The sequence below is a fragment of the Mesorhizobium sp. AR07 genome, assembly GCF_024746815.1.
Classification (GTDB): Bacteria; Pseudomonadota; Alphaproteobacteria; order Rhizobiales; family Rhizobiaceae; genus Mesorhizobium.
In genome coordinates, this window is the sequence record NZ_CP080525.1 from 2,935,017 (window position 1) to 2,989,467 (window position 54,451).

The 54,451-nt window shown below is 64.0% G+C and carries 59 protein-coding genes (2 of these 59 only partly in view); 46 read left to right on the plus strand and 13 right to left on the minus strand.

Annotation, left to right across the window (positions count from 1 at the left end; all coding sequences use genetic code 11):
• The 32 genes from BPNPMPFG_RS14965 to BPNPMPFG_RS15120 form a co-directional block, all read left to right on the plus strand.
• Positions 1-217, plus strand: the 3' portion of a protein-coding gene (locus tag BPNPMPFG_RS14965) for a DUF1217 domain-containing protein (RefSeq protein WP_258596210.1). The gene continues 1,595 nt to the left of window position 1, outside the view; the window shows 217 of its 1,812 coding nt (coding positions 1,596-1,812); the start codon falls outside the window, past its left edge; its stop codon occupies positions 215-217.
• A gap of 7 nt (positions 218-224) precedes the next feature.
• Entirely contained in the window at positions 225-947 is a 723-nt protein-coding gene (gene flgF, locus BPNPMPFG_RS14970) for a flagellar basal-body rod protein FlgF (RefSeq protein ID WP_258596211.1), read from the plus strand.
• 3 nt (positions 948-950) lie between these two features.
• Positions 951-2,369 (plus strand): flagellar protein export ATPase FliI, encoded by a 1,419-nt coding sequence (gene fliI / locus BPNPMPFG_RS14975; RefSeq protein ID WP_258596212.1) that lies wholly within the window; start codon positions 951-953, stop codon positions 2,367-2,369.
• Positions 2,350-3,141 carry a hypothetical protein gene (locus BPNPMPFG_RS14980; protein WP_258596214.1) on the plus strand — a complete coding sequence of 264 codons (792 nt, stop codon included), beginning with the start codon at positions 2,350-2,352 and terminating at the stop codon, positions 3,139-3,141. Before fliI ends, BPNPMPFG_RS14980 begins: the two co-directional genes overlap by 20 nt.
• An 80-nt stretch (positions 3,142-3,221) precedes the next feature.
• Positions 3,222-3,602: a flagellar basal body rod protein FlgB gene (gene flgB, locus BPNPMPFG_RS14985; protein WP_258596215.1), complete on the plus strand. Its 381-nt coding sequence runs from the start codon at positions 3,222-3,224 to the stop codon at positions 3,600-3,602.
• A gap of 1 nt (position 3,603) precedes the next feature.
• Positions 3,604-4,020, plus strand: coding sequence for a flagellar basal body rod protein FlgC (gene flgC / locus BPNPMPFG_RS14990; RefSeq protein ID WP_258596216.1), 417 nt, complete (start codon positions 3,604-3,606; stop codon positions 4,018-4,020).
• Positions 4,020-4,346, plus strand: coding sequence for a flagellar hook-basal body complex protein FliE (gene fliE / locus BPNPMPFG_RS14995; RefSeq protein ID WP_258596217.1), 327 nt, complete (start codon positions 4,020-4,022; stop codon positions 4,344-4,346). The genes flgC and fliE overlap by 1 nt, the downstream gene beginning before the upstream one ends.
• An 11-nt stretch (positions 4,347-4,357) precedes the next feature.
• A complete protein-coding gene (flgG, locus tag BPNPMPFG_RS15000) occupies positions 4,358-5,146 on the plus strand; it encodes a flagellar basal-body rod protein FlgG (RefSeq protein ID WP_258596218.1) in 789 nt (262 codons plus the stop codon).
• Between the two features lie 3 nt (positions 5,147-5,149).
• A complete protein-coding gene (gene flgA / locus BPNPMPFG_RS15005) occupies positions 5,150-5,689 on the plus strand; it encodes a flagellar basal body P-ring formation chaperone FlgA (protein ID WP_258596219.1) in 540 nt (179 codons plus the stop codon).
• Positions 5,686-6,927 (plus strand): flagellar basal body P-ring protein FlgI, encoded by a 1,242-nt coding sequence (locus BPNPMPFG_RS15010; RefSeq protein ID WP_413776856.1) that lies wholly within the window; start codon positions 5,686-5,688, stop codon positions 6,925-6,927. Before flgA ends, BPNPMPFG_RS15010 begins: the two co-directional genes overlap by 4 nt.
• A 3-nt stretch (positions 6,928-6,930) precedes the next feature.
• Positions 6,931-7,518, plus strand: a complete 588-nt coding sequence (locus BPNPMPFG_RS15015; protein ID WP_258596220.1) for a MotE family protein — start codon at positions 6,931-6,933, stop codon at positions 7,516-7,518.
• On the plus strand, positions 7,515-8,222 hold the full coding sequence (gene flgH, locus BPNPMPFG_RS15020; protein WP_258596221.1) for a flagellar basal body L-ring protein FlgH: 708 nt from the start codon (positions 7,515-7,517) through the stop codon (positions 8,220-8,222). The genes BPNPMPFG_RS15015 and flgH overlap by 4 nt, the downstream gene beginning before the upstream one ends.
• A gap of 19 nt (positions 8,223-8,241) precedes the next feature.
• The gene (locus tag BPNPMPFG_RS15025) at positions 8,242-8,733 is read left to right on the plus strand and encodes a flagellar basal body-associated FliL family protein (RefSeq protein WP_258596222.1); all 492 of its coding nucleotides are present in this window, start codon (positions 8,242-8,244) and stop codon (positions 8,731-8,733) included.
• Positions 8,730-9,461, plus strand: coding sequence for a flagellar type III secretion system pore protein FliP (gene fliP, locus BPNPMPFG_RS15030; protein ID WP_258596223.1), 732 nt, complete (start codon positions 8,730-8,732; stop codon positions 9,459-9,461). Before BPNPMPFG_RS15025 ends, fliP begins: the two co-directional genes overlap by 4 nt.
• A 198-nt stretch (positions 9,462-9,659) precedes the next feature.
• Positions 9,660-10,661, plus strand: a complete 1,002-nt coding sequence (locus BPNPMPFG_RS15035) for a flagellin N-terminal helical domain-containing protein (RefSeq protein WP_258596224.1) — start codon at positions 9,660-9,662, stop codon at positions 10,659-10,661.
• Between the two features lie 269 nt (positions 10,662-10,930).
• The gene (locus BPNPMPFG_RS15040; RefSeq protein ID WP_258596226.1) at positions 10,931-11,995 is read left to right on the plus strand and encodes a flagellin N-terminal helical domain-containing protein; all 1,065 of its coding nucleotides are present in this window, start codon (positions 10,931-10,933) and stop codon (positions 11,993-11,995) included.
• A gap of 153 nt (positions 11,996-12,148) precedes the next feature.
• Positions 12,149-13,795 (plus strand): flagellar basal-body MS-ring/collar protein FliF, encoded by a 1,647-nt coding sequence (gene fliF / locus BPNPMPFG_RS15045; protein WP_258596228.1) that lies wholly within the window; start codon positions 12,149-12,151, stop codon positions 13,793-13,795.
• Positions 13,796-13,798: 3 nt separating this feature from the next.
• Entirely contained in the window at positions 13,799-14,422 is a 624-nt protein-coding gene (locus BPNPMPFG_RS15050) for a hypothetical protein (RefSeq protein WP_258596230.1), read from the plus strand.
• Complete coding sequence (locus tag BPNPMPFG_RS15055) at positions 14,419-15,768, plus strand: MotB family protein (RefSeq protein WP_258596232.1); 1,350 nt, start codon at positions 14,419-14,421, stop codon at positions 15,766-15,768. The genes BPNPMPFG_RS15050 and BPNPMPFG_RS15055 overlap by 4 nt, the downstream gene beginning before the upstream one ends.
• Positions 15,765-17,144: a MotC family chemotaxis protein gene (locus tag BPNPMPFG_RS15060; protein ID WP_258596234.1), complete on the plus strand. Its 1,380-nt coding sequence runs from the start codon at positions 15,765-15,767 to the stop codon at positions 17,142-17,144. The genes BPNPMPFG_RS15055 and BPNPMPFG_RS15060 overlap by 4 nt, the downstream gene beginning before the upstream one ends.
• Positions 17,141-18,643, plus strand: a complete 1,503-nt coding sequence (gene fliK / locus BPNPMPFG_RS15065) for a flagellar hook-length control protein FliK (RefSeq protein WP_258596236.1) — start codon at positions 17,141-17,143, stop codon at positions 18,641-18,643. Before BPNPMPFG_RS15060 ends, fliK begins: the two co-directional genes overlap by 4 nt.
• The gene (locus tag BPNPMPFG_RS15070) at positions 18,573-19,160 is read left to right on the plus strand and encodes a transglycosylase SLT domain-containing protein (protein ID WP_258596237.1); all 588 of its coding nucleotides are present in this window, start codon (positions 18,573-18,575) and stop codon (positions 19,158-19,160) included. Before fliK ends, BPNPMPFG_RS15070 begins: the two co-directional genes overlap by 71 nt.
• A 221-nt stretch (positions 19,161-19,381) precedes the next feature.
• A complete protein-coding gene (locus BPNPMPFG_RS15075) occupies positions 19,382-20,050 on the plus strand; it encodes a response regulator transcription factor (RefSeq protein WP_258596239.1) in 669 nt (222 codons plus the stop codon).
• 100 nt (positions 20,051-20,150) lie between these two features.
• Positions 20,151-21,404 carry a flagellar hook protein FlgE gene (locus BPNPMPFG_RS15080; RefSeq protein WP_258596240.1) on the plus strand — a complete coding sequence of 418 codons (1,254 nt, stop codon included), beginning with the start codon at positions 20,151-20,153 and terminating at the stop codon, positions 21,402-21,404.
• A 27-nt stretch (positions 21,405-21,431) separates the two neighbouring features.
• The gene (flgK, locus tag BPNPMPFG_RS15085) at positions 21,432-22,886 is read left to right on the plus strand and encodes a flagellar hook-associated protein FlgK (protein ID WP_258596242.1); all 1,455 of its coding nucleotides are present in this window, start codon (positions 21,432-21,434) and stop codon (positions 22,884-22,886) included.
• Between the two features lie 3 nt (positions 22,887-22,889).
• Positions 22,890-23,933: a flagellar hook-associated family protein gene (locus tag BPNPMPFG_RS15090; RefSeq protein ID WP_258596243.1), complete on the plus strand. Its 1,044-nt coding sequence runs from the start codon at positions 22,890-22,892 to the stop codon at positions 23,931-23,933.
• Between the two features lie 30 nt (positions 23,934-23,963).
• Complete coding sequence (gene flaF / locus BPNPMPFG_RS15095) at positions 23,964-24,311, plus strand: flagellar biosynthesis regulator FlaF (RefSeq protein WP_258596245.1); 348 nt, start codon at positions 23,964-23,966, stop codon at positions 24,309-24,311.
• Entirely contained in the window at positions 24,308-24,754 is a 447-nt protein-coding gene (gene flbT, locus BPNPMPFG_RS15100) for a flagellar biosynthesis repressor FlbT (RefSeq protein WP_258596246.1), read from the plus strand. The genes flaF and flbT overlap by 4 nt, the downstream gene beginning before the upstream one ends.
• On the plus strand, positions 24,754-25,161 hold the full coding sequence (gene flgD / locus BPNPMPFG_RS15105) for a flagellar hook assembly protein FlgD (RefSeq protein WP_258596247.1): 408 nt from the start codon (positions 24,754-24,756) through the stop codon (positions 25,159-25,161). Before flbT ends, flgD begins: the two co-directional genes overlap by 1 nt.
• Before the next feature lie 21 nt (positions 25,162-25,182).
• A complete protein-coding gene (fliQ, locus tag BPNPMPFG_RS15110; protein ID WP_258596249.1) occupies positions 25,183-25,449 on the plus strand; it encodes a flagellar biosynthesis protein FliQ in 267 nt (88 codons plus the stop codon).
• Between the two features lie 240 nt (positions 25,450-25,689).
• On the plus strand, positions 25,690-27,333 hold the full coding sequence (locus BPNPMPFG_RS15115; RefSeq protein ID WP_258596250.1) for an MFS transporter: 1,644 nt from the start codon (positions 25,690-25,692) through the stop codon (positions 27,331-27,333).
• Positions 27,334-27,449: 116 nt separating this feature from the next.
• Entirely contained in the window at positions 27,450-28,097 is a 648-nt protein-coding gene (locus tag BPNPMPFG_RS15120; protein WP_258596251.1) for a hypothetical protein, read from the plus strand.
• Between the two features lie 43 nt (positions 28,098-28,140).
• Here the strand turns inward: BPNPMPFG_RS15120 and BPNPMPFG_RS15125 are convergent, their stop codons facing one another.
• A complete protein-coding gene (locus tag BPNPMPFG_RS15125) occupies positions 28,141-29,922 on the minus strand; it encodes a chloride channel protein (protein WP_258596253.1) in 1,782 nt (593 codons plus the stop codon).
• Positions 29,923-30,102: 180 nt separating this feature from the next.
• On the minus strand, positions 30,103-30,402 hold the full coding sequence (locus BPNPMPFG_RS15130; RefSeq protein WP_258596255.1) for a putative quinol monooxygenase: 300 nt from the start codon (positions 30,400-30,402) through the stop codon (positions 30,103-30,105).
• 134 nt (positions 30,403-30,536) lie between these two features.
• Between BPNPMPFG_RS15130 and flhA the strand changes: the two genes are divergently transcribed.
• The 3 genes from flhA to BPNPMPFG_RS15145 are packed head-to-tail and all read left to right on the plus strand — an operon-like array spanning position 30,537 to position 33,762.
• Entirely contained in the window at positions 30,537-32,624 is a 2,088-nt protein-coding gene (gene flhA / locus BPNPMPFG_RS15135) for a flagellar biosynthesis protein FlhA (protein WP_258596257.1), read from the plus strand.
• Complete coding sequence (fliR, locus tag BPNPMPFG_RS15140) at positions 32,621-33,373, plus strand: flagellar biosynthetic protein FliR (protein WP_258596258.1); 753 nt, start codon at positions 32,621-32,623, stop codon at positions 33,371-33,373. The genes flhA and fliR overlap by 4 nt, the downstream gene beginning before the upstream one ends.
• 2 nt (positions 33,374-33,375) lie before the next feature.
• Entirely contained in the window at positions 33,376-33,762 is a 387-nt protein-coding gene (locus tag BPNPMPFG_RS15145) for a hypothetical protein (RefSeq protein ID WP_258596259.1), read from the plus strand.
• Between the two features lie 1,461 nt (positions 33,763-35,223).
• Here BPNPMPFG_RS15145 and BPNPMPFG_RS15150 read toward each other — a convergent pair.
• From BPNPMPFG_RS15150 to BPNPMPFG_RS15165, 4 genes are read right to left on the minus strand one after another with little or no spacing between them, the layout of a single operon-like run.
• Positions 35,224-36,126 carry an ABC transporter permease gene (locus BPNPMPFG_RS15150; RefSeq protein WP_258596260.1) on the minus strand — a complete coding sequence of 301 codons (903 nt, stop codon included), beginning with the start codon at positions 36,124-36,126 and terminating at the stop codon, positions 35,224-35,226.
• 3 nt (positions 36,127-36,129) lie between these two features.
• Positions 36,130-36,942 (minus strand): ABC transporter ATP-binding protein, encoded by an 813-nt coding sequence (locus BPNPMPFG_RS15155; RefSeq protein WP_413776858.1) that lies wholly within the window; start codon positions 36,940-36,942, stop codon positions 36,130-36,132.
• Entirely contained in the window at positions 36,927-37,889 is a 963-nt protein-coding gene (locus BPNPMPFG_RS15160; protein ID WP_258596770.1) for an ABC transporter substrate-binding protein, read from the minus strand. Before BPNPMPFG_RS15160 ends, BPNPMPFG_RS15155 begins: the two co-directional genes overlap by 16 nt.
• Positions 37,890-37,919: 30 nt before the next feature.
• Entirely contained in the window at positions 37,920-38,825 is a 906-nt protein-coding gene (locus BPNPMPFG_RS15165; RefSeq protein ID WP_258596261.1) for a dipeptidase, read from the minus strand.
• A gap of 212 nt (positions 38,826-39,037) precedes the next feature.
• Here BPNPMPFG_RS15165 and BPNPMPFG_RS15170 point away from each other — a divergent pair, with 212 nt between their 5' ends.
• From BPNPMPFG_RS15170 to BPNPMPFG_RS15190, 5 genes are all read left to right on the plus strand, one after another.
• A complete protein-coding gene (locus BPNPMPFG_RS15170) occupies positions 39,038-39,970 on the plus strand; it encodes a LysR family transcriptional regulator (RefSeq protein ID WP_258596262.1) in 933 nt (310 codons plus the stop codon).
• 445 nt (positions 39,971-40,415) lie between these two features.
• Positions 40,416-40,955, plus strand: a complete 540-nt coding sequence (locus tag BPNPMPFG_RS15175) for a rod-binding protein (protein WP_258596263.1) — start codon at positions 40,416-40,418, stop codon at positions 40,953-40,955.
• 98 nt (positions 40,956-41,053) lie between these two features.
• Positions 41,054-41,479, plus strand: coding sequence for a hypothetical protein (locus BPNPMPFG_RS15180; protein WP_258596264.1), 426 nt, complete (start codon positions 41,054-41,056; stop codon positions 41,477-41,479).
• An 82-nt stretch (positions 41,480-41,561) separates the two neighbouring features.
• On the plus strand, positions 41,562-42,077 hold the full coding sequence (locus BPNPMPFG_RS15185; RefSeq protein ID WP_258596265.1) for a hypothetical protein: 516 nt from the start codon (positions 41,562-41,564) through the stop codon (positions 42,075-42,077).
• A 192-nt stretch (positions 42,078-42,269) separates the two neighbouring features.
• Entirely contained in the window at positions 42,270-42,554 is a 285-nt protein-coding gene (locus tag BPNPMPFG_RS15190; protein WP_258596267.1) for an SCP2 sterol-binding domain-containing protein, read from the plus strand.
• A 71-nt stretch (positions 42,555-42,625) separates the two neighbouring features.
• Here BPNPMPFG_RS15190 and BPNPMPFG_RS15195 read toward each other — a convergent pair whose 3' ends face one another.
• Together BPNPMPFG_RS15195 and odc2 are read right to left on the minus strand one after the other, a co-directional pair.
• Positions 42,626-43,234: a GNAT family N-acetyltransferase gene (locus tag BPNPMPFG_RS15195; RefSeq protein WP_258596268.1), complete on the minus strand. Its 609-nt coding sequence runs from the start codon at positions 43,232-43,234 to the stop codon at positions 42,626-42,628.
• A 97-nt stretch (positions 43,235-43,331) separates the two neighbouring features.
• Positions 43,332-44,465: an ornithine/lysine decarboxylase gene (gene odc2, locus BPNPMPFG_RS15200; RefSeq protein WP_258596269.1), complete on the minus strand. Its 1,134-nt coding sequence runs from the start codon at positions 44,463-44,465 to the stop codon at positions 43,332-43,334.
• Between the two features lie 539 nt (positions 44,466-45,004).
• Between odc2 and BPNPMPFG_RS15205 the strand changes: the two genes are divergently transcribed.
• The 4 genes from BPNPMPFG_RS15205 (at position 45,005) to BPNPMPFG_RS15220 (ending at position 49,136) form a co-directional block, all read left to right on the plus strand.
• A complete protein-coding gene (locus BPNPMPFG_RS15205) occupies positions 45,005-46,201 on the plus strand; it encodes an amidase (RefSeq protein WP_258596270.1) in 1,197 nt (398 codons plus the stop codon).
• Positions 46,202-46,203: 2 nt separating this feature from the next.
• Complete coding sequence (locus BPNPMPFG_RS15210) at positions 46,204-47,103, plus strand: LysR family transcriptional regulator (protein WP_258596271.1); 900 nt, start codon at positions 46,204-46,206, stop codon at positions 47,101-47,103.
• A gap of 177 nt (positions 47,104-47,280) precedes the next feature.
• The gene (locus BPNPMPFG_RS15215) at positions 47,281-47,949 is read left to right on the plus strand and encodes a DUF1007 family protein (RefSeq protein WP_258596272.1); all 669 of its coding nucleotides are present in this window, start codon (positions 47,281-47,283) and stop codon (positions 47,947-47,949) included.
• A complete protein-coding gene (locus BPNPMPFG_RS15220) occupies positions 47,946-49,136 on the plus strand; it encodes a nickel/cobalt transporter (RefSeq protein ID WP_258596273.1) in 1,191 nt (396 codons plus the stop codon). The genes BPNPMPFG_RS15215 and BPNPMPFG_RS15220 overlap by 4 nt, the downstream gene beginning before the upstream one ends.
• A 25-nt stretch (positions 49,137-49,161) precedes the next feature.
• Here BPNPMPFG_RS15220 and denD read toward each other — a convergent pair whose 3' ends face one another.
• From denD to BPNPMPFG_RS15240, 4 genes are all read right to left on the minus strand, one after another.
• Positions 49,162-50,139 (minus strand): D-erythronate dehydrogenase, encoded by a 978-nt coding sequence (gene denD / locus BPNPMPFG_RS15225; RefSeq protein ID WP_258596274.1) that lies wholly within the window; start codon positions 50,137-50,139, stop codon positions 49,162-49,164.
• A 13-nt stretch (positions 50,140-50,152) separates the two neighbouring features.
• A complete protein-coding gene (locus tag BPNPMPFG_RS15230; protein WP_258596771.1) occupies positions 50,153-50,365 on the minus strand; it encodes a hypothetical protein in 213 nt (70 codons plus the stop codon).
• An 83-nt stretch (positions 50,366-50,448) separates the two neighbouring features.
• Positions 50,449-51,429 (minus strand): cation diffusion facilitator family transporter, encoded by a 981-nt coding sequence (locus BPNPMPFG_RS15235; RefSeq protein ID WP_258596275.1) that lies wholly within the window; start codon positions 51,427-51,429, stop codon positions 50,449-50,451.
• Between the two features lie 31 nt (positions 51,430-51,460).
• The gene (locus BPNPMPFG_RS15240) at positions 51,461-52,147 is read right to left on the minus strand and encodes a GNAT family N-acetyltransferase (RefSeq protein WP_258596276.1); all 687 of its coding nucleotides are present in this window, start codon (positions 52,145-52,147) and stop codon (positions 51,461-51,463) included.
• Positions 52,148-52,230: 83 nt separating this feature from the next.
• Here BPNPMPFG_RS15240 and BPNPMPFG_RS15245 point away from each other — a divergent pair, with 83 nt between their 5' ends.
• Both BPNPMPFG_RS15245 and BPNPMPFG_RS15250 read left to right on the plus strand, forming a co-directional pair.
• A complete protein-coding gene (locus tag BPNPMPFG_RS15245; RefSeq protein WP_258596277.1) occupies positions 52,231-53,415 on the plus strand; it encodes a pyridoxal phosphate-dependent aminotransferase in 1,185 nt (394 codons plus the stop codon).
• 53 nt (positions 53,416-53,468) lie between these two features.
• Complete coding sequence (locus BPNPMPFG_RS15250) at positions 53,469-53,843, plus strand: YciI family protein (protein ID WP_258596278.1); 375 nt, start codon at positions 53,469-53,471, stop codon at positions 53,841-53,843.
• Here BPNPMPFG_RS15250 and BPNPMPFG_RS15255 read toward each other — a convergent pair whose 3' ends face one another.
• A protein-coding gene (locus BPNPMPFG_RS15255; RefSeq protein ID WP_258596279.1) for an SDR family oxidoreductase crosses the window boundary here: on the minus strand, positions 53,844-54,451 show its 3' portion. 148 nt of this gene lie beyond the right edge of the window; the window shows 608 of its 756 coding nt (coding positions 149-756); its start codon lies beyond the right edge, outside the window; the stop codon is at positions 53,844-53,846.

Below are 54,451 nucleotides of genomic sequence, written 5' to 3' on the forward strand. Positions count from 1 at the left end.
CGACAAGCAGGTGCAGCTGTTCGAGCAGAAACTCAACATCTCGGATTTCTCCGATCCCGAGAAGCTCGGCAAGTTCCTGACCCGCTTCACCAGCATGTGGGAGATCAACAACCCGACTTCGTCGGCCGTCGCCTCGGTCAGCGTGCTCTTCGCGCAACCGACCTCGGTCGGTATCTCGACCGACCTGATGATGGCCATGCTGAAGCTGAGGTCCTGAGAGCATCATGCGGGACAGCCTGTACGTCGCCCTTTCCTCGCAGATCGCGCTCGAGCGCCGCCTCGACACGATCGCCGACAATGTTGCCAACGCCTCGACCATCGGCTTTCGCGCCACCGGCGTGAAGTTCGAGGACGTCGTCTCCGGCACCGGGCCGAAATCTGTATCCTTCGCGTCCTCGGGCAAGACCTATCTTTCCGGCGCGCACGGTGCCTTGACCGAGACCGGAAACCCGTTCGATTTCGCCATTCAGGGCGATGCCTGGTTCGCCATCGATACGCCGGTCGGCACCGTCATGACCCGCGACGGGCGCTTTTCGATGAACGAGAATGGCGAGCTGATGTCGATCGAGGGCCACCCGGTGCTCGACGCCGGCGGGGCGCCGATCCAGCTCGACCCCCGCAACGGTCCGCCCAAGGCCGGGGCCGACGGTTCGTTGCGCCAGAACGATCAGCTTGTCGGCTCGATCGGCCTCTACAATTTCGATCCCGGCGAGAACTTCGTCCGCTACGGCAATTCCGGCATCGTTCCGACGCGCACGCCAGAGCCCGTCACCGATCGCTCCGACGTCGGCGTCACCCAGGGTTTTCTCGAAGAGTCCAACGTCAATCCGGTGCTGGAGATCACCCGGCTGATCCAGGTGCAGCGCGCCTTCGAGAACACCGCCGCGCTGATGCGGCAGACCGCATCCTCCACCGACGAGGCGATCAAGACGCTCGGCTCGAAATAACCCATGTCGCTCGACCAGCCATCCCTGCGCGCGCCCGAAAGACAGCTCCAGCCGGCTCCGGAAGACCGGCTTGCCGCGCTGGAGCGGGTCTGGCGGCGTTTCAGCGACACCGAGACGCTGCTCAAGCGCGGCGGCCACGTCACCGAAGTCACGTCCACGCACTACAAGGTCCATGGCCTTTCCGACTTCGCCAGGCTGGGCGACATCGTCGAGCAGCGCGGCCTTGCCGGCACGCGCCGTGGCGAGATCGTCAAGATCGGCCGCGACGAGGTCGTCGTAGCACCCTTCGAACGCAGCGCCGATGCCGGCATCGGTGATGCCGTGTTTCGCCGCGGTCCGCTCGCGGTGGCGCCGCATGCGACGTGGCGCGGCCGCACCATCGACGCGCTCACCAGGGCGATCGATGGCGGCCAGCCACTGGTCAGGGGTGACGATATTTCGGGCGGCGCCCGGACGACGCCCGGCGCCATGGCGCGGCAGCGCGTCGGCACCGCCTTCATGACCGGCGTCAAGGTCATCGACATCTTCACGCCGCTTTGCTTCGGCCAGCGCCTCGGCATCTTTGCCGGCTCCGGCGTCGGCAAGTCGACGCTGCTCGCCATGCTCGCCGGCGCCGACGCATTCGACACCGTCGTCGTGGCGCTTATCGGCGAACGCGGCCGCGAAGTGCGCGAATTCCTGGAGGACACCATCGGCGACAGCATGACCAAGACCGTCGCCGTCGTCGCCACCAGCGACGAGAGCGCCATGATGCGCCGGCGCGCACCGGACACCGCCATGCGCGTCGCCGAACATTTTCGCGATCAGGGCCATCGCGTGCTTTTGGTGCTGGATTCGATCACCCGTTTCGCCCATGCCCTGCGCGAGGTGGCGACCGGAACCGGCGAGCCACCGGTCGCCCGCGGCTATCCGGCCTCGGTGTTCACCGAACTGCCCAAGCTGCTCGAGCGCGCCGGGCCGGGCGCCGAAGGCCCAGGGATTGAAGGCAGGGGATCGATCACCGCCATCATCTCCGTGCTTGTCGACGGCGACGACCACAACGATCCGGTCGCCGATTCCGTGCGCGGCATCCTCGACGGCCATGTCGTGCTCGACCGCGCGATCGCGGAGCAGGGCCGCTATCCGCCCGTCAACCCTCTGTCGTCGATATCGCGCTTGGCCGGCAAGGCCTGGAGCGTGGAGCAGCGCGCGCTGGTGACGCGCCTGAAATCGATGATCGCCCGCTTCGAGGACACGCGCGACATCCGTTTGCTGGGCGCCTATCAGGGCGGCGTCGATGCGGAGCTCGACATCGCCGTGCGCCAGGTGCCGCTCATCTACGAGGCGCTGACACAATCGCCGAAGGACCGCCCGTCGGCCGATCCATTCTCCGATCTCGCCCGCCATCTCAAGAGCAAGCTGAATGCCGATGCAGGAGACTGAACGCCAGTACACCGAGCGCGTCCTGCGCGAGATGATCGCCGAGGCCAACGCCGCGGAGCAAGCCCGGGCCGACGAAGCCAGGCGTGTCAAGGCAAAGGCTGCCCGCGCCATAGCCGCGAAGGCCGAGGCTGTTCTGGCCAGAGCTGCCAAGCCAACCCTGCCCAGGGCTCTCCAGGCAGAGGCTGGCGAGATGACACAAGCCAGCCGCGACTCGCTGATCGACGGCCTGTTCCCGCTCGTCGAATGGCCGCAGCCGCCAAAGGCGCAGTTTCCCAGGCTGAAAAAGAAGTCCGACCGGCGCAGTGATTTCGTCGTTGCCGCGCTCGGCCTCACGCTCGGGCTGATCTGCGCCCTGTTTCCCTGGTACATCTTCTTCAACCAGGAACAGTTTGGCGTCCAGGCGATCAAGTTCGGCGGTACCGGCACCAATTCGGGACGGGCGGGCGGCGGCGTGGTCGCCCAACGCAGCGCGCCGTTGACGGCAAAGGACGTTCCGGCGGCCGATCTCGATCTGCTTGCCACGGGAACCGTGCAGGATGATGCCAATCCCGCGCCGGCACCCGACGAGCAACCCTTTCCGGCCGATGCCGCGAAATTCCGCATGGTTCATGTCGCCAATGGCCGCGCCATGATCGAGGACGATGCAGGACTATGGATCGTCCAGCGCGGTTCGATATTGCCGGACTCCAGTCAGGTGTCTTCCATCGAGCAGCGCAACGGCAAATGGGTCATGGTCACCAGCACCGACCAGGTGATCGAACTCTCCAGGTAGACCGTCTCGGGCTTGCGGCCATCCGCAAGGTCCGCGCAAGACTGACGGCCTAGTCTTCGGGAACCTGCTCGGAGATTCCCATGGAGCCCGTTTCCCTTTTCGACCTCGCCACCAAGCAAGCGCAATGGCTGGCCGTGCGCCAGTCCGCCATCGCCGGCAACATCGCCAACGCCAACACGCCGGGCTACACGGCAAACGATGTCGAGCCGTTCGAAAAGGTGCTCGATCGCACCGCGGTGTCGCTGCAGGCCACCGAGGCCGGTCATCTCGGCAACGCCGCGACCAATGCCGGCTTCGCCATCAAGCCGCAGCAGGATGACGGCGTGGTCATGCCGTCCAAGAACTCGGTCGTGCTGGAAGACCAGTTAATGAAGGCCGGCGAGGTGCGGCGCTCCTTCGAGCTCAACACGGCGATCGTCAAGGCGTTTCATTCGATGATGATGATGGCGGTGAAGAGCTGACATGGATGCGCTGACCGCAGCCCTCAAAGTCGCAGCATCCGGCCTCGGCGCTCAGTCGGAGCGCTTGCGTGTCGTTTCGGAAAACCTGGCCAACGCCCAGTCGACCGGTACGGCGCCAGGTTCCGATCCGTATCGCCGCAAGACCATCAGCTTCGTCTCCGAGCTCGACCGGACCTCCGGCAGCTCGACGGTCGCGGTCAACTCCATCGATCGCGATCCCAGTGACTTTCCGGTCGAGTTCCAGCCCGGCAACGAGGCCGCCGACGACAAGGGCTACGTCAAGATGCCCAACGTCAATTTGCTGATCGAAATGGCCGACATGACCGAGGCCAACCGCTCCTATGAAGCCAATCTTCAGGTCGTCAAGCAGGCGCGCGACCTGATTTCCATGACCATTGACCTGATGAGGAACCAGTAATGATCAGCGGTATCGGAGCCCTTCAGTTCAAGTCGTCGATCGGCGGCGACGACGCGGTGACAAGCCTGCTCCAGGGCGGCGCGACACCATCGGCGGGTGGTAACATCGGCACCTCTTTCGCCGAGGCGCTGAGCCAGGCAGCCTCCAAGACCGTCAACACGCTGCAGAATGCCGAGCAGGTGTCGATGCAGGCGCTCAAGGGCGACGCCGATACCCGTCAGGTGGTCGACGCCGTGATGAGCGCGCAGCAGGCGCTTCAGACCGCCGTCGCCATCCGCGACAAGGTGGTTTCCGCCTATCTCGAAATCAGTCGAATGGGCATCTGAGGAATTCCGCCATGAAAGCACTCGCCATCGCCGCCACCGGCATGAATGCCCAGCAGACAAATCTGGAAGTCATCGCCAACAACATCGCCAACATCAACACCACCGGCTACAAGCGCGCACGCGCCGAATTCTCCGACCTGCTCTACCAGGTCGACCGCACGCAGGGCGTGCCCAACCGCGCCAACGCCTCGCTGGTGCCGGAGGGCGTCTCGATCGGCCTCGGCGTCAAGACGACGGCCGTGCGCAACGTGCACACCCAGGGCGAACTGACCAGCACCGGCAACAGCTTCGACATGGCCCTGACCGGCAGGGGCTGGTTCCAGGTCGAGGGCGCCGACGGCGGCACCCTCTACAGCCGCGCCGGCGCCTTCAACACCAACGCCACCGGCCAGCTGGTGACGGTCGACGGCGCCACTGTCATTCCGGCCATCACCGTTCCCACCGACGCCGTCGAGGTCATCGTCAACAAAACGGGACAGGTCTTCGCCCGCATCGACGGCCAGACCAACCTGCAGACCCTCGGTCAGCTTCAGATCGCCAACTTCGCCAACGAGGCGGGCCTGGCGCCGCTCGGCGACAATCTGTTCAAGGAAACCACGGCTTCCGGTCCGGCGAATGTCGGCGTGCCGGGCGATCCCGGCTTTGCCACCATCCAGCAGGGCTACCTCGAGGCCTCCAACGTCGACCCGGTCAAGGAAATCACCGAGCTGATCTCGGCGCAGCGCGCCTATGAGATGAACTCCAAGGTCATCCAGGCTGCCGACGACATGGCCTCCGTCGTTTCCAAGAACATCAGGTAACGGATGATGTCCATGCCGATCTCCTGCCCCGCATTCCGCCGCACCGCGCTCGTCCTTGCGCTGGTGGCCGGCGGCATGCCGGCTTTCGCCCAGGAGTCGACAAACCAATCGACAGGCCAATCGGCCACTCAGATCGCCGGCAATCAACCTGCCAGCGAGGTTGTATTGATCCCCAATCGGGTCATCTATCCCGGCGAGACCATCCAGCTCGCCGCCCTGAAACAGGTGACCCTCATTGCCGGCAAGCACAAGCCCGACGCGGTCGCCACGCGGGCCGAGGAACTCGACGGCAAGATCGCCAAGCGCACGCTGCTGCCCGGCCGCTACATCCCCTCCGCCGCCATCCGCGAGGCCTGGCTGGTCGAACAGGGCGCGTCGGTGCAGGTCTTCTTCATCGCCGGCGGGCTGACGATCTCGGCCACCGCCGTGACATTGCAGCCAGGTGCTGCCGGCGACCTCGTCAAGGTTCGCAACATCGACAGCGGCAAGGTCCTGTCCGGCACCGTGATGGCCGACGGAACCATCCAGGTCAGCGCTTCATGATGCGCGCGCTTGCCCTGATATTGACAGCCGTGCTCGGCCTGCAGCCGGCGCTGGCCGACGGCCTGACACCCAAGGCCAAGCGCGATCTCGCCGCCAAGAATGGCGGCGTCTACGACGATCCCGAATACAATCCGGCCACCACCAGCCGCATGTTCCGGGTTTCGTCCGGACCGAGCTCGCTGCCGCCGGGCCAGGTCGCTTCGCGCATCAAGGACATCGCCCAGCTGCAGAGTTCGCGCGACAACCAGCTGGTCGGCTACGGCCTAGTCATCGGGCTTGCCGGATCGGGCGACAGCCTGCGCAACTCGCCATTCACCGAACAGTCGATCCGCGCCATGCTCGAAAATCTCGGCATCGCCACAGAAGGCGGCAGCGCGCGCGCCAAGAACGTCGCCGCTGTCATCGTCACCGCCAACATGCCGCCTTACGTGCAGTCGGGCGCCCGCATCGACATCGACGTCTCCTCGATGGGCGACGCGACCTCGCTCGCCGGCGGCACGCTGATCATGACGCCGCTGAAGGCGGCGGACGGCGAGATCTATGCCGTCGGCCAGGGCTCGGTCATCGTTTCCGGCTTCACCGCCAAGGGACAGGCCGAGCAGCTGACGCAAGGCGTGCCGACCGCCGGCCGGGTGCCGAACGGCGCCATCGTCGAGCGCGCGGTTCAGGTCGAATTCGACGATCAGGCGACGCTGACGCTGCAATTGCGCAATCCCGATTTCTCGACCGCCATCCGCATCGCGGACGCCATCAACGACTATACCAGCCAGCGCTTCGGCATGCGCGTGGCCGCCGAGCGCGATTCGCGCACCGTGCAGATCAAAAGGCCGAAGGGTGTTTCAGCGGCCCGCTTCTATGCCGAGATCGAGAACCTGGTGGTCGAATCCGATACGCCGGCCCGTGTCGTCATCGACGAGCGCACCGGCACCATCGTCATCGGCAACGACGTCAAGATCTCGCGGGTCGCCATCAGCCACGGCACGCTGACGGTGCGCATCACCGAAACGCCGCGCATCGTCCAGCCCGAGCCTTTCTCCAAGGGCGTGACCGCCGTCGAGCCATTCACCGCCATCGACGCCAGCCGGCCCAATGCCCGCGTCGCCGTGCTTGACGGACCCGATCTTGAAACGCTCGTTTCCGGCCTCAACCGTCTCGGCGTCAAGCCGGACGGCATCATTGCCATTCTGCAGGGCATCAAGTCGGCCGGCGCCCTGCAGGCCGACCTGGTTCTGCAATAGGCGATGCCGATGACCCGTTCCCTCGCTTCCAACGAAAGACGCCGCCCCGCCGCAATCCTGCTCGCGGCCGCCCTTGTCGCCGCCATGGCCTTTGCCGGCGGCATCGCACGCGCAGAGGACGCAGTTCGCCAGGTCCTCCCGGGAGCCCCGGCCGCTGAGCCGCCGCAGCAATTGACGCGGGAAAAGGCGCCGGATCAAAGCGAGATCGAGCGCTTCTGCTCCAACATCGCCGACGCGGCGCGCGACCGCCGCTATACCTTGCAGGCGGAGGAACTGAAACAGCTGCAGGCTGGCATCGACCAGCGCATGAAAGCGCTGGACGAAAAGAAGGCCGAATACGAGACCTGGCTGAAGCGGCGCGAGGTTTTCCTGGCCCGGGCCGAGGACGGCGTCGTCCAGATCTATGCCGGCATGAAGCCCGACGCCGCCGCCGAGCGCCTGGCCATCGTCAATGCCGATCTGGCGGCGGCCATATTGATGAAGCTCGATTCCCGTAAGGCGAGCGTCATCCTCAACGAAATGGACCAGAAGGCGGCGGCGACGCTCACCGGCATCATGGCCAGCGCGGCCCGAAGGGTAGATCCGTCATGATCCGCAAAATGCTCGTCCTGTGCGCGGTTGCCGTGCTGTCCGGCTGCGGAACCAATCTCAAGGAGGTCGGCAAGGAGCCGGCGCTGTCCCCGGTCGGCTCCGGCATCGATGGCGGCAACACGTCTTCCCTCTATCGCTATCCGGCAACGCCGCGCGCGCCGGTCAGGAAATTCTCATTGTGGGATGACCGCCAGAGCCGGCTGTTCACCGACCCACGGGCGCTGTCGCAGGGCGACATCCTGACCGTCAAGATCAAGATCAACGACAGGGCCAACTTCAAGAACCAGAACGACAGGAGCCGCACCGCCGACCGCAAGCTCGGTTTCGACATCAGCGCGCAGTGGGACAAGCTGAGCACCGCCGGCAAGGGCGCCGGCGCTCTCACCTCCGCCACGGATACGACGGCCAACGGCGAGATCAAACGCTCGGAAACGCTTGAACTCAATGTCGCTGCGATCGTCACCGATGTCCTGCCGAACGGCAATTTGATAATCACGGGATCGCAGGAAGTACGCGTCAACGCCGAGCTCAGGGTGCTGACGCTCGCCGGCATCGTGCGGCCGGCCGATATCGGCGCCGAAAACACCATCCCCTACGAACGCATCGCCGAAGCACGCATCTCCTACGGCGGACGCGGCCGCATCACCGAGGTCCAGCAACCTGCCTACGGCCAGCAGGTTCTCGACCAGGTTCTTCCGTTCTAGGATCGGGGAACACGGCACCGTGGCAAATGTCGAACAGGTTCAGCCGCGCAAGGGTCCCTCCCTTGCCATTCAGGCCGCCATGCTGCTGGTTGTGACGGTCGCCGCCATCGGCATGGGCTGGATGTCCGGCGGCTATCTCAAGGGTGTCAATGGACCGGTGCCGGTGCCGGTCGCGCCCGAGAACGAAGGCAAGGTCGTGCAGCCCGACGCCGCCACGCCGCCGGGCGGGCCGACGCTTGTCGTGCTGGCGCCGATCACAACCAACATCGCCTCGCCGGCCGACGTCTGGATAAGGCTGGAAGCATCGGTGCTCTACGATGCGCCGCAGCCGCAGCCGCTGACCGAGCAGATCCAACAGGACCTGCTGGCCTTCGTGCGCACCTTGAAGATGCATCAGATCGAGGGCGCCAGCGGCTACCAGCACCTGAAGGCCGATCTCGAGGAGCGCGCCGCGATCCGCAGCCAGGGTCACGCCAAGCAGATTCTGATCAGGACATTGCTGCTCGAATGAGAAAGTTCCTCCTCGCCACCGCGATGATCGCCGCCGCCACATCGGTCGCCGCGGCGCAGCAACTCGACCTCGGCGGCATCGGCAAGGCCGATGGCACCACCGTCGGCTACATCATCCAGATGTTCGGCCTGCTGACCGTGCTGTCGGTGGCGCCGGGCCTGCTGATCATGGTGACGAGCTTCACCCGCTTCGTCATCGCCTTCTCGATCCTGCGCGCCGGCATCGGCCTGCAATCGACGCCGGCGAACCTGATCCTCATTTCACTGTCGCTGTTCATGACCTTCTATGTCATGGCGCCGACCTTCGACCAGGCCTGGAACACCGGCGTCAAGCCGCTGATGGACAACCAGATCACCCAGACCGAAGCCTTCGAAAAGATCTCGGATCCGTTCCGCACCTTCATGCTGCACAATGTGCGCGACAAGGACTTCGACCTGTTCGCCGACCTCGCCCGCGAGCGCGGCCAGACCGTTTCGCGCGAAACCGTCGACCTGCGCATCCTGGTGCCCGCCTTCATGATCTCGGAGATCCGGCGCGGCTTCGAGATCGGCTTCCTGATCGTGCTGCCATTCCTGGTCATCGACCTGATCGTCGCCACCATCACCATGGCAATGGGCATGATGATGCTGCCGCCGACGGTGGTGTCGCTGCCGTTCAAGATCCTGTTCTTCGTCCTGATCGACGGCTGGAATCTGCTTGTCGGCAGCCTGGTGCGCTCCTTCAACTGATCCCTGCCGCACCGGCACGGAATTCAATCAAAATATTTTCGATTAACCGTCCAGTTTAGTCCTTTGGTAGGGACTTGCCCGCATATTCGCTCGCAGATGGCGGGTGATCGGTTCTAGAGATCATTGGCATGATGCCGCACCGTCATACCGGAAAAGCCGGTATGCAAAAAAATCCTGTAAAAACAAGGTACGAGTACCATGTCCAGCATCATGACGAACTCCGCTGCGTTGACGGCCCTGCAGAGCCTCAACGCCACCAGCAAATCCCTCCAGGACACCCAGGCCCGCATCTCGACCGGCTACCGGGTCTCGCAGGCATCCGACAACGCCGCCTACTGGTCGATCGCCACCACGATGCGCTCCGACAACCAGGCAATGTCCACCGTTTCGGACGCGCTCGGCCTCGGCGCTTCCAAGGTCGACACTGCCTACACCGGCATGAACAGCGCGATCACCACCATCAACCAGATCAAGGCCAAGCTGCTGGCATCCTATGGCCAGACGGATGCCTCGAAGCAAAAGACCCAGGTCGAAATCGCCGCTCTTCAGGACCAGATGAAGTCCTACGCCGACGGCGCCACCTTCTCCGGCACCAACATGCTGTCCGTAAACAGCGGTGCAACAGCCACGACGGCGGCCGATGTGAAGATCCTTTCGGCGTTCAACCGTGACGCCGCCGGCGCGGCTTCGATCTCGACCATCGACGTCAAGGTGGAAAACACCAAGCTGTATGAAGCCGGTACCACCGCGACACTCGCAAAGGGCATCCTCGACACGGAACGCGTCGGCTCCACCGGTGTGGCCACCGGCACGGCCGTGGCCGTGACCCTCGGCAATGCTGCAACGGCCACCGACACCTATTCGGCCGCCAAGCTGAAGATCTTCGACAGCGCAACGGGCAAAGCTGCAGGCGACGATCAGATCAAGCAGATGTTGACCGTCATCGACTCCGCGCTCGCCGACATGACCAACGCGGCCTCGACGCTCGGCGCCGCCAAGAGCAGTATCGACCTGCAGAAGACCTTCACCTCGAACCTGATGGACTCCATCGATCGCGGTGTCGGCCAGCTCGTCGATGCCGACATGAACAAGGAATCGACCCGTCTGCAGGCCCTGCAGGTCCAGCAGCAGCTCGGCGTCCAGGCGCTGTCGATCGCCAACGGCTCGTCGCAGTCGATCCTGTCGCTCTTCCGCGGCTAATCGTCTACGCCTGACCACAGGTCACACTAAAAATCGGGCCGCGCCAAAAGCGCGGCCCGATTTGCGTTTGCCTCCAGCCTCGCGCAATCCCCGTTTCTTAACTCTCAGAAGCCAACTTTTAACAGGCTGTTAACCATGCCGCGCTAGTTATGGTTAACCAATAGCTTACGCCAGGTTGGCGAATCGGTCCGACCGGCACGATGCCACCCCGTTGAACAGGCCTATCCGGCATGTCTGAGCATGTCGGTTTTTGAGAAGGAGCGACTTTCTTGGCGAGCATCATGACAAACGCTGCGGCGTTAACCGCACTTCAAAGCCTCAGCGCCACCAACAAGTCACTCGAGCAGACGCAGGCTCGCATCTCGACAGGCTACCGGGTCTCGCAGGCCTCGGACAACGCCGCCTACTGGTCGATCGCCACCACCATGCGCTCGGACAACCAGGCCCTGTCGACGGTGCAGGATGCGCTCGGTCTCGGCGCCTCGAAAGTCGACACCGCCTACACCGGCATGAACAATGTGCTGACAACGATCGGCCAGATCAAGACCAAGCTGCTTTCGACCGTCGGCCAGACGGATGCCGCCAAGGCAAAAACCCAGACCGAGATCAAGGCGCTTCAGGCGCAGATGAAGTCCTTTGCCGATGCGGCAACCTTCTCCGGCTCGAATTTCCTTGCGGTGACCTCCAAGCAGACTGCCCTCCCCAATGATGGCGTCCAGCCCGACTCCCAGATCGTGTCCTCCTTCAATCGCTCCTCGTCTGGCGCGGTTTCGATCGGAACGATCAACATCAATGTCGAGGGCACCAAGCTTTTCGACTACGGTCTTGCCACCGGCGTCAAGAACCAAGGCACCCTTGATCGCCAGACCTCCATCTATTCCACGGGGGCCGCCCAGACCCTTTATGACACCGCCTATGCGACCGCGATCGCGGGCGGATCAACGGACCTCGCCGCGAACACCGCTGGCCAGACGGCGGCGGGAGCGGTCGCCAAGGTCGACAACATCTCCGCCTACAACCTCGACATCACCGCGGCCGGCGTGACCGACAACATCATCACGCAGATGGTGACCAGGATCGACAAGGTCATGGCTCAGTTGACCGATTCCGCCACAATCCTCGGTTCGGCTAAGAGCAGCATCGACCTGCAGAAGACCTTCACCCAGAGCCTGATGGACTCCATCGACCGCGGTGTCGGCCAGCTCGTCGATGCCGACATGAACAAGGAATCGACCCGCCTCCAGGCGCTCCAGGTACAGCAGCAGCTCGGCGTCCAGTCGCTGTCGATCGCCAACAGCGCCTCGCAGAGCATCCTGTCGCTGTTCAAGAACTAGTCGCGGGCGCCACCGGCGCCCTCCTTTTTCGTCCCGCCCTCCTTTTCGCACTCCGATTGACGGGCCGCGCCGCAAGCGCGGCCCGATTTCATTTTCGCACAAGCTTCGAAGACTACTGTTCCGGCGGACAGTCATGCTGGGAGTCGTCGAACCGTGCCGGAACAGATCCAGAGCATCATCTCGAATCTTCGCGGCTTTGGCGTGAAGCGCCTCGCCATGCTGGCTGGCATCGCCGTCCTGGTGATGGGCGTCATCGGCATCGCCTCGGTCTATCTCAACCGCCCCGCCTACGACACGCTCTATGTCGGGCTCGATCGCGCCGATGTGAACCAGATCGGCCTAGTGCTGGGCGAAGCCGGCATCGGCTTCGATGTCGGCGCCGACGGAACCTCCGTGCTGGTGCCGGCCGGCACCACCGCGCAGGCCCGCATGCTGCTTGCCGAAAAGGGCCTGCCGACCAGCGCCAATGCCGGCTACGAACTGTTCGACAATGTCGGATCGCTCGGCCTCACCTCCTTCATGCAGCAGATCACCCGCGTGCGCGCGCTGGAGGGCGAGATCGCCCGCACCATCCAGTCGATATCAGGCATCAAGGCGGCGCGCGTCCACATCGTCATGTCCGAACGCGCCAACTTCCGCCGCGACGAACAGCAGCCTTCCGCCTCGGTGGTCATCCGCTATGCCGGCATCGACGCCGAGAAGAGCGCCATGTCGATCCGCCATCTCGTCTCCGCCGCCGTGCCCGGCCTGTCGGCCGACAAGGTGACGGTGCTCGATTCCAACGGCAATCTGCTGGCCGCAGGCGATGATCCCTCCAACACCAGCGCCGCCCGTACGCTCGGCGTCGAGCAGACCGTCGAGGCGCAGATCGGCGACAACATCCGCCGTGCACTGGCGCCCTATCTCGGCCCGGACAATTTCCGCGCCAGCGTCAAGGCCGATGTCAACACCGACACCCGCCAAACGGAAGAAACCATTTTCGATCCGAATTCGCGCGTCGAGCGCTCGGTGCAGTCGGTGCGCGCCAATGAACACAACAACCAGAAGCAGGCCTCGACCCCGGCCAGCGTCGAGCAGAACCTGCCCGAGACCCAGGCAACCGCCACCGACGGTCCGCAATCCTCTTCGCAGAACGACCGCAAGGAAGAGGTCACCAACTACGAAATCAATTCGAAACGGATCGCAACCGTCTCCAACGGCTACACCGTCACCAAGATGTCGATTGCCGTCGTCGTCAACCAGCAGCGGCTACTGACCATCCTCGGCAAGGACGCCACGCCGGATCAGATTGCCAAGCGCGTCGCCGACATCCAGAAGATGGTGACCTCGGCCACCGGCTTCGACGACAAGCGCGGCGACATCATCGACGTCTCGGCGGTCGAGTTCATCGACGGGCTGGACGGCGAGGCGCTTCCGCAGGCTGGAATGCTCGATTCCGTCGGCCAGCACGCCGGCACCTTGATCAACGCCGGTGCCTTCATCGTCGTGGTGTTCCTGGTCGCCTTCTTCGGCCTGCGGCCGATGGCGGCGGCGCTGACGGCAAAGGCGACGCCGGCCCTGGCAGGCCCCAACTTCGATGAGGTCCAGCGCTCGCTGCCGACGCCGGAAGCAACCGCGAACGCCGAAAGCGCCGCCGTCGGCGCCTTGCCCGGCTCACGCCCAAATCCCACACCGCTCGACGATCTTCGCCAGAAGATCAGGCCCGCGCCGCAGGATCGGCTCGCCCGAATGGTCGACCTCAACGAAGAGCGCACCGCGCAGATCCTGCGCAAATGGGCCGCCCAGGAAGTCGCGGTGTAAACGATGGCCTCCGCAGCCCTTTTCGACCTTCTGCCCGATTTCGGCACCCGCACGCAACGTGCCGGCCCACCCCGGGCGGCCGATCCGGAATACAAGCCCGAGGCGCCGGCGCCGCGAGCCGATATCGGCACGCTGATCGCCGAGGCGGTTGCCCAGGCTGAAGCTGCGCTCGAGGAACGCCTGTCGATCGCGCATGAAGCAGCGCTGGAAGCCGAACGCCAGGCCAATAGCGAGGAAGCAAGGATATTTCTCGAAAGCCTCGGCGACGATGTCGGCAAGGCGGTCTCGTTGCGCATCGATGCCATGGAGGCGCGCGTGACCGGGCTTGTCGCCGCCACCGTCGCCCGCATCATCGGCGGCATCGTCAGCGATGACTTGCAGAAACGCTCGATCGAGGTGCTCGCCAGCGCGATACGCGAAGCGGTCGGCGATGCCGAAGCGGTGCGCATCGCCGTGCGCGGCCCGCTCTCGCTGTTCGAAACTCTGAAGGCATCGCTCGGGCCCCGCGCCGCCAATCTCGACTTCGTCGAGACACCAGGCTTCGACCTCACCGTCGCCATCGACGAGGCGGTGTTCGAGACGCGTATGGCCGAATGGTCGACAGCCCTCTCAGAGGTCCTGGCATGAGCGTCGCCGACGCCGGCCAGGCCAGGCAAGAGATCATCATCGTGCGCCGTGGTCATGACGACCACGACGATGCCCACCATGGCGGTGTCTGGAAGATCGCCTTCGCCGACTTCATGACCGCAATGATGTGCTTCTTCCTGGTCATGTGGCTGATCAATGCCGCCAACGAGCAGACCAAGGCAGCCGTCGCCAGCTATTTCAACCCGGTCAAGCTGGTCGACCGCAATTCGAGCCGCAAGGGTCTGGAGGAGCTCGGTGACGGTCCGAGCGCGATCGGGCTGACAGCCGACGATCCGCAAGAGGCGGCCAAAAAGGCCGGACAGAACGGCAAAGGCGGCGCCGGCTCGGCGGATCGCAAACAGGACAAGCAGCAGCCGCGGCAGGTGGAACGCTCCGACGAGCATCTGTTCGCCGACCCTTACGCGGTGCTTTCGGAAATCGCCACGGACACCGGCGTCATGCAGAACGTCAGCCAGAAGGGCGACGGCGGCGCGCAGGCTGCCGGCCCGGCGACGGGCGCCTCCGGCGGCGCCTCCTATCGCGACCCCTTCGAGCCGGATTTCTGGTCGCAGCAGATAGCGGCGCCCGGCGCCGAAGCCAGTGCCGAGCGCACCAAGATCGAGGGCGATCCGGTCAAGCCCGGCGACAAGGCAGCCAAGATGCAAGTGCAAAAGGTCAAGGCCGTGCCGCCCGTCGCGGCCACACCGCTCGAACCGCTGGCAAAGGATGCGACCGGCAAGCAAGCCGCGAACCCCGCGGCGGCAATGGCGAAGGCCGGCGAGACCAAGCCGGATGAGACCAAAGCCACGAGCGCTGCCAAGGTCGAGGCCAGCGCCCAGGAGACCGCCAAGCCCGACACCGGGGAGAAGGCGCCAACCGCGGCTGCCGTCAAGGCCGCGGCCGACGTCAAGCGGCAGTTGGCCGATGCCTTCAAGCCCGGCGACAAGCTGCATGACGGCGTCTCGGTCGAAGCCACCGACAAGGGTGTCGTCATCTCGATCACCGACCAACTCGACTTCGGCATGTTCGAGGTCGGCTCGGCGCTGCCGAGCCGCGAACTGGTGCTGGCGATGGAAAAGATCGGCCGCATCGTCAACAGCCAGAAGGGCACCATCAGCATCAACGGCCACACCGATGCCCGGCCGTTCCGCGGCGACAGCTACGACAATTGGCGGCTGTCGACGGCGCGCGCGCATTCGGCCTACTACATGCTCGTGCGCGGTGGCGTCGACGAGCGCCGCATCACCGGGGTCGCCGGCTTCGCCGACCGCCAGCCGAAGGATCCCGCCGATCCATTGGCGGCCGTGAACCGCCGCATCGAAATCCTGATGGCGACCGGCGGATGAGGCGGGCGGCCGCCACCAGCCGGTTGATTGGCCTGTTGCTGCTGGCTGGCGGACATCCGTCGGCCGGCTTCGCCCAGGACGCGCTGCAGCCGTATCAGCTGGTGCGCTCTCTGCAGCTCATCCAGGACCGCATCGCCACGGGCGATCATGCCGCGCTGCCGATGCAGGCCAAGCTGCTCGAGATGGCGGATGCGCGCCTGCGCTCGGCGGATGCCGAGGATTTCAAGGATGCCAAGAACTTTCGCGCCCTGCTTGTCTACGGCATGAGCGGCGGCAACCCCGTGACTGTCGAGGCAGCCACGTCGCGCGCCGCGACAGACCCGCAAAGCCTTGCCATAGCCAAAGGCGTGATCGACTACCTCAATGGCCGGCCCGGCGAGGCGATCGAAGCGTTGAAGCCGATCGATCCCATGGCGCTCCCCCCCGATCTCGGCGCCTTCCTTGCCCTGGTCAAAGGCTCGCTGCTTGCCGGCGACCAGCCGGCGGCGGCGCTCGGCCTGCTGGACGAGGCAAGATTGCTCAGCCCCGGCACGCTGGTCGAGGAAGCGGCACTTCGCCGTTCGGTCGGCATTGCCGTCGCGCAAGGTGACGCGGCGCGCTTCGCGCTCGCCTCCACCCAGTATGTCGAGCGTTACCTCTATTCGCCCTATGCCAGCCAGTTCGCCGACTCCTTCGTCTCCGGCGTCATCGCGCTTCATATGTCGATCAGCCAGGACAAGCTGGGCGACATCACTTCGATGATGGATCCCGAGCGCGAGAAGGTGATCTACCTGCGCATCGCCCGCCGCGCCGCGATCGACGGCCTCAACGACCTGTCGGCCTTCGCTTCGGCACGGGCCGAGCAGGGTCGCGACGGCAACACCAACCACGACGACCCACGCGCCCTGCTCTACGCCAGCCTGTCCACCGTCACCTCGGGCACCATCGAGGACGTGCGCGCCAAGCTCGGGAAGATCGACCGCAGCAGGCTGTCGGACGGCGACCGCGCCTTGCTCGACGCCGCTCAGGCCATCGCCGGCGAGGTCGTCGCCCCGCCCGCCGCCCTTCCTGCGGAGAAGCTCGCCCCGGTTGCAAGTGAGCCTCCGTCTCCCGAGATCGCCACGGCGCAAGGCGCCGACGCGAGCGGACTGCCGCCGGTCGAAGGCGCGATCGCGGAGCAACCCGCCGTCGCCAAGGCCTCCGGCGGACCAGCCACCAAGGCGCCGAACACGCCGGCGGTCGCGGCCGCGTCAGCCAATGCGGCGACTGTCATGCCGGCATCTGCGCCAGCGCCCACAGCCAGTCCAGAGCCCGCCGATCCGACCGACGCCGCCATGACCAGAACACGTCGACAGCTCGACCTGATCGACCAGATGCTTGGAGCCGCCCCCAAATGACCACCAGCCTGGGCTCGGCCCTGCCAGGATTTGCTGCCCCGCGCGCGACGCCGGAGCAACCGGCCGCGAACGGCAAGAAGGACAGCACGGGCTTTGGCAAGATGCTGCACGGCGAGGCCAATCCTGCCCGCCCGGGACGGCAAACGGCGACCGAAGCGGGACCGCGCGAGCAGCGCTGGGGCAAACTCGCCGCCAGCCTTGCCAAGCATGACGGCCAGGCCGAACTGAAAACAGCCGATCCCGAAAAGACAGTCCCGGCCAAAGTGCCGACCGTGAAGACTGGCAAGGACGAGCTGGAAGCAAACTCGCAAAAGGACGAGTTGGTGGCAAAGCCGCACAGGGACGACCTTCATGCCAAGCCGCATAAGGACGAGCTGGACGCAAAGCCGCACAGGGACGACGCCGACGCCGGAAAAACGGCGCCGGATGCTGATGCCGTGCCGCTTCAGGACCACCTGCCGCTGCTGATCGCGTTTCATGACCTGCGCCATTTCTCGACATCGGCCAAGGCAGCCGGGCGCGACGCGGCCGTCGGTGAAAGCCCGGCAAACCCGACGCTCGACGGGCAGGCTCCGCTGCCAAAGACCTACCGGTCGAAGTCCGCGGTGGGAGACCAGGCCCTCGAAACCATGTCGAAGCCGGAAGCCATGCCGAAGCCCGAACAAGTGTCGGTCGTCGATGGGCCTTTGACGTCGCTTGACGGCCAGCCGCCGAGCGCTGCCAACGCTGCCTCGAGCGCGCCGAAACGCGACAATGTCATGGCGGCTCCGAAGCTGCCGGACGCCACAACTGCCGATGTGCCCGGCGTGCAGTCGAGGCACGACGCGCCGACACTGAAAAGCATCGAGGATGTCCAGTCCTCGCTGCGGCCCGAAGCGGGAAAACAGTCCTTGTCGGCACGCATCGACGTGGTATCGCAACAGAGCTTCCCTGCGCCACCGCAGAGCCCCATCAGCCAGGCAGCCCTCAATGTGGTCAACGCCATAGCGGCCGATGGCGGCCCGCAAAAGGCCCTTTCGGCCTCATCGGCGACCACCCGGCTGGCCAGCCCTGTTGCCGTTCCGACACATGTGTTGAAGATCGAACTTCACCCCGCCGAACTCGGCATGGTGACAGCCCACCTTCGCCTCTCGGGAGAACAACTTTCGATTGAACTGAAGCCCTCGACACACGACGCCTATCGTCAGCTGTCCGCCGACAGCGAGGCCATCGTCAAATCGCTGCGCGGGCTCGGCTTCGAGGTTGACAAGGTCACCATCCTGCAACCCTCGGTGGCAATCCCCGCCGCAACCCGCACCGATGCAAACGCCCCCTTGCCGGCGGCGCCAGGCCGCGACCAGTCATCCTTCCAACCTGGAAACCCGGGCGGCGGCAATGCAGGAACCGGCGGCCAGCAACCGGGTCAGCAATCCGCAGGGAACCGCAACGATGACGCGCAGGACTACGGCCGCGGCACTTCGCCTTCTCGCGAGCGTGCTGGCGACGATATGTTTATCTAGCATCGCGGGTGCCGCCGCTGCCGCCACCAATGCTTGCGAGCCGGAGATCCTGCGCGCCGCCGACCGCTATGGCGTGCCAGCCGGCATCCTCTACGCGGTCGGCCTGACGGAGACCGGAAACAAAGGCAGCTTGCAGCCCAACGCCTTGAATATAGAGGGAAAAGCTGTCTTTCCAAAGAGCCGGGCCGAGGCCCTTGCCGCCTTCGCCAATGCCCGGCGCGAGGGCAAGACGCTGATCGATCTGGGCTGCATGCAGATCAACCATCACTACCACGCGTCGCATTTTCGCAGCGTCGAGGACATGCTCGACCCGCGTCAGAACGTCGACTATGCGGCCCGATTCCTGGCCAATCTCCATGCCCGTCACGAGACCTGGTCGATGGCCGTCGCCCGCTATCATGCCGGTCCCGACAACGATCCGGCGCAGAAGATCTATGTCTGCCGCGTCATTGCCAACATGGTCGCCACCGGCTTTGGAAAGTGGACCGCGAACGCCCGCGGCTTCTGCAACCCGTAAGCGTGTCTTGCGCCTCCTATACGCCAAGCCCGCAAACCCGGTCTATCGTTTTGACTTGGCCAAGACTTGCCGCGCAAAGCATATCTGGTTGCGCGCTAATGCAACCGATGCGATTCCAGACTCCCAAGAAACTAGCTACAAGAAATGACGGTTGTTCAGGATTCTCGCCAGCGGATACCCCTCTTTTCACGGGGCAAATGATTTGATTCGGAGGCGGGCCGATGATTGTAATCGTTGACGAGCGCGAGCTCGTAACAGAGGGATACAATTCACTTTTTGACCGTGAGGGTGTCGCCTGTGCGGGCTTCGCGCCGGGCGAGTTCGGCGAGTGGGTGAGCTCGGCCGCCGACACCGACCTGAGGTCGGTCCGCGCCTTCCTCATCGGCGACTGCCGCGAAGGCTCGATCTCTCCCCGTCAGATCCGCGACCGCACCGGCGCTCCGGTCATTGCGCTCAGCGAGCAGCATTCCCTGGAGAACACGCTGCGGTTGTTCGAGAGCGGCGTCGACGATGTCATTCGCAAGCCCGTCCATATCCGCGAGATCCTTGCCCGCATCACCGCCATCCGCCGCCGCGCCCAGGAAGATGTCGCCTACACCGAGATCGGCGCCATGCGCATCTTCATGGACGGCCGCGACCCCGAGATCGACGGTCAGCCGCTGGCCTTGCCGCGTCGTGAACGCCGCATCCTCGAATATCTGGCGAGCAATCGCGGGCGCCGCGTCACCAAGACCCAGGTCTTCAACGCCATCTACGGCATCTTCGATGAAGAGGTCGAGGAGAACGTGGTGGAGAGCCACATCAGCAAACTGCGCAAGAAGCTGCGCGAGAAGCTCGGCACCGACCCGATCGATTCCAAGCGCTTCCTCGGCTACCGGCTCGTCTTCTGATGCAGCGCCGCGCCAGCCTCGCGCAAGAAAACACGCGTAGCCTCGTAGCCAGTGGCATCCGCATTGGAGCCAGTGGCATCCACATTGGGGAGACGTTTCGATGAGCCTCTACGGAATGATGCGGACCGGCGTTTCCGGCATGAATGCACAGGCAAACCGGCTGTCCGCCACGGCCGACAACATCGCCAATTCCGACACCACCGGTTACAAGCGATCCTCCGCCGAATTTTCGACGCTGGTCATGCCGACCACGGGTGGCGCCTACAATTCCGGCGGCGTCACCACGACGATCCGGAAGGCGGTCAGCGATCCGGGCGTGCTTCAATACACGACCTCGGTCTCCGACCTTGCCGTCAATGGCGATGGTTTCTTCGTCGTTCAGAATCCGAGCGGTACACCCTTCCTGACACGGGCCGGCGCCTTCGTTCCCGATGCGCAGGGACGGCTGGTCAACGCGGCCGGCTTCCAGCTGATGGCTTACAGCTACGCCAACGGCGTGCCGGCGGCGACTGTGAACGGCTTCGAGGGACTGACTCCGGTGGTCATCTCCGACCAGGAGATGACGGCAACGCCGAGCACCCAAGGTACCTACAGCGGCAACCTGTCGGCAGGCGCGACGCCGGCCGCCGGCAATCTGCCCACCACCAACGTCGCGGGCGCGCAGTACACGTCGAAATCCTCGATGGTCGCCTACGACAATCTCGGCAACAAGAAGCTGCTCGACGTCTATTTCACCAACACCGGCGCCGGCACCTGGCAGGTCGCGGTCTTCGATCAGTCGAAAGCCACTCCCGGAACGTCGTTCCCCTACACAGGCGGCGCACTGGGCACGGCCAACCTGACCTTCGACACCACCACCGGCAAGCTCACCGGCGCCGTCAACAGCGTCAGCCTGACAGTGCCCAATGGCGCCCCCTTTTCGCTGGATCTGTCGAAATTGACCCAGCTCGGCACCGGCTTCACCGTTTCCGATGCCCAGGTCAACGGCAACGCGCCGAGCACCATCGACAAGGTCCAGATCAGCAAGGACGGCACCATCTACGCCCAATACAAGGACGGCTCCACCAAGCCGCTCTACAAGATTCCGCTGGCCGACGTGCAGAGCCCGGACCAGCTCACCGCGCTGCCCGGCAACGTCTACGCACAGGGCACCGATTCCGGCGCGGTTCGTGTCGGCTTTGCCAATGAAGGCAAGCTCGGCTCCATCATCTCCGGCGCACTCGAGAACTCCAACGTCGACATCGCCACAGAACTGACCGACATGATCGCGGCGCAGCGCAGCTATACCGCCAATTCGAAAGTCTTCCAGACCGGTTCCGATCTGATGGACGTCCTTGTCAACCTGAAGAGATAAGACGGGCACCGCCCGCGAAAGATACGCATGTCGCTGTCTACTGCACTGAGCATCGCCCAATCGGCGCTTATGAACACCGCCCGGCAGACCAGCGTTGTCTCGCGCAACGTCGCCGACGCCGACAACCCGGACTATTCGCGCCGCCAGGCCGTCGTCACCAGCACGGCGCCGGGCGCGCGTTCGGTTGATATCCAGCGCGCCACCAACGATCTGCTGTTCCGCCAGAATCTCGGCGCATTGTCGGCCTGGAGCGGCCAGAGCGCGCTTTACAGCGGCATGGATCAACTGGGCATATCGGTCAATGGCGTCGACAATGCGTCCTCGCCCTCGACCGCGATCGGCAATCTGCAGAAGGCGCTGCAGCTCTACGCCACCTCGCCGTCCAACCAGAACCTCGGCGCCAGCGTCATCGACGCGGCCAAGCAGGTCGTGCGGTCGCTGAACGAGGGCTCCAAGGCGATCCAGGATTTCCGCACCCAGACCGACAGCCAGATCGCCACGGGGGTCAACGACCTCAACTCGCTGCTCAACCAGTTCCAGAATGCCAACACGGCGGTCATCTCCGGAACCCGTTCCGGTACCGATGTTTCCGATGCGCTCGACCAGCGCGATGCGCTTTTGAAGAAGATTTCGAACTATGTCCCGGTGTCGACCTTCACGCGCGGCGACAATGACATGGTCGTCACCACCGGCGACGGCACGACGCTGTTCGAGACCATTCCGCGCACGGTCAGCTTCGCGCCATCGGCCGGCTATGTCGCCGGTGCCGCCGGCAACGCCGTCTATATCGACAATGTGCCGATCTCGGCGGGAACGGGCGGCAACACCAGCGCCAGCGGCAAGCTTGCCGGCCTGCTGCAATTGCGCGACGGCGCCGCCTCGACCATGCAGAGCCAACTCGACGAGACCGCGCGCGGCCTGATCACGGCCTTTGCCGAAACCGCACCTTCGATGCCCAATGCCGCCGGCCTGTTCACCTGGTCCGGTGCGCCGGCCGTGCCGGCAGCAGGCACGCTGGTCAACGGCCTTGCCGGCTCCATCAGCGTCAATGCGGCGATGGACCCGAGCACCGGCGGCAATCCAACACTGCTGCGCGACGGCGGCGCCAATGGTGCTGCCTATGTCGCCAACACCGGCGGCGGCGCTTCCTATTCCAACCTATTGGTTGCCTATGGCGACAGGCTCGACCAGCCGATGACCTTCGACCCCGCCGCCGGGGTTTCGGCGACGTCAAGCGTTTCGGACTACGCGGCCAATTCGATCGGCTGGTTCCAGGGCGTGCGCCAGCAGGCTTCGACCGCCTCCGACGCCAAGGAAGCGTTGGCATCGCGCAGCGCCGAGGCGCTGTCCAACGCCACCGGCGTCAATGTCGATCAGGAAATGTCGCTGATGCTCGACCTCGAACACACCTATCAGGCATCAGCCCGGATGATGAAAACGGTCAACGATATGATGACGGCCTTACTCAGCGCGGTGGGATAATCCATGACTTCAGTCTCGTCAGCCGCCCTATCGAACGCCATGCGCTCCCAGCAGATGCGCATGCAGGTCGACCTTGTCAAAGCCACGAAAGAGTCCTCGACCGGCAGGGTCGCCGATGTCGGCCTGGCTCTCGGAGCGCGCACCGCGCAGTCCGTCACCTTCTCGCGCGACCTCGACCGGCTCAACGTCATCATCGACTCCAACGGTCTGGTCGGCGCCCGGCTTTCCTCGACGCAGACCTCGCTTGGCCAGCTCTCCACCGCGGCGCAGTCCTTTCTGTCCAGCCTGACCACCGCCTCATCAAGCGATTCTTCCAACAACCTCACCCGAGATTCCGGCAAGGCGACCATCCAGCAGCTGACCTCGATCCTCAACACCAGCGTTAACGGCGAATACCTGTTCGCCGGCACCAACACCGACGTCAAGCCGATCAACGACTTCAACGCCGCCGGCTCTCCCGCCAAGGCGGCATTCGATGCCTCCTTCGTCGCCAAGTTCGGTTTTACCCAGGATGACCCGGCAGCGGCCAACATCACTGCTGCCCAGATGGACGACTTCATCACCAACAACGTCGTGCCGCAGTTCATAGGCCCGGGCTGGCAAGGCAACTGGTCGAACGCCACCGACCAGCAGATCGTCAGCCGCATCGCGCTGAACGAAACCACGCCGACTTCGACCAGTGCCAACAGCGCCGGCATCCAGAAGCTCGCCATGGCGGCAACCATGGTCGCCAGCCTGATGTCGAGCAACATCAGCCAGGCCGCGAAGAATACGGTCGTCAGCCGCTCCACCGCGCTGGTCGGCGAAGCACTGAGCGGCATCGGCCAGATTCAGTCCCAGACCGGCATCGTCCAGAAGCGGGTTTCCGATGCAAACGACCGCATGAAAACGCAGGTCGACCTCTTCGAACGGCATATTGTCGATCTGGAGGGCGTCGATCCAGCCGAGGCCGCGACCCGCGTCGCGAATCTGACGCAGCATATCGAAAATTCGTTTGCGCTGACGGCACGCCTGCAACAGCTCAGCCTGTTGAAATACCTGACCTGACAACGCTTAACGGAACGGTAGAGCCCAACGATGTACCAATTCTCCTACGCCGACATCCAGAGCACCTCCGTTGCCGACGCGAAGGACCGTGAGCGGCAGATCCTGACCCGCTCGATCGACATGCTGTCGGCGGCGGCGGTCGCCGGCCACGCCTCGATGGAAGCTATCGAGGCGCTGCGTTTCACCAACCGTGTCTGGACCACCTTCGTCGAGGATCTCGGCTCCAGCGACAACGCCCTGCCCAAGGAACTGCGGGCCAACCTCATTTCCATCGGCCTGTGGCTGCTGCGCGAGACCGAGGACATTCGCCAGGGCCGCACCAGCAATTTCGAAGGGCTGATCGAGGTGTCCCAGATCATCAGGGACGGCATTCAATGACCAGTACGCTGAAGATATCCCTGAAGCCGAACGAGAAGATCTACGTCAACGGGGCCGTCATCCGCGTCGACCGCAAGGTCACGGTCGAATTGATGAACGATGTGCAGTTCCTGCTCGAGAGCCACGTCATCCAGGCCGACGACGCTTCGACGCCGCTCAAGCAGCTGTATTTCATCTTGCAGGTCATGCTGATGAATCCGGCTGGCGCGGCCGAGGCGCGCGACATGTTCCGTCGCTCGCTGCCGCTGCTGCTGGCAAACTTCGAGGACAACCAGATCCGCGCTGCGCTGAAACAGATCGACCGCATGGTCGGCGAGGATCATATCTACGAGGCGCTGAAGGCGATCCGCGCGCTCTATCCGCTCGAACGCCGCGCGCTTGGCGGCAATGACGATGTTCCGGGTGCCGCTGCGCGCCCGCTGGCTGTGGGAGCACGATACTGATGAACGTGGACATGACGACGACGATACCGGTTGGCGCCAACCAGACCAGCCAGCAGACCTCCAAGACTGCGGTCGACTACCAGTCGTTCCTGAAGCTTCTGATCGCCGAGATGAAGAACCAGGATCCGACCAAGCCGATGGACTCGACGCAATATGTCGCCCAGCTCGCCACCTTTTCGCAGGTCGAGCAGTCGGTGCAGACCAACACCAAGCTCAACCAGATCATGCAGTCGTCGGCGCTGTCGCAAGCCGATGCGCTGATCGGGCGCTCGATAACCTCCGCCGACGGCACGACGACCGGCACGGTGGCATCGGTGCGCCTCGCCAGCAGCGGCCTCATCGCCGTGCTAGCGAACGGCACCGAAGTCGCGGTCGGCCCCGGGGTCTCGGTCAAGGCCGCGAGCTGACGTCCCGGCAGGCCAGTCCCCATGAACGAGGCCGACGCTCTCGACATCGTCCAGTACGCGGTGTGGACGGTGCTCACCGCGTCCGCTCCGGTGGTGCTGGTCGCCATGGTGGTCGGCATCGGCATCGCCCTCATCCAGGCGCTGACTCAGGTCCAGGAGATCACCTTGACCTTCGTGCCGAAGATCGTCGCCATCATGCTGGTCGTGGCCCTGACCGGTCCTTTCATCGGCGGCCAGATATCGGCCTTCACCAACGTCATCTTCGAGCGCATCCAGAACGGGTTCTGAGCAGTTCGACGAAAACCGCGCCGCTGCTTTGTTGGCGAAACGCGGTATTCGCGACGCGCGCTGAACCATCAGCGACCCGGATATGGCGCGAGGCGAGACGTGGACCGCCTCTATCCCATTGTTGGACCATGACCTTTTTCGAAAGGTGTTCGCCCTTTGCATTGCCATGCCCTACTTTCGGCAAATGATCTGCGCAAACGGATCATCTGACGAGCAGGCACGACATGGCAGGGACCTCCGATGATTGACGAAAAGCCGGACAGCGAAAGCGTCTCGGCGCTGGCGCCCTTCCGGCACGGCATTTTCCGCGCCGTATGGGCCGCAAGTCTCGTCTCGAATTTCGGTGGCCTGATCCAGGGCGTCGGTGCTGCCTGGATGATGACCACGATCGCCACCTCGCCCTATCAGGTGGCTCTGGTCCAGGCTTCGACCACCTTGCCGATCATGCTGTTTGCGCTTGTCGCCGGCGCCATCGCCGACAGTTTCGACCGGCGCAAGGTGATGCTGGTCGCCCAGACCTTCATGCTGGTCGTCTCGGTGCTTCTGACCCTGTTCACCTATAGCGGCTTGATCACGCCATGGACGCTGCTGGCCTTCACCTTCCTGATCGACAGCGGCACGGCGCTCAACAGCCCGTCCTGGCAGGCCTCCGTCGGCGACATCGTTCCCCGCAACAAGGTGCCGGCCGCGGTCGCGCTCAACTCGATGGGCTTCAACCTGACCCGCAGCGTCGGCCCGGCGATCGGCGGCATCATCGTCGCCGCGGCCGGTGCGGCGGCCGCCTTCGCGGCGAACGCGGTGAGCTATATCGGCCTGATCGTCGTGCTGGCGCGTTGGAAGCCGGACCTGCCGGTGTCGACCTTGCCGCGCGAATCTCTGGGTGCGGCCATGGGCGCCGGCCTGCGCTATGTCGCCATGTCACCCAACATCGGTAAGGTGCTGGTCAGGGGCGCCGCCTTCGGCTTCAGTGCCGGCGCCGTGCTGGCGCTCTTGCCGCTGGTGGCGCGCGACGTCGTCAAGGGCGACGCGCTGACCTACGGCATCATGCTTGGCGCCTTCGGCATCGGCGCGGTCGGCGGCGCGCTGATCAGCGTGCGGCTGCGGCAGCTGCTCTCCAGCGAGACGATGGTGCGCTGTGCCTTCGCCGGCTTCGCCATCTGCGCCTTCAATGCCGCCGTCAGCCATCAAGCCTGGCAGACGTCGCTCGGCCTGCTTGTCGGCGGTGCCTGCTGGGTGATCGCGCTGTCGCATTTCAACGTCACGGTGCAGATGGCGACACCGCGCTGGGTGGTCGGCCGGGTGCTGTCGGTCTATCAGACCGCGACCTTCGGCGGCATCGCGCTCGGCAGCTGGATCTGGGGCGTCGTCGCCGATGCGCATGGCGCCGAGACCGCGCTGATCGCGGCCAGCATCGCCATGCTGGCTGGCGGCGCCATCGGCCTGCTGCTGCCGCTGCCGCAACAGCAGGTGCTCAACCTCGATCCGCTCAACCGCTTCAGGGAACCGCACCTCGCGCTCGACCTGAAGCCGCGCAGCGGCCCGATCGCCATCATGATCGAGTACATCATCCGCGGCGAGGACGTGCCGGAGTTCCTCGCCATCATGGCCGAGCGAGGCCGCATCCGCCGCCGTGACGGCGCCCGCAACTGGACGCTGGCGCGCGACCTTGAAAATCCGGCGATCTGGATCGAGCACTATCACACGCCGACCTGGATCGAATATGTCCGCCACAATGGACGCATTACCCACGCCGACGCCGTCATCGGCGAGCGCGTGCGGGCGCTGCACAGTGGCGACGAGCCGCCGCGCGTGCGGCGCATGATCGAGCGACCGACGACCGCCGGCACCGCGCTCGTGATGGCCAAAGGACCGATCGAGCATTAGTCCAGAGCCGGCGACTTGGAGTAAGAAAGAGCAGAGTCCGACCGGAAGCGGGCTTTCTCAGCAAAACCCGAGTGCCTATTAACGTCGCATTAGCCCGCTTATTCCAACATAGACGGATGAACATCGATCCGCCCAGCGCGGTTTTCGGCCGACGCGGGCGCGAGGTCCGCGCCCCGGTCGCGTTGGCTGACCGTGCGGTGAGACCGGCGCGCGCTATCGGCCATATCGCGTATCTGTTTGGGTTGATGGGCCTTTTGCTGGTCGTCGCCGTCGCAATCTTCTGGGCATTTCCAGCCATCGAAAAGCTGAATGCGGAAAGCGCGCGGGCGGAGCAAAGCGTAGTCAAAATTGTCAACCAGCCGATTACCCACCTACCCCGCTCTGGGCAATTTACGGTGTTTTCGCCAGGCTGGTTTCATCCAGGCGCCATAAAGCCGGATTTCAACAATGTTGATATCCGCGCCACGCAAGAACGCTCGTATGTGGACCATGTCACATCCGACCTGAACCCGTCGGAAATGTTCGTCGGAAGTGAACTCGAGTTCAACGCGATGACCAAGTATTTCTACACCGACCTGACGCTGCCCAAAAAACGCCTGTCCGCCGCCGAGATGGTCGAGATCAACGGCCTCTATCGCGTTATCGGCCACGACGACCAGGCGGTATTGATGCGATGGTTGATGATAATCGTCGTCGTCGGGTTTTGTGTCGGATCCGCGTTGCTTCTGCTGATCCGTCGAACGCGTCGACTGTCGACGGGGTGATCGGTACCTTCGCTGGGTCCGGGGCGCTTTTGGGTGACATGCATCAACCTTCGCCCGACAGGTCCCTGCGCGCCTTGTCGAGTTCCTCGGCATAGCGCCGCATCAAATGGCCTTCGGTCAACAGCCCCAGCACGATGCGATCGGTAAAATCCTCGACCACGGCGAGCTCTTCCGCGCCGGCGCGCTGGAAGGTCTCGGCGGCGGACTGCACGTTCATGCTGGGCACCAGCACCGCGTCCTTGAACTGGGCGAGATCGCGCACCGCCACCTCGCCATCGGAAGGATCGCTGTGCAGTTCGGCCACGATCAGCACGCCGACATAGTGATCGCCCGGATCGACGGCGATGACGCGCTGCGCCGAACCGAGCGGCACTTGCCTGCGGAAGGCGGCCAGCGTCGTCGAGGCATAGATGGTCTTGATGTCCTTGCGCATCATCGAGCCGACGGTGAGATTGCGCATCCAGCCGACATCGTGGGCGCTGCGGATTGTCTCGCCGCGCAGATGGAAGCGCCATGTCGAGAAGGAATAGCCGAACGTTTCGCGCACCAGGATGGCGGACATGATCGAGGCGGCCAGCACAACACCCGTCAGCGTCAGGTCGCGGGTCGATTCCAGCGCCAGGAAGGTCATCGTCAGCGGGCCGCCGACGACACCGACGGCGAGCGACGTCATGCCGACGACGGCGGCGACGGCCGGGTCGATGCCGGTCGCCGGCGAGACGAGCGCCATCACACCGGCAAATGCCTTGCCGAGCAGCGCGCCCAGGAACAGGGAGGCGAAGAACAGCCCGCCGCGAAAGCCCGAACCCAGGGAGATGGCGGACGCCGCCAGCTTCAACACGAAGACGCTGGCCACCACGGCCAGCCCGTAATTCATCGAGAATTCGCGATGCAGCGCGCCATGGCCGCTGGACAGGACCTGCGGCGTGACCAGCCCCAGCAGTCCGACGATGACGCCGCCGATGACGGGGCGCAGCGACGCATCGATCGACAGCCTGGCGAAACCGCGTTCGATCAGCGTTACCAGATGCATGATGGCGATCGAGGCCGCCCCGCCGAGCAGGCCAAGCAGCAGGAACGGCACGTACTGGCTGGCGGTGAGCGCCGGCAGGCCTGAAAGCTCGAGCGGAAACGGCACCCCGCCAAACATCTCGGCGGTCAGCGAGGCCGAGATCGCGGCGGTCATGACCGGCGCGACATTGGCGACAGAATAGATGCCGATGACCAGTTCGAAACCATAGAAGGCCCCGGTCAGCGGCGCGTCGAAGGCGGCGGCGATGGCGCCGGCGGCGCCGCAGCCAACCAGGATGCGGACATCGTTGCGGCGCAGCCTGAAGATGCGCGCCAGCCGCGATGCCAGGCCGGACCCGACCTGCGTATAACCGGCCTCCAGCCCCACCGAGGCGCCGAAGCCGCTGGAAATCATCGTCTGGCCGACGATGATGAAAGTGTCGGTCAGCGACATGCGGCCGCCATAGAGCGCGTTGGCCTCGATCGGGTCGATCGGAGTGCGGAATTTCCGCAGTCTGAGCCAGATCACCGTCAGCCCGAGCAGGATGCCTCCGATCGCAGGTATCAGCGCCTGCAACGGATTGGCGAGCGAGAACATGCCGGAAAGCCGTCCGCCGGGCTGAACGCCGAACAACAGCCCGTGCAGGTCCTGCACGATCTGGCTCATCGCTGTGACCAGGACCCCCGCCATCACCCCGACGACGCCGGCCAGAATGACCACCGCGATGCCGCGCGCCTCGAGCAGCGGCAGCGATCTGATCAGCACCGCGCGCAGCCGGCGGGCATAGACTTCGCTGTGGTTTCTGGAAAGCACTGGGGCGGCTCGCCGATATCGATAAAGGCAGTGGAAGGCCCGCTGATACGCCCGGCGGCACGGCATGGCAACCACAATGCCGACATGAAAGGCGCCATTGTGGCACCGGGCCGGCCATTGCTGCTTTTGCTGGAACGCAACCGGCGCCGCCGTCGGCTGACGGGCCGGTTGGCAGGTCGATCAGGTCGGCATGGGCTCGCCAGCTTCATAGAGCACGAGATTGCGCGCGCCGATGCCAAGTGCCGGCCAGCTCGAGCGCCAGTCCGCGATGTGCGGTGAGCGGAAATGTGCGTCGAGCGCTGCCCTGTCGCTCCAGACTTCCGTGACCCGGATGAGCTCGGCGTCGAACACATCCTGCGCGTAGGAATATTGGACGCAGCCGGGCTCGGCGCGACTGGCCGAAACCATGCGCTCCATTGCGGGCTTTGCCTCCTCGAGCTTTTCCGGCGGCAGGCGGACGGCGCCAATGATCAGAAGCATGCAGTTTCCTTTCGAAGGTGCGGTCTCGGAGGTGCGCTTTGAGGCGCAGTAGCCAGTCTCCCACCCTCGCGCAAGCTTGGCCGGTTAGGGTTTGACACCTGTCGCGCGCGGCGGACTTGGCATTTGGGGACGACATGGCGATCAGCGAAAGCATTCAGCCCGGCGCGGTGGCCAAGAACGGCCGCGACGTTTTCTTTGCCATCGGCATCGTCATCATCCTGGCCGTGCTGTTCCTGCCGATCCCGGCCTTTCTCATCGACATCGGCCTCGCCTTCTCGATCGCGCTTTCGGTGCTGATCCTGATGGTGGCGTTGTGGATCCAGCGGCCGCTCGATTTCTCGTCGTTCCCGACCGTGCTGCTCATCGCCACCATGCTGCGGCTGTCGCTCAACATCGCCACCACGCGCATGATCCTGTCGCATGGCAACGAGGGGACGCACGCCGCCGGCTATGTCATTGCCGGCTTCTCCAAGCTGGTGATGGCCAGCGACTTCGTCATCGGCCTCATCGTCTTCATGATCCTGGTCGTGGTGAACTTCATCGTCATCACCAAGGGCGCCACGCGTATCGCCGAAGTCGGCGCCCGCTTTACCCTCGACGCCATCCCCGGCAAGCAGATGTCGATCGACGCCGACCTTTCCGCCGGCATGATCGACGACAAGACGGCGCAGCTGCGCCGCCGCGAACTTGAGGAAGAATCCTCCTTCTTCGGCTCGATGGACGGTGCCTCGAAATTCGTCCGCGGCGATGCCATCGCCGGCCTCATCATCACCGCCATCAACATCGTCGGCGGCATCGCCATCGGCTATATCAGGCACGGCATGGGCATGGGCGAGGCCGCCGACGTGTTCATCAAGCTGTCGGTCGGCGACGGTCTCGTCACCCAGATCCCGGCGCTGATCGTCTCATTGGCCGCCGGCCTGCTGGTGTCCAAGGGCGGCACGCGCGGCTCGACCAACCAGGCGGTGTTCGGCCAGCTCGGCGCCCATCCGCGCGCGCTTTACGTGGCGGCATCGCTGCTGGTGCTGCTCGGTCTGATGCCCGGCCTGCCGCTGTTTCCATTCTTTGCGCTGGCTGCCGGCATGGCGGGTCTCGGCTACATCATCCCGATGCGCCACAACCGCGTCCTCGCCGAGGCCGAGGCGATCAAGGACCAGGAGAAGGCAACCAAGGTCGAAGAGGAAAAGAACTCGGTCAAGGCCTCGCTCGCCACCGCCGAGATCGAGCTCCTGATCGGCAAGCAGCTTTCGACCCGGCTTCTGGTGTCGCATCAGGAACTGGTCTTCCGCATGGGCAAGATGCGCAAGAAATTCGCCACCCAGTACGGCTTCGTCGTGCCGGAGGTGCGCGTCGCCGACGATTTCGCCATCCCGCCGAAGAGCTACCAGATCAAGGTGCACGGCACCGTGGTGGCCGAATACCAGATGCGCGTCGGCGAGATCATGGTGCTGCTCGGCAACCGCGACATACCCGAAATACCGGGCGAGGAAATCCGCGAGCCGGCCTTCGGCATGCGCGCCTATTCCGTGGTCGAAGCCTTCGCCGAAGATTTGAAGCGCGAGAACTACACCTTCGCCGACAACATGTCGGTGCTGCTCACCCACCTCTCCGAGGTCATCCGCAACAACCTGCCGCAGCTTCTGTCCTACAAAGACATGAAGGCGCTGCTCGAACGGCAGGACCAGGAGTACCGCAAGCTCGCCGACGAGATCTGCACCACGCACATCTCCTACCCCGGCCTGCAGGCGGTGCTGAAGCTGCTGCTCGCCGAGCGCGTCTCGATCCGCAACCTGCATCTGATCATCGAGGCGATAGCCGAGATCGCGCCGCATGTGCGCCGCACCGAGCAGATCGTCGAACACGTCCGCATCCGCATGGCGCAGCAGATCTGCGGCGACCTCTCCGAGAGCGGCGTGCTGAAGGTGCTGCGCCTCGGCAACCGCTGGGATCTCGCCTTCCACCAGAGCCTCAAGCGCGACGCCAAGGGCGAGGTGCGCGAATTCGACATCGATCCGCGCCAACTGGAAGAGTTCGGCCAGGACGCGACCAAGGCGATCAAGAAGTTTCTCGAAGCCGGCGAGCGTTTCGTGCTGGTCACCGCGCCCGATGCCCGCCCCTATGTGCGCATGATCGTAGAGCGGCTGTTCACCACACTGCCGGTGCTCAGCCATGTCGAAATCGCCAAGGGCGTCGAGATCAAGGTGCTCGGAACCATCTCGTGAGTGTGCTGTCGCAAGGCGTCGTCATCGCGGCGTTCCTCGCCTTCTGCCGCATCGGCGCCTGCTTCATGCTGATGCCGGGCCTGTCCAGCGCCCGCGTTCCGGTCCAGGTCAGGCTGTTCGTGGCGGTCGCCGCCACCGGCGGCCTGCTCGCCTTCCTGTGGGACCGCATCTTTCCCTTCGTCGATCCGCGCCCGCAGATCCTGGTGCCGATGATCATTTCGGAACTTCTGGTCGGCGGCCTGATCGGCGCCATGACCAGGCTCTACATGGAAGCCTTGCGCTTCATGGGCTCGGCCATCGCCATGCTAATCGGCTATGGCGGCTCCGGCGGCCCGGCGATCGAGGAGCCCGAACCGCAGGCGGCGCTTGCCGCCATCATCTCGTTCTCGGCGCTGTTGATGCTGTTCGTCTTCGATTTCGATCATGAGATCATACGCGCGCTGGTGACGTCCTACACCGTCGCGCCGGTCAACATCTTCTTCAACCCGCAGGCAGCGCTCGTCGATGTCACCGACACGGTGTCCGACACCTTCTTCCTGGTCATCCGCCTCGGCAGCCCGTTTGTCGCCTATGCCATTCTCGTCAATCTGACGATCGGCTTCGTCAACAAGCTGACCCCGCAGATCCCGATCTACTTCATTTCCCAGCCCTTCATCATCGGCGGCGGGTTGATCATCTTCTATTTCGCCGTCGGCACCATGCTGTCGCTGTTCGTCAACGGCTTTGTCGACCTGACGCTGGCAAGATAGCCATGAGCACACGCAAGGACCGCCTGAAGAAACTGGTCAAGGTGCAGGAACAGCTGAAGGCACTGCACGAAACCCGCCATGCCACTTTCCTTGCCGCGGCCAGCACGGCCGAGGCCGAGGCCAGGGAACTGGTCGGGCATTTCGACCAGGCCGATTCCCTCTCCCGCCTGTTTCCCGAACTTTACCATCGTCGCATCGCCAGTGCGGTCGGGCGCCAGGAAACGAACCTCGCAAGCGCCAGGCAAGAGGCCGGCCTCATCGCCACTGCCACCGCGCGCACCAACATGGTCGAGCGCGCCTACAAGGACATCCGCAACCGCGACGAACGCGAACGCTCCGACCGCGAGCGGCTCGACCTGATCGCGCAGAAGCGGGAGAAGGAGGAGTAGCGAAGGGTGTTCTGCTATTGACCCCAAACGGACCTAGTCTTTCATTCGGCAAACGGCGACTATGCGCCTCATAGTCGCCGTCCGCCGATCCCCTCGCCAAGCCTGGAAGCTGCCGTACGTTCACCTTCGGCCGGCGGCTAACATGGACATTTCCGCCCGACAGCTTTTGACAAGATCGGCGTTGATAGCTGCCTATCGCGAGGCCAGCCGAAATGCGGATTTGGTTGCGCTCTGGCGGTAACATCATGCCGTCGATTGGGCGCAAATGAAAATCCGTATGGACGAGGCGACCCTCGCGAATGGCGACATCAGGTGCACCAAGGTCCGGAAATGCTCGACTTCGCTGAGGCCGTCCTCAAGTCTGACAGGTCACGCTTCGTTGACTGAAATGGGGTCGCCGAATTGCAAAAGAGATTTGAGGGGACGACATGATAGACGACGAAGCAACGCCCGCCAGCGCGCGGAGGGCTCAACCCACCAAAACGTAACCTACGCGGCGCGTCGTTGAGCGAAGTGGAGACCCGAACGGGCTCGACGAGGGTCGACGGCAGTCACGATGCTGTGGTGGTGATCGCAGTAGACGCGATCCGGCGAAGTCGGCCCAGCACAAAAACGGTAACCGCCGGGTACTGATGGGTCTTCGCTCACCGGGAAGCGGCACTGATAGACGCCTAGCTGAATGAGGGGGACGTCTCTCGAAGTCAGTCTGATATTTTCAGGCATGATGGTTTTCAGGTTCCTAGTTCATAAGCCGATGCCGGCTGACGGCCGCAGCGCGACCCCACCGAGGCCAGCTTCTCTCGTTTGGAAGGCTATAGACCACCATATGGTGTTGGTCGCAGCATCAATGAAGTCCGAGGCCCTGCTATACGAAGCCAATAGTTTGCGACTTAAGGCCACACATGCGCGAGTAAGAACGTATAGGCTACCTCGGGCACCAGCCCTGCCGGGGTTTGTCGGCGGCGGGGGTGTAGCGGCTTTGTGGCGCCCCTGAGAGGCGCGCCCAGCCGTTCACGCTCAGGACCGTGATAGAAGGGGCTCTCGCCCCAAAACCCAAATCGCTCCGAAAGACGGAGTTCGATCCAACGGTGATCTTGTTCATTGTCCGTGTTGCGAATGGCAGCAATGCGCCTCAAAACTGGCCATCGAATAGCTCGATGCTCGCTCCCGAAAGCAGACATGACTGTCAGCCGGACCAAAGGAACCTTGGGGAATCAGAGTGCTGCCGGCAGCACTGAATTGCCCGAGGCGTCGAAGAGGATGGCCTTGGCCGGGTCGGCGGCAGCCCGGCTTTCCCCGATAAGCAGCGCCTGGTCGCTATTGAGCACCGCAAGTCAAGGGCCCCCGATGCCAGTTCGCGTTGACGATCGTCGCGTTCCCGACCAGCGGGCCGCGACCGTCGCTATGTCCATAGCAGTCGACAACCAACGCAACAGGGGAATGCGCGTAGTCGTCGTCGAACTATGCGCGCATGGTTTCGCGTAGGGCGCTGCGACCGCGCAGCATAGGGAGTCCCAGCGTCACCAATACGAAGGCGGCCGTCACGACCTTCAGGTCGCTTGGCTGAAGTCCGAGCGACAGCGCCAGGGACACGAGCTGATAGTAGACCACTGCACCGACGACCGGCGCCAGCAACTGCCGGGTCACGGTTTGCCGTCCGGTGATCGTTTCGCCGATGACCAGGGAAGCAAGGCCATTGATGAGGATGCCGGTACCCATGCCGACATCGGCATAGCCCTGCAATTGCACGATGAGCGCGCCGCCTAAGGCGGTCAGGCCCGAGGCGACACCCAATCCAACGATTGTGTATGTCCAGATGCTGATACCGAGCGATGGCGCCAGCTCCGGATTGATGCCGATGACGCGCAGCGCCGCTCCTGCTTGCGTGGCCAGATGCCAGCGCAGTGCGACCAGAGCCACCACGATCAGCACGGCGAAAGTGGCGACCTGCAGCCGGACGTCGGTGAGGATGGCCGGGTTGATCTGCATGAAGACGTTGTCGGTGTTGAACAAGGCGATGTTCGAGCGGCCGAGGACGCGCATGTTCACGCTGTAGAGCGCAGTGAAGACCAGGATGCCTGCCAGCAGCGAATTGATGCGAAAACGCAGGTGCACCAGCGCGGTTGCCGCGCCGGCCCCGACACCGGCGAGCATCGCGATAACGGTTGCGAACAGCGGTGGATATCCCGTCAGCAAAAGTGTGGCGCAGACGCAGCCGCCGAGCGGAAACGCACCTTCGCTGGTCAGGTCCGGAAAGCTCAGTAACCGGAACGGGATCATGATGCCGAGCACCAGGAACGAATAGATGAGGCTTTGCGACAGCGTCACCGGCACGAGATTGAGATAGGCGTGGATCACGTCCATGGGTCAGGTTCCGAGCAGCATGCGGTCGTTTTCGATTCTGAACTTTTCGACGAGATCGGCAGGCGTGAGCGTTGCCTTCTCTGTGCCGCCGATGTCGTCGCGGATGCGGCCGGCGTCCATCATGACCAACCGATTGCCGGTCTCGATCGCCTGGCGCATGTTGTGGGTGACCATCAAAGTGGTGAGCGACTGCTCGGCGACGATCCGCAAGGTCGTCGCCATGATCAGGTCGGCGGTGCGCGGGTCCAAAGCTGCCGTATGCTCATCGAGCAACAGCAGCGAGGGGCGCGACAATGATGCCATGATCAGGGACAGGGCCTGGCGTTGCCCGCCCGAGAGCTGGGCTACCGGTGTCGACAGCCGGTCTTCCATGCCGAGCGACAGGCCTGCGAGCAACGCCCGGTAGCGGTCGCGCTTGGCACCGTCGAGATGGCGCGCAAAGCCCCTGTGTTGCCCGCGCTGCTCGGCCAGGGCCAGGTTTTCTTCGATGGTCATGGCCGCCGCGGTACCAATCATTGGATCCTGGAACACACGTGAGATCATGCCGGCCCGGCGATGTGCCGCAAGGCGGGTAATGTCTTGGCCGTCCAGGACGATCGAGCCGCCTTCCGGCTCGATCGCGCCCGCGATGGTGTTGAGCAGCGTCGATTTGCCGGCGCCGTTCGAGCCGATGATCACGACGAAGTCGCCGCGATTGAGCGCCAGATCCACCCCGTCGAGCGCCGGCCGTGCGCTGGCAAGGCCGGCATTGAAGGTTTTGCATAAGCCCGCGCAGACGAGCAGGGGCATGCCCATCGCTATCACTTGAGCAGCCATGGGCTGTCCTTGAGTCCTTCCGGAACCGTCAGGCCGACGGCTGCAAGTCCCTTCGGGCTGACATAGGCGTCGAAATCGTCACCTTTGGGAACATAGGGCGCGATGTCGGCCGGCTTTTCGCCCTTGAGAATTCGGTCGGCGATATCGGCGGCATGCTCGCCGTTCTGGCGATAGGAGATGGCGTGGAAGCCGGCGAGCTGGTCCTTGAGGTCGGGAGCGTAGACCGAGTTGAACAGCGGCAGCTTGATCCGCTGCGCCACCTGCGCCACGACCGGTACCGAGGTCTGCACAACGTTGGACTGGATGAGGAAGATGGCGTCGACCTGTCCGGCGAAGGTCTGGACACGCTGGGGCAGGTCGTTGGGATTGTCGACCGGCACGCCGACGACCTCGATCCCGGCCTTGGCCGCCGCCTTCTGGATCAGCTCCATATTGGAGGTGTCGTTGTCTTCGCCCGGATTGAACAGGGTTCCGACCTTCTTGACCCCCGGCAACACCTTCTTGAGGTAGTCGAAGGAGGCATCGAAATCGGGCAGCATGGACGCGCCGGTACTCCAGGCCGAACCGTGCTGCCAATCCGGCACGATGCCTGCCACGACCGGGTCAACGACCGCGCCGAACACGACTGGGATCGACTTGTCGGTGATGCCGCGCACCGCTGCCTGGTTGAGCCCGGTGGTGATAGCGAGGATAAGCGCCGGATGCTTGGCCTCCACCTGCTGCAGTATCTGCGGAACGAGGCTTCGGTCGAAATTGGCGTGCTGGAAGCCGTAGGTGACGTCCTTGCCTTCGACATAGCCCAGTTCGGTCATCCGGGCCTTGAAGCCTTCGGCGACCTGATTGAGCGCGGGGTGTTCGCCGAAGCTGGCGATTTCGATCCGTTTCGGGTCGGCATGGGCAAGGCCATGCCCGGCTGTGGCCAAGACTGCCGCAAGCAGCCACTTCATCAATTTCACGACGCGCTCCTTAGGTTGGGTTTACACGGTGGACGGACGCCAGTTCTGTTCGGCGACCCGCAGGAAATTCTCGCCCAGCACGCCAAGGATGGCGGCTTCCGAATAGCCATGGCGTTCGAGGGCTTCGACGATCTCGGGCAGGACCTCCGGCTTGACGTCGGCCCAGGGCGGGCGCGGATAGCCGCGCAACGCCATCATCGGACCGGAGTCGTAAAGCTTGGTCATGAAGGGCTGGTAGAAAACGGTGTCGAGGCCGAGGCCGACATGTTCGGGCCCTACGAGCTGGGCAACGTAATCGATATGACGCATCAGGGCTGAAACGTCCGAACGGTTGTCGTCGGTCAGGAAGGCACCGATGGAGTTGATGCCGACCACGCCGCCGCGCCGGGCAAGCGCCTTGATCTGGACGTCGTCGATGTTGCGCTCGTGGTTCTTCAGCGCGCGGACGCTCGAATGGGAAAATACCACCGGCTTTTCCGACAGTTCGATGATGTCGAGCGACGTGTTGATGCCGGCGTGGCTTGCGTCGAGCATCATGCCGACGCGGTTCGCTTCGGCCACGAAAGCGCGGCCAAGCATCGAGAGACCGGCGTCCGAGGGCTCGTGGCAGCCGTCGCCAAGCGGGTTGCGGGTGTTGTAGGCCACGATCATCCAGCGGATGCCGAGCCGGTACCAGCTGTCGATCATGGCGGGCTCATGGGCGGCTGGGCCGGCGCCCTGCAGGTGGAAGCCTATCGCCATCTTACCCGACTGCTTGGCGGCGCGAATATCGGCCACGGATTCGACGAACTGGTAGTCGTGAGCGCGCTGCTCGAACCAGCGCCGTTGCTGGGAGAGATGGCGGAGCGTGGGCTCCGGCCGGTCCCAATCCGCGCCGATGGTCAGCGAGAGGAAGGAGAAGCCTGCGTCGCGATAGCGGACAAGCATGTCCGGACCTTCATCAAGACATTCGGGAGTCCAGCCCACCGCACTTTCCCAGACGACCGCTTTGTCGATGAGGTTTCTGGCTGAAACTGTCACTTCGTCCACACCCGATGAGCATTGAAGTTCATGGCGTCAGCTAATCGGCAATCTCGTTGTTGCGCTATTGTCGGGAATGGGTTTGATTGTTTCATACTTGAAACAATTTAGGTCCAGTCATGCCGACCGCACCCGACCCATTCGATCTGATGATTTTTGCGCGTGTTGCAGAGACGGGAAGCTTCAGCGCCGCGGCCGAACGGCTTGGCCTGCCGAAGTCGACCGTGTCCCGGCGCATCTCCGTTCTCGAGAGCCAGCTCGGCGAGCGCCTGCTCCAGCGCACCACACGCCGCAATTTCCTGACCGAGATGGGCCAGCGCATCCTCATTCCGGCCGAACAGATCATCCATGAGGTGGATGCCGTCATGGCGGTCGCCGAACACCGGCAGGTGACGCCCTCGGGACGGCTGCGCGTGTCCGTCCCCGGCGACCTGGCCGCGATCTCGCTCGCTCCGATGCTGGCGGATTTCAGCAAGGCCTACAGCGAAATCCAGCTCGAACTCGACCTGTCGCCTCGCTATGTCGACGTGATCGGCGACGGCTTCGATCTCGCCATCCGGATCGGCGGGGAAACCCAGGATCTTCAGTTGACCACCCGACATCTGGTCGACCTTGGTATCGGTCTTTACGCGTCGCCGCTTTACACGGACCATGCCGGGGCACCCGACACGCCCGAGGCACTGGCACGGCACGACGTCCTCGTGCTGCTCGCCGACGGCCTTCCGGTGAGCTGGTTGCTGAACAGGGACGCTCTTTCGGCTCCGGTCGACATGTCGGGCCGTCGGGTATCGGCGAATTCCTATGAACTGCTCTTCCGCCTAGCCCGGTCGGGCGCGGGCATCACCGCGATGCCGGACCTTTTCGCGCGGCCTTATCTCGCTGCCGGCGAACTCATCCGCATCCTGCCTGAATGGCGGTTGCCTCCGGCCATGGTGCGCGCCGTCTTCCCGAGCAGGCAGCTTATGCCGCGCAAGACACGGGTCTTCATCGACGCGTTGCTCAGCCATCTCAAGCCGCGCCCATTGAGGTCGGCACAGTCGCTGTCACCTTAGCCGGGTATTGCCTGCGGTGGCGTAGGACTGGGTTGCGGGGGCCTGCAACCATCTCAGGCGCGATGCCAATTCGTGCAGCGCAGCCGTCAGCTCAGCGCCACAAACCGAGGCTGAAGTTGGAGTGGTGGAATGTCCGGTTAAGATGCGTCTGTCCACCCGATCGGGCGAACGATCGAAGAACTCTTGTGGGGCCGGAAGCTGCCGGTCCGCTTTCGGGTGGGTTCGGCAGAAAGCAGTCGTTCCGTTTACGGCCCATATTGAGACGTTTAGCACCTCGGGTGCTAAGCGTCGGCTCATGGCGCCAAGCAGGCAACCGATCACATGCCCGTGTTCCGCTTCCCTTCTCCCGCGCAAGCCTGCCACAAGCTTGTTGAGGCATTGTCTGGCTAAGGAAACCGGCAAAAGGCGGACTTTCTTGGCGATCTCTCCACCCAGCGACATCGTTATGGATGTGGCCCGAGCCGTCGACCCGACGGACATCGAGGCCGCCCGTGTCGCGCTGACGAAGCGGGCCAGTGGTGTTGCCGGGACGTTCTCGGTCGATACCGCCGCGTCGGTCGATGCCGGCTCGATCCTGTCGCGCGCCACCGCCGACAAGGTTGCGACGACCGACCCTACCAAGAAATTCAAGAAGTTCGAAGCGATGGTGCTGCAGACCTTCATCCAGAACATGCTGCCCAAGGACACCGAAGGCGTCTATGGCAAGGGCCTGGCCGGCGACATGTGGAAATCGCAGCTCGCCGAACGCGTCGCCGACGTCATGGCCGAGCACGGCGGCATCGGCATCGCCAAATCGATGCTGGCCGACCACTATCTCGAAGGCAAGCGCGTGGTGCCGGTTGGCCCAGTTTCGGGCGGACCGGAAAAGACCGAGATCGATCAGCAGAACAGCCTGTCGACCTCGCTGGTCCACGAATTGCAGCGCAAGGCCGCGCGGTCGATCACCGGTGACGAAACGACCATCAGGACGGACATCAAGATCTAGAGCATCTTTCCCGCAAATGCGACCGGTTCCGGGAAAGATCATGCTCAAACACTGAGATAGCGCGTATCCGAGTTCAATCTAACGAGACCAGGATTCTCATGGCCGATATTCCGGAATTCACCGCCAACCTGCCAGCCCGAACGACCGCGTCGGAAGCGCCGATCCCGTTCGCCCGGCCTGGAAACCTCGCCGCCATCATCGGCCGCATCGAGCAAGTGGTCGAGGAAGAAACGGCCGGGATCCGCAACACCACCAACTATGATCTCAAGGCATCGAACGCCCGCAAGAGCCGCTACCTCTACGAGTTGAACCGCGCCATGAAGGGCGGCAGCGAAGCCGAATTCCTCGAACAGCATCGCGAGGGCCTGACCCGGCTGCGCCAGAAGCTGGCCAAGAACGAGGCAGCGATCCTGGCCCACCTCAGCGCGGTCAACGAAGTCGCCACCCTGCTGCGGCACGCCATCCAGCGCGCGCAAACCGACGGCACCTACTCCGCCGGCGAGTTCGGCTGGGCGAAGGCATGATCCCGTACCGAAGGACGGCGGCGATCGTGCTCCGGCAGGCAGACTCTGCCGCGTCACGCTCGCAAGGGAATGACAAGGCCTGATGATCAAGGTCATCGCCATCGCTGTCTGGATCTGCGCCGCCACGCTCGGCGCCGTGTTCTATTCGTTCCAGGCGGCCGGCGAGCGCGGCGTCGGCAAAACGCCGAAGCCGATGCTGGGCGGGCTCGACTACGTCAAGACCGACGTCATTTCGGTGCCGCTGATCCGCAATTCCTCGATCGACGGCTATTTCCTAACCAAACTCGTCTACACGGTGGAACCCGAGCAGATAAAGAAGCTGTCCATTCCGGCCGAAGCGCTCATCACCGACCAAGTCTATACCTACCTCTACTCCAATCCGCAGATCGACTTCACCAAGAAGGCGACGATCGACCTCGATGCCTTCCGCGCCGCGATCCGCGATACCGTCAACACGCGCGTCGGCGCCAATCTGGTGCATGAGGTTCTGATCGATCAGGTCAATTTCCTGAGCAAGGACGAAATCCGCGACAACTGGCTGCGCCGCAAGAAAAACGAGACGGCGCCGGAAATGACCAAGTCGGTCAAGGGCCATTGAGCTGCCTTCCGTGACGCTGCTTGCGGCCCGATCACACCGGGACGCAACCCGCCGCGGCGATAGGAACCAACCACCGGAATTCGCGTTGACGTAAACGTCAACCCAAAGCTATATGCGACCGTGATCGCGAAACGCGGGCATGGGGCTTTGGGCACCGCTGCGCGACAGGTGCAACCAGACAAGGAGAACAGCGTGAGCGTTCAGGAGATTGCCGAGAAGATCAAGTCGCGGGTGGCAAGCAGCGGTTTCGATCGTTCCGTGAAGTTCGACACCGGCGGCGATGGCGTCATCGTCATCGACGGCGCCGATGTCTCGACCACCGACGCGCCCGCCGATTGCACCATCAAGCTCTCGCTCGACGATCTGGAGTCGCTGATTGCAGGTGACCTGAACCCGACCATGGCCTTCATGACCGGCAAGATAAAGGTCGAAGGCGACATGACTGTCGCCATGGCGCTCAGCCAGTTGATCGGCTGACCGCTTGTCAGACGCACAAACGCCGCCCGACGGGCGGCGTTTGTTTGGATAAAGACACAAGCGCGCCCGCTTCAGGGTGCCTGAAGCGTCAGGGGCGCCGACACCAGCTCGTGCGCCTTCAGCTTGCGGCCAGCGGCCTTCAACGTGCCCTTGGCGCCGTCGAGCGCGCCCTCGACCAGCTCCAGCGCCAGCAGGCGATGCCGCTCATAGGGCCCCGGCATGGCGAGCGAACCGGTCCTGGTGGCCGAGAATCCGAAGCGTTCGTAATAGGCCGCGTCGCCGACCAGCAGGATCGCCGCATGGCCGAGGCGCGCCGCCTCGGCCATTGCGTGGCGCATCAGCGCCGAGCCGATGCCGGCACTCTTCAGCGACTGATCGACGGCAAGCGGGCCAAGCAGCAGCGCTGCCGGACCGCCCTCGCCCAGCCTGACATCCCACAACCGCACGGTGCCGGCAACGGTGCCCGACACATCGCGGGCGACGAAGGCCAGGCCTTCCGAAGGCCGGCGGCCACGCCGCAGCTTTTCCGACGATTTCGTCTTGCGCTTCGGCCCCATGGCGTCGTCGAGCAGCGCCTCGCGCGCCACGGCGTCGGCCGCGGTTTCGGCAACGATGGCGATTTCCCCCTGATGGGAGGAGATCGGCCAGGCACCCTCAACAATGAAATCTGCAATGTCCATTTCCGTGATCCCTAGCGAGCGGATATCTGTTCCACAGGCGAGCCCGGGTGGACGGCAGACGCCCACCTGGGATGATCTGAGCGACTCTTGCGAGCCGTCAGATCACGTAGGATCGGAGAGGCTCAAAGCCGTTGAAGGCGACCGCCGAGTAGGTGGTCGTGTAGGCGCCGGTGCCTTCGATCAGCACCTCGTCGCCGATGGTCAGCGACAAGGGCAGCGGGTACGGCGTCTTCTCGTACATCACGTCGGCCGAATCGCAGGTCGGGCCGGCGAGCACGCAAGGCGCGGTCTCCGTGCCGTCATGCGCGGTGACGATCGGGTAGCGGATCGCCTCGTCCATCGTCTCGGCCAGGCCGCCGAACTTGCCGATGTCGAGGAATACCCAGCGCACATTGTCGTTGGCGGCTTTCTTCGAGATCAGCACGACTTCCGACTTGATGACGCCGGCATTGCCGACCATGCCGCGGCCCGGCTCGATGATGGTTTCCGGGATGGCATTGCCGAAATGCTTGCGCAGCGCCGAGAAGATCGCCTGGCCATAGGCCTGCGCCGCCGGCACGTCACGCAAATAGCGCGTCGGGAAGCCGCCGCCCATGTTGACCATCTTGAGCACGATGCCTTCGTCGGCGAGCGTCGCGAACACCGTCTTGGCGTCGGCGAGCGCGCGGTCCCAGGCGGTCAGGTCGGTCTGCTGCGAGCCGACATGGAACGACACGCCATAGGCGTCGAGGCCAAGCCCCTTGGCATGGCGAAGCACGTCGACCGCCATCGCCGGCACGCAGCCGAACTTGCGCGACAGCGGCCACTCGGCGCCTTCGCCATCGGTCAGCACGCGGCAGAACACGCGCGCGCCGGGAGCGACGCGGGCGATCTTCTCGACCTCTTCGACGCAATCGACCGCAAACAGCCGGATGCCGAGCTGGTAGGCGCGTGCGATATCACGCTCCTTCTTGATGGTGTTGCCGAAGGAGATGCGGGCCGCCGGCGCACCGGCGTCCATAGCCATCTCGACTTCGGCAACGGAAGCGGTGTCGAAGGACGAGCCCATCGCAGCAAGGAGGCGCAGGATTTCCGGCGCCGGGTTTGCTTTCACCGCATAGTAGATCTTGGAATCGGGCAGCGCCTTCTCGAAGGCGCGGAAATTGTCGCGCACGACATCGAGGTCGACGACGAGGCAGGGGCCGGACGGACGTCGGGTGGCGAGGAAGTCAAGGATGCGCTGGGTAGCCATCGGGGTCTCTCCATCAGCGCCTTTCGGCGCGCAATAAGGCTGCGGGACGCGGGCTGTCGGCCTCGCGAACACGCGGTGGACAAAGGCGGGACGGAAATTCATGGAACCAGCCGGTGGAGACCCCGGAACCATGAAACGCCGTCTCGCGGCGGTGAACCTGGCCTTGCCCAGCCTCGGTTCGCTTTGTCTGCCTTGGCTTGGATGGGAGACCCGTCCGCACTGCCGGCAATGAAGGTGTGCCTCTTCAGTAACCCCGGTCTTTGGACGACCGGCAGAACACCAGAAAGGCCCGCACCGTCGTTGCTTCAAGGTGTCCTCGGTCTGGCGGTTGGCCGCTAAACCGACTGGAGGGGTTGGCTCCAGTTACCTTACCGATTTCCCTCACCATTCGAGGATCGGCGGACACCCACAGGCACGTGCGACTTTGGGCAAGCGCGATATAAGGTCGAAGGATTTCACAATCAATAAAAATCGCATCCAAGGTTGTAAAATTTCCGGCATCGAACAATGTTGGTGCAATCGTATCCGGATATCGAACGATGACAGGCACGCACGGACCCCTCAACGCCTTTCTCGATCTTCGCCAGATGCCGGTGGCACATGCCGAGATCGGACCGCTGGCCGGCTTGCGGCTGGCCGTCAAGGACATTTACGACGTCGCCGGCTACCGCACCGGTTGCGGCAATTTGCGGAAATTCGCCGAAAGCCCTGCCGCCGGGCGCACAGCACCCGCCGTGCGGATGATTCTCGATGCCGGGGCGCGCTTCGTCGGCAAGACGCAGACCGACGAGCTTGCCTTCGCGCTGTTCGGTCAGAATGCGCATTTTTCGTTTCCGGTGAACCCGGCAGCGCCCGACCGCGTCACCGGCGGCTCGTCGTCGGGGTCGGCGGCGGCGGTGGCGGGCAGGCTGGCCGACATCGCCACCGGCTCCGACACCGGCGGCTCTATCCGCGCGCCGGCGAGCTTTTGCGGATTGATTGGGCTGCGCACCACGCATGGCCGCATTTCGCTCGATGGCGCGATGCAGCTGGCGCCGAGCTTCGACACGTTCGGCTGGTTCGCCGACGATATCGAGACCTATGAGACCGTCGGCAAGCTGCTGCTTGGCCGCGATCAGCACCATCATGCGTTGGACCGTCCGCTGGCGCTGGGCTGGCTGGACGAGCTGGTCGCCCGCCCGGCGCTTGCCGAATATGCTGGAATGAAGGCGCTGGCGAGCGCGGTTTTCGGCGCGCCGGCGACGCCGTCAATGCGCTTCACCTCGTCTCCGGATGAACTCTACTGGTGCTTTCGCCGGCTGCAGGCCATGGAGGCCTGGGCGGTGCATGGCCAATGGATAACCAGCGGCGAGCGCGACCTCGGCCCCGGCGTCGAGGAGCGCTTCGGCTTTGGCCGCGCCGTCGACGACAAGACAGCGCAGGCCGAGAAGGCGCGCCGGCTGACCTTTCGCGGAGAACTGGCCGCCCTGCTCGGCGAGGACGGCTTCCTCGTCCTGCCGACGGTTCCAGGCCCGGCGCCCTACGTCGACAGCACGCCCGAGCAATTCCAGGCCTATCGCGAGCGGGCGCTGCACCTTCTGTGCCTCGCCGGCCTGTCCGGCTTTCCGCAAATCACCTTGCCCATCGGCTCGGTCGCCGGCGCCCCGTTCGGTCTGTCGTTGCTTGGCCCTTCCGGCAGCGACATTGCCCTGATACGGCTCGGCCGAAAACTTCTCCACGCCGCACGAAAGGCCTGACCATGGACACACTGACCCGAATGCGGGCCTTTATCGACGTCGTCGAGGCCGAGGGCTTTTCGGCGGCGGCGCGCAAGATCGGCCGTTCCAAGGCGCTTTTGTCGAAATATGTGCGCGAACTGGAAGACGAACTCGGCGCGCTGCTGCTCAACCGCACCACAAGGCAGTTCTCGATGACCGAGGCCGGCCACACCTATTACCGGCGCGCTTCGGAGATCGTGCGCGAGGTCGACAGCCTGGCCGATGCGGTGCGTGAATCCTCCGGCGACGTGCGCGGCAGGATCAAGCTGTCGGCGCCGCGCACCTTCGCCGATGCGCCGATCGGCCAGTCGTTGATCGACTTCGCCAAGCAATATCCCGACATCGTGCTCGACATCCAGCTCGACGACCGCTTCGTCGACCTCGTCGAGGAAGGCTTCGACCTCGCGGTGCGCATCTCGCGGCTGGAAAACTCGTCGCTGATCGCGAGACGGCTGGCGCCGTTTTCGATAAAGCTCTGCGCCTCTCCCGAGCTGATCGCCAAGCATGGCATGCCGACCCGGCCGCAGGACCTTGGCCGCATGCCTTGCATCGTCGACACCAACGGCCGCGGACTGAACAATTGGCCATTCAAGGGCGACAATGGCGATCCGGTGAGCGTCGCGGTGTCGGGCCCGATCGAGGTCAACAGCCCGATGGCGGCAAGAGCCGCCGCCGTGGCGGGGCTCGGATTTTCCATCCTGCCGGATTTCATTGCCGCGCCCGACCTCGAAAGCGGTCGGCTGGTGACGGCGCTCGATGACCGCATCCTGTCGGGCGGCGGCATTTTTGCCGTCTACCCGCATCGCCGCTATCTGCCGGCGAAGGTGCGCGTCTTCGTCGATTTCTTGGTGCAGTGGTTCAGGACGCGTGATGCTGCCTGACCGGTTTCGGCCGTCAAGCGCATCGCGCCGCGACGCGCTTTGGCGTTTTTGTTGAGTGCGTGCCGTTGTCCCAAAACCGCCGCGCACTTTGGGGCGACACCCACAAGCGGTCCCAATTTCGCCCCCTTTCTGGTAACTCTCGACATCTCTCCGAGGCCGATGGAATCGCGACCGAGAATGCATCTGAAACGGCACGCAATCATGCTGGCTTCGGCCTTGGCGGCAACCTTTGCCGCCACTGGACCGGCTTATGTGCATCCTCACGTCTTCGCCGAGGCGCGCCTCGACGTGATCCTGTCTCCGGATCACCAAAGTGTGAAGGCGCTGCGTCATCTCTGGCGCTTCGACGATCTGTTTTCCAGCACGGTGCTGATGGAGTTCGACAAGAACTCCGACCTGAAGCTCGACGACAAGGAGCTGAAGGACGTAGCCGACACCGTCCATGCCTCACTGGCGGAGTTCAACTACTTTCAGCTCGTCACCGTCGACGGCAAGGACGTGGCGATGACGCCGCCGCCGCATCTGATGGCCAATTTCGACAATGACCAGCTGATCATCCTGTTCGAATCCGAACCCAAGGTGCCGATCAAGCTGGCGGGCAAGATCGACATCGGCGTCTACGACCCGACATTCTACACGGCGATCGACTTCACCGAGGACTCCAACATCACGGTCGAAGGACTGCCGTCGAATTGCACCAGCAAGGTGGTGCGTCCGGACCCGGACGAGGCGATCAAAGAGAACCAGAAGACCCTGACGGATGCGTTCTTCAACGATCCGACAGGCACCGACATGAGCAAGATCTTCGCCACCAAACTCGAACTGAACTGTCAGCCAGAAGGATGAACCCGGTGACGAAACCGTCCCTGCGTTTGGCATTCGGCCTGTTGGCCATCACCTTCGTCATGATGCATTTCGCCAGCACCGCCCATGCCCAGAGTTCGCTCGGTATCGGCGTCAATGACGGCATGGCGCCCACCACCGGCCCTTTCGCCCACATCCTGATGTGGATCAATCTCCGGCAGCAGGAATTCTACCGCGCGCTGGCGACGGCGATGAAGGCGATGCGCCAGGACGGCAGCAAGATTTGGATACTCATCGGCCTGTCCTTTGCCTACGGCATTTTCCACGCCGCCGGCCCCGGCCACGGCAAGGCGGTGATCTCGTCATACATGGTCGCCAATGAAGTGGCGCTGCGGCGCGGCATCCTTTTGTCCTTCGTCTCGGCGCTGCTGCAGGGCCTGACCGCGGTCGCGGTGATGCTGCTCGCCTATTTCGTCCTGCGCGGAACCACCGTCTCGATGACCGACGCGGCATGGTTCATGGAAATCATGAGCTATGTCTTCGTCACCCTGTTCGGCGCCTGGCTGCTGTGGCGCAAGCTCGGCCCATCCGTCCTGCGCCTGTTCGGGCGAAGGCCCGCCTACAGCCTGTCGGCGGCTCATGCCGGTCACTCGCACGCGGGTCATTCTCACGCCGGTCATTCGCATGCCGCTCACAGCCATTCGGTGCAGGCCCATTCACACGCTCTCCACGGGCATGAAGACCATGACCATGCGCATGGCCATTCGCACGATCACGACCATGGTGCGCACGATCATGCTCATGCCGCGCACGATCACGCTCACCACGATCACGCGGCGGGCGAGGTCTGCGACACCTGCGGCCATTCGCATGCGCCCGATCCGGCGTTGCTGTCGGGCGATCGCTTCGATTGGCGCACCGCCTGGTCGGCGGTGGCGGCGGTCGGCATCCGTCCCTGCTCCGGCGCGCTGATCGTGCTCAGCTTTGCCTTGCTCAACGGGCTTTGGCTGGGTGGGTTGCTGTCGGTGCTGGCTATGTCGCTGGGCACCGCCATCACCGTCTCGGCGCTGGCGACACTGGCGGTGACCGCCAAGAACTGGGCGGTGTATTTCGCCGGCGACGGCCGCATGGGCAACAGCATCCACTCGATCGTCGAGATCGGCGGCGCGGCGTTCGTGTTCCTGTTCGGATTGCTGTTGCTGTCGGCGAGCCTGGCGACCGGCGGGTGATTTTGCGCGCCGCGGCGTTCCGGCTTTAACCCGCGATCTTTCCGCCCAACTCATCCTCGATATGCACGCGGATGATCTCATCAAAACTCTTTTCGGCGCTGAAGCCGAGTTCCCTTGACCGCCGCGCCTCGAACCGCGTCGGCCAGCCCTTGACGATCGCCCAGATCGTCTCGTCGGGCTCCTCGCGGATCAGCTTCACCGCCTTGGCGCCAGCAATGCGCTCCAGCGCCTCGATCTGCTCGCCGACGGTGACGGTGACGCCGGGCATCGTCAAATTGCGGCGTGGCCCGACGTCGTCGCCGTCGACCCCAGCCGCATGGATCAGGAAATTGACCGCCGAGCGCGGGCTGGCATGGGTGTGCACGACCGAGCGCGACACCGGCAGGATCGCTTCGTGGCCGCTCAACGGCTCGCGGATGATGCCGGAGAAGAAGCCGGACGCCGCCTTGTTCGGCTTGCCTGGCCGCACGCAGATGGTTGGCAGCCGGATGCCGATGCCGTCGAAGAAGCCGCGCCTGGAATAGTCGGCCAGCAACGCTTCGCTCATCTGCTTCTGGGTGCCGTAGGAGGTCAGCGGCGTCGGATGAAATTCATCAGGGATGACATCCGGGAACGGCGCGCCGAACACCGCGATCGACGAGGTGAAGACGACACGCGGCGCAAACCCGGCCAGGCGGATGGCATCGAACAGGGCGCGAGTACCGTCGAGATTGACCCGGTAGCCGAGATCGAAATTGGCTTCGGCCTCGCCTGACACGATGCCGGCAAGATGGAAGACGACATCGGGGCGCGATGCGACCAGGCTTTCGGCGGCACCCGTTTCAGTGAGATCGCCGGTGTGGATGGTGACGCTGACACCTTCCATGCCAGGTGCCTGCGGCGGCACGATGTCGTGCAGGTCGAGCGCGGTGATCTTCTTGCCGCGCAGCGCGCCGTCCTTGGCCAGCCGGGCGATGAGCTTGCGGCCGACCATGCCGGCGGCGCCCGTGATCAGAATGCGCATGTCGAAGATCCCCCTATTTGCCCTGGTTCTTGCGCTGGTTGCGGGCTCGCAGCCAGAAAACCGAGAAAAAAGCCAGCACGAAGAGGATGCCAAACAGACCCGCCAGCACGGTCGAAAGGCTACCGAGCGCCAGCATCACGCTGGGCAGATAGTAGGCGCCGATACCGAACAGAAGCATGATCCACGCCGCCGCGATGGCCGCATTCCTGCTGTCGCGGTCCATCACGCCGCACTCGGGCAGCGGGTGTTCATCAAGCTGATTTTCAAGGTTTTGCAACTCCTGAGGCAGGACCCATCGATATCAATCGATCAGGCCTGGTGATGGTGGTCGTGATGCGCAGCCGCATCGTGCTCGTGATCATGATCGTCGTCGTCGCCATCGTCGGCGCACGCTCCGAATTCCGGTTCCACGGTGGCATGGCTGATGGCGTGCGCGCTGGCAAGCCGCTTCTTGATGGCGCTGACCGCCTGATGCGCATCGACGCCGTCGTCGAGACAGGCATGCAGCGTCGCCATGTTGCTTGTCCCGTCAAGCGACCAGACATGCATATGGTGCACCTCGCGTACGCCCGGAACCGTCGCTTCGATGTCCTTGGCGACCAGATCGCGATCGAGACTTGGCGGCACGCCTTCGAGCAGGACGTGGGCTGCGGCGCGCATCAGCGACCATGCCGTCGACAGGATCAGCAGCGAGACCAGAACCGACAGGATCGGGTCGATCGGTGTCCAGCCGGTCGTCAGGATGACCAGCGCCGCAACGATCGCGGCGGCCGAGCCGAGCAGGTCGCCGAGCACATGCAGGATGGCGCCGCGCATGTTCAGGCTTTCGCGGTCGCCGCCATTCAGCACGAAGAAGGAACCGATATTGACCAGCAGGCCGAGGATCGCCACCACCAGCATCGGCCCGCCAAGTACCGGTGCCGGCGCCTGCAGGCGCCCCCATGCCTCGTAGACGATCCACAGCGCGATGACGAAGATGGCGATGCCGTTGGTGTAGGCCACCAATGTCTTGACCCGGCCGAAACCGTAGGTGAGACGGCCCGTTGCCGGCCGGCCGGCAAGATGGAAGGCATACCAGGCAAGGCCGAGCGCGATCGCATCGGCAAGCATGTGGCCGGCATCGGCCAGCAGCGCCAGCGACCCGGTGAAGAGGCCGCCGAGCGCTTCGGCGACCATGAAGCCGGCGGTCAGGCAGGCCGCGATCAGAACGCGTTTCTTGTCGGTCGAGCCATGCACATGGCCGGCGCCGTGATCGTGCCCGCTGTGGTCGTCGGAATGGGTATGCGCCAAGGGCGAACTCCAGTTGCGCGCCGAATTCAGCTCACGCGCCGAACTCCGCGCGAAAATCCTCAAGCCGTCGCTTTTGCTGGCCGTGGCCATCGAAATTGGCCGGATCGAGCCACGCTTCATAGGCTTTGCTTAAGCGCGGCCATTCCTTGTCGATGATCGAATACCACGCCGTATCGCGGTTTTCACCCTTGACGATGAGATGCTGGCGGAAAATGCCTTCGAACTTGAAGCCGAAGCGTTCGGCTGCCCGCTTCGACGGCTCGTTGCGGTTGTTGCATTTCCATTCGTAGCGGCGATAGCCGAGCTCGTCGAAAATGTATTTCATGAACAGGAACTGCGCTTCCGTCGCTCCCGGCTTGCGCGAGATGATCGGTCCCCAATAGATGTTGCCGATCTCGATGACGCCGTAAGCCGGATCGATGCGCATCAGCGTCTGCCGTCCGGCGACCTTGCCGCTGGCCTTGTCGATGACGGTGAAGAACAGCGGATCCTCGCTGGCTTCCACCTTGTCCAGCCATGGCTGGAAGGCGGCGCGGGTCTCCGGTGGATAGTCGGGCAGCCAGGCGAAGCGGCCGTCGATGTCGGAGACGGAGGACGCTTCATAGAGGCCGTCGCCATGTTTTGCGGCGCTCAGCGGCTCGAGCCGGACGTAAACGCCGTCGATGGCTTTGCGCTCGGGCCGCGGACGCGGTTGCCAGTCTTTGAGATTTTCCGACACCAAAAACTCCAATCCGTTTGACTTTTGCCGGTCGAAGCTCACAAAAACGCACGCCAGCAGCAAGAACCACACGGACGGGAAAAATGCTCCACACGATTTCGGCCTTCGACCGTCTCGGCGAGGAAAACGCCTTTGCCGTGCTCGCGAGGGCCACAGCACTTGCCCAACAAGGCCGCGACATCGTCAATCTCGGCATCGGCCAGCCCGACTTCAAGACGCCGCAGCACATCGTCGAGGCGGCGATCAAGGCGCTGCGCGACGGTCATCACGGCTACACGCCGGCCAATGGTCTGCTGGCGACGCGCGAGGCAGTGGTGCGGCGTACGCTGACCACCACCGGCGTCGAGGTCTCGCCGGAAGCGGTGATGATCCTGCCCGGCGGCAAGCCGACCATGTTCGCCGCGATCCTGATGTTCGGCGAGCCGGGCGCCGAGATCCTCTATCCCGATCCGGGCTTTCCCATCTATCGCTCGATGATCGAGTTCACCGGTGCGGCGCCCATTCCCGTGCCGATGCGCGAGGAGAACGGCTTTGCCTTCTCCGCCGAGGAGACGCTGGCGCTGATCACCTCGAAGACCAGGCTCTTGATCCTCAACTCGCCGGCCAACCCGACCGGCGGCGTCACGCCCCGCGCCGAGATCGAGAAGCTGGTCAAGGGGCTGGAGAAGTACCCCAACGTCGCCATCCTTTCCGACGAGATCTACGACGTGATGACCTATGACGGCGAGACGCATTGCTCGCTGCTCGGTTTTCCCGAGATCCGCGACCGGCTGATCGTGCTCAATGGCTGGTCGAAGACCTGGGCGATGACCGGCTGGCGCATGGGCTGGTCGATCTGGCCGAATGGCGATAAGGGCGCCCACCTCTACGACAAGGTGCGCAAGCTGGCGGTCAATTGCTGGTCCTGCGTCAACGCGCCGAGCCAGTTTGCCGGCATCGCGGCCATCGACGGCCCGCAGGACGACGTCGACAAGATGATGCGCGCCTTCGACCGCCGCCGGAAGATCGTGGTCGAGGGGCTGAATGGCTTGCCCAACATGTCCTGCATCACGCCCAAGGGCGCGTTCTATGCCTTCCCCAACGTGTCGAAAACCGGCTGGAAGGCGAAGAAGCTCGCCTCGGCCCTGCTCGACGAGGCCGGCGTGGCGCTGATCGGCGGCCCCGATTTCGGCATTCTCGGCGAAGGCTACATCAGGCTCTCCTACGCCAACTCCGAGGAGAACATTTTGCGGGCACTGGAGCGGATCGGCACGTTCCTGGCGAAATGAGGCTCAGCTCGCGCAATCGACGAACATTCACGACCGGAGAGGGGTGACGTCAGATGTTCTATGCAATCCTCGCCTATCACGTGGAAGACGCGATCAAGGCGCTGACGCCGCACGAAGACGCGGCGCTGATGGCCGACCTGCTCAAGATCCATGACGGGCTCTACGCCGACGGCAGCCTTGGCCCGTCGGCGCGGCTGGGCGCGACCCAATCGGCCTTCACCTTGCGCGGGCCAGGCGACGGTACGATCATCGACGGCCCCTTCGCCGAGACCAAGGAACAGCTTCTCGGCCTCTATGTCGTCGATTGCGCCACCCGCGACGATGCGATCGCCATCGCGCGCGACCTGCGCCGCGTCAATCCGACCGCCGTCTACGAGATCCGCCCGATCACATTTTATCTGCCCGGCGTGCCGCTGGCGAACGCCTGATCAGCCTCTGCCCACAAACGGCATCTTGGTTGCCATCACCGTCATGAACAGCACATTGGCGTCGAGCGGCAGGCTGGCCATGTGGACGACGGCGTCGGCAACGCGCTGGACATCCATCACCGCTTCGGCCGCAATGGAGCCGTTGGCCTGCGGCACACCGACCGACATGGGCTGCGCCATGTCGGTCAGCGCGTTGCCGATGTCGATCTGGCCGCAGGCGATGTCATAGGGCCTGCCGTCGAGCGCCAGCGTCTTGGTCAGTCCGGTGATGGCATGCTTGGTCGCCGTATAAGGCACCGAGCCCGGACGCGGCGCGTAGGCCGACACCGAGCCGTTGTTGATGATGCGGCCACCCATCGGCCGCTGCTTGCGCATGGCGCCGAAGGCAGCGCGGGCGCACAGGAACGAACCGGTGAGATTGACCCCGACGATATCATTCCACACCTCGACCGGGATCTCGTCGATCGGCGTCGATTTATAGCCCATGCCGGCATTGTTGAAGAGCAGGTCGACGCGGCCGAAAGCCTCAGCCACCGTCTCGAACAGATCATCGACCTCGCCGGCCTTGCTGATGTCGCAGGCAATCGCCAAGGCCTTGGAGTCGGTTG

What these genes read in the sequence shown, in the direction of transcription:
- flgF (WP_258596211.1), top strand. Translation starts at nt 225, where the DNA reads ATGCGGGACAGCCTGTACGTCGCCCTTTCCTCGCAGATCGCGCTCGAG.
- fliI (WP_258596212.1), top strand. Translation starts at nt 951, where the DNA reads ATGTCGCTCGACCAGCCATCCCTGCGCGCGCCCGAAAGACAGCTCCAG.
- BPNPMPFG_RS14980 (WP_258596214.1), top strand. Translation starts at nt 2,350, where the DNA reads ATGCCGATGCAGGAGACTGAACGCCAGTACACCGAGCGCGTCCTGCGC.
- flgB (WP_258596215.1), top strand. Translation starts at nt 3,222, where the DNA reads ATGGAGCCCGTTTCCCTTTTCGACCTCGCCACCAAGCAAGCGCAATGG.
- flgC (WP_258596216.1), top strand. Translation starts at nt 3,604, where the DNA reads ATGGATGCGCTGACCGCAGCCCTCAAAGTCGCAGCATCCGGCCTCGGC.
- fliE (WP_258596217.1), top strand. Translation starts at nt 4,020, where the DNA reads ATGATCAGCGGTATCGGAGCCCTTCAGTTCAAGTCGTCGATCGGCGGC.
- flgG (WP_258596218.1), top strand. Translation starts at nt 4,358, where the DNA reads ATGAAAGCACTCGCCATCGCCGCCACCGGCATGAATGCCCAGCAGACA.
- flgA (WP_258596219.1), top strand. Translation starts at nt 5,150, where the DNA reads ATGATGTCCATGCCGATCTCCTGCCCCGCATTCCGCCGCACCGCGCTC.
- BPNPMPFG_RS15010 (WP_413776856.1), top strand. Translation starts at nt 5,686, where the DNA reads ATGATGCGCGCGCTTGCCCTGATATTGACAGCCGTGCTCGGCCTGCAG.
- BPNPMPFG_RS15015 (WP_258596220.1), top strand. Translation starts at nt 6,931, where the DNA reads ATGCCGATGACCCGTTCCCTCGCTTCCAACGAAAGACGCCGCCCCGCC.
- flgH (WP_258596221.1), top strand. Translation starts at nt 7,515, where the DNA reads ATGATCCGCAAAATGCTCGTCCTGTGCGCGGTTGCCGTGCTGTCCGGC.
- fliP (WP_258596223.1), top strand. Translation starts at nt 8,730, where the DNA reads ATGAGAAAGTTCCTCCTCGCCACCGCGATGATCGCCGCCGCCACATCG.
- BPNPMPFG_RS15035 (WP_258596224.1), top strand. Translation starts at nt 9,660, where the DNA reads ATGTCCAGCATCATGACGAACTCCGCTGCGTTGACGGCCCTGCAGAGC.
- BPNPMPFG_RS15050 (WP_258596230.1), top strand. Translation starts at nt 13,799, where the DNA reads ATGGCCTCCGCAGCCCTTTTCGACCTTCTGCCCGATTTCGGCACCCGC.
- BPNPMPFG_RS15055 (WP_258596232.1), top strand. Translation starts at nt 14,419, where the DNA reads ATGAGCGTCGCCGACGCCGGCCAGGCCAGGCAAGAGATCATCATCGTG.
- BPNPMPFG_RS15060 (WP_258596234.1), top strand. Translation starts at nt 15,765, where the DNA reads ATGAGGCGGGCGGCCGCCACCAGCCGGTTGATTGGCCTGTTGCTGCTG.
- fliK (WP_258596236.1), top strand. Translation starts at nt 17,141, where the DNA reads ATGACCACCAGCCTGGGCTCGGCCCTGCCAGGATTTGCTGCCCCGCGC.
- BPNPMPFG_RS15070 (WP_258596237.1), top strand. Translation starts at nt 18,573, where the DNA reads ATGACGCGCAGGACTACGGCCGCGGCACTTCGCCTTCTCGCGAGCGTG.
- BPNPMPFG_RS15075 (WP_258596239.1), top strand. Translation starts at nt 19,382, where the DNA reads ATGATTGTAATCGTTGACGAGCGCGAGCTCGTAACAGAGGGATACAAT.
- BPNPMPFG_RS15080 (WP_258596240.1), top strand. Translation starts at nt 20,151, where the DNA reads ATGAGCCTCTACGGAATGATGCGGACCGGCGTTTCCGGCATGAATGCA.
- flgK (WP_258596242.1), top strand. Translation starts at nt 21,432, where the DNA reads ATGTCGCTGTCTACTGCACTGAGCATCGCCCAATCGGCGCTTATGAAC.
- BPNPMPFG_RS15090 (WP_258596243.1), top strand. Translation starts at nt 22,890, where the DNA reads ATGACTTCAGTCTCGTCAGCCGCCCTATCGAACGCCATGCGCTCCCAG.
- flaF (WP_258596245.1), top strand. Translation starts at nt 23,964, where the DNA reads ATGTACCAATTCTCCTACGCCGACATCCAGAGCACCTCCGTTGCCGAC.
- flbT (WP_258596246.1), top strand. Translation starts at nt 24,308, where the DNA reads ATGACCAGTACGCTGAAGATATCCCTGAAGCCGAACGAGAAGATCTAC.
- flgD (WP_258596247.1), top strand. Translation starts at nt 24,754, where the DNA reads ATGAACGTGGACATGACGACGACGATACCGGTTGGCGCCAACCAGACC.
- fliQ (WP_258596249.1), top strand. Translation starts at nt 25,183, where the DNA reads ATGAACGAGGCCGACGCTCTCGACATCGTCCAGTACGCGGTGTGGACG.
- BPNPMPFG_RS15115 (WP_258596250.1), top strand. Translation starts at nt 25,690, where the DNA reads ATGATTGACGAAAAGCCGGACAGCGAAAGCGTCTCGGCGCTGGCGCCC.
- BPNPMPFG_RS15120 (WP_258596251.1), top strand. Translation starts at nt 27,450, where the DNA reads ATGAACATCGATCCGCCCAGCGCGGTTTTCGGCCGACGCGGGCGCGAG.
- BPNPMPFG_RS15130 (WP_258596255.1), bottom strand. Translation starts at nt 30,402, where the DNA reads ATGCTTCTGATCATTGGCGCCGTCCGCCTGCCGCCGGAAAAGCTCGAG.
- flhA (WP_258596257.1), top strand. Translation starts at nt 30,537, where the DNA reads ATGGCGATCAGCGAAAGCATTCAGCCCGGCGCGGTGGCCAAGAACGGC.
- BPNPMPFG_RS15145 (WP_258596259.1), top strand. Translation starts at nt 33,376, where the DNA reads ATGAGCACACGCAAGGACCGCCTGAAGAAACTGGTCAAGGTGCAGGAA.
- BPNPMPFG_RS15150 (WP_258596260.1), bottom strand. Translation starts at nt 36,126, where the DNA reads ATGGACGTGATCCACGCCTATCTCAATCTCGTGCCGGTGACGCTGTCG.
- BPNPMPFG_RS15155 (WP_413776858.1), bottom strand. Translation starts at nt 36,942, where the DNA reads ATGGCTGCTCAAGTGATAGCGATGGGCATGCCCCTGCTCGTCTGCGCG.
- BPNPMPFG_RS15160 (WP_258596770.1), bottom strand. Translation starts at nt 37,889, where the DNA reads ATGAAGTGGCTGCTTGCGGCAGTCTTGGCCACAGCCGGGCATGGCCTT.
- BPNPMPFG_RS15165 (WP_258596261.1), bottom strand. Translation starts at nt 38,825, where the DNA reads ATGCTTGTCCGCTATCGCGACGCAGGCTTCTCCTTCCTCTCGCTGACC.
- BPNPMPFG_RS15170 (WP_258596262.1), top strand. Translation starts at nt 39,038, where the DNA reads ATGCCGACCGCACCCGACCCATTCGATCTGATGATTTTTGCGCGTGTT.
- BPNPMPFG_RS15175 (WP_258596263.1), top strand. Translation starts at nt 40,416, where the DNA reads ATGGATGTGGCCCGAGCCGTCGACCCGACGGACATCGAGGCCGCCCGT.
- BPNPMPFG_RS15180 (WP_258596264.1), top strand. Translation starts at nt 41,054, where the DNA reads ATGGCCGATATTCCGGAATTCACCGCCAACCTGCCAGCCCGAACGACC.
- BPNPMPFG_RS15185 (WP_258596265.1), top strand. Translation starts at nt 41,562, where the DNA reads ATGATCAAGGTCATCGCCATCGCTGTCTGGATCTGCGCCGCCACGCTC.
- BPNPMPFG_RS15195 (WP_258596268.1), bottom strand. Translation starts at nt 43,234, where the DNA reads ATGGACATTGCAGATTTCATTGTTGAGGGTGCCTGGCCGATCTCCTCC.
- odc2 (WP_258596269.1), bottom strand. Translation starts at nt 44,465, where the DNA reads ATGGCTACCCAGCGCATCCTTGACTTCCTCGCCACCCGACGTCCGTCC.
- BPNPMPFG_RS15205 (WP_258596270.1), top strand. Translation starts at nt 45,005, where the DNA reads ATGACAGGCACGCACGGACCCCTCAACGCCTTTCTCGATCTTCGCCAG.
- BPNPMPFG_RS15210 (WP_258596271.1), top strand. Translation starts at nt 46,204, where the DNA reads ATGGACACACTGACCCGAATGCGGGCCTTTATCGACGTCGTCGAGGCC.
- BPNPMPFG_RS15215 (WP_258596272.1), top strand. Translation starts at nt 47,281, where the DNA reads ATGCATCTGAAACGGCACGCAATCATGCTGGCTTCGGCCTTGGCGGCA.
- BPNPMPFG_RS15220 (WP_258596273.1), top strand. Translation starts at nt 47,946, where the DNA reads ATGAACCCGGTGACGAAACCGTCCCTGCGTTTGGCATTCGGCCTGTTG.
- denD (WP_258596274.1), bottom strand. Translation starts at nt 50,139, where the DNA reads ATGCGCATTCTGATCACGGGCGCCGCCGGCATGGTCGGCCGCAAGCTC.
- BPNPMPFG_RS15245 (WP_258596277.1), top strand. Translation starts at nt 52,231, where the DNA reads ATGCTCCACACGATTTCGGCCTTCGACCGTCTCGGCGAGGAAAACGCC.
- BPNPMPFG_RS15250 (WP_258596278.1), top strand. Translation starts at nt 53,469, where the DNA reads ATGTTCTATGCAATCCTCGCCTATCACGTGGAAGACGCGATCAAGGCG.